The organism is Bradyrhizobium sp. 191, from assembly GCF_023100985.1.
Classification (GTDB): Bacteria; Pseudomonadota; Alphaproteobacteria; order Rhizobiales; family Xanthobacteraceae; genus Bradyrhizobium; species Bradyrhizobium diversitatis.
This window is the reverse complement of sequence record NZ_CP064692.1, coordinates 1,705,517-1,763,187: the sequence shown is the minus strand read 5'-3', so window position 1 is coordinate 1,763,187 and position 57,671 is coordinate 1,705,517. Positions and strand designations below refer to the sequence as shown.

At 64.9% G+C, this 57,671-nt stretch carries 48 protein-coding genes (2 of these 48 running past the window's edge); 25 read left to right on the top strand and 23 right to left on the bottom strand.

Annotation, left to right across the window (positions count from 1 at the left end; genetic code table 11):
• The 5 genes from IVB23_RS08125 to IVB23_RS08105 form a co-directional block, all read left to right on the top strand.
• Positions 1 to 229, top strand: the final stretch of a protein-coding gene (locus IVB23_RS08125) for an efflux RND transporter periplasmic adaptor subunit (protein ID WP_247803175.1). It extends 1,193 nt beyond the left edge of the window; 229 of the gene's 1,422 nt are visible here — the last part of the coding sequence; its start codon lies off the left edge, out of view; its stop codon occupies positions 227 to 229.
• Entirely contained in the window at positions 226 to 3,417 is a 3,192-nt protein-coding gene (locus tag IVB23_RS08120; protein ID WP_247803174.1) for an efflux RND transporter permease subunit, read from the top strand. The genes IVB23_RS08125 and IVB23_RS08120 overlap by 4 nt, the downstream gene beginning before the upstream one ends.
• Positions 3,418 to 3,525: 108 nt before the next feature.
• Positions 3,526 to 4,137, top strand: a complete 612-nt coding sequence (locus IVB23_RS08115; RefSeq protein WP_247804797.1) for a class I SAM-dependent methyltransferase — start codon at positions 3,526 to 3,528, stop codon at positions 4,135 to 4,137.
• A 58-nt stretch (positions 4,138 to 4,195) separates the two neighbouring features.
• Positions 4,196 to 4,666 carry a DUF411 domain-containing protein gene (locus tag IVB23_RS08110; protein ID WP_247803173.1) on the top strand — a complete coding sequence of 157 codons (471 nt, stop codon included), beginning with the start codon at positions 4,196 to 4,198 and terminating at the stop codon, positions 4,664 to 4,666.
• 154 nt (positions 4,667 to 4,820) lie between these two features.
• On the top strand, positions 4,821 to 5,351 hold the full coding sequence (locus IVB23_RS08105; RefSeq protein ID WP_061877994.1) for a hypothetical protein: 531 nt from the start codon (positions 4,821 to 4,823) through the stop codon (positions 5,349 to 5,351).
• Between the two features lie 67 nt (positions 5,352 to 5,418).
• On the opposite strand, the gene IVB23_RS08100 is transcribed toward IVB23_RS08105, so the two are convergent.
• From IVB23_RS08100 to IVB23_RS08080, 5 genes are all read right to left on the bottom strand, one after another.
• Positions 5,419 to 5,826 (bottom strand): GFA family protein, encoded by a 408-nt coding sequence (locus IVB23_RS08100; RefSeq protein WP_061878639.1) that lies wholly within the window; start codon positions 5,824 to 5,826, stop codon positions 5,419 to 5,421.
• Positions 5,827 to 6,531: 705 nt separating this feature from the next.
• Entirely contained in the window at positions 6,532 to 7,512 is a 981-nt protein-coding gene (locus tag IVB23_RS08095; RefSeq protein ID WP_197965260.1) for an ABC transporter substrate-binding protein, read from the bottom strand.
• A 439-nt stretch (positions 7,513 to 7,951) separates the two neighbouring features.
• On the bottom strand, positions 7,952 to 8,536 hold the full coding sequence (locus IVB23_RS08090) for a DUF1254 domain-containing protein (RefSeq protein WP_061877992.1): 585 nt from the start codon (positions 8,534 to 8,536) through the stop codon (positions 7,952 to 7,954).
• Complete coding sequence (locus tag IVB23_RS08085; RefSeq protein ID WP_247804795.1) at positions 8,533 to 9,111, bottom strand: DUF1214 domain-containing protein; 579 nt, start codon at positions 9,109 to 9,111, stop codon at positions 8,533 to 8,535. The genes IVB23_RS08090 and IVB23_RS08085 overlap by 4 nt, the downstream gene beginning before the upstream one ends.
• A 9-nt stretch (positions 9,112 to 9,120) precedes the next feature.
• A complete protein-coding gene (locus tag IVB23_RS08080; protein ID WP_197965259.1) occupies positions 9,121 to 11,409 on the bottom strand; it encodes a PBP1A family penicillin-binding protein in 2,289 nt (762 codons plus the stop codon).
• A gap of 290 nt (positions 11,410 to 11,699) precedes the next feature.
• On the opposite strand from IVB23_RS08080, the gene IVB23_RS08075 reads away from it, so the two are divergent.
• Positions 11,700 to 12,215, top strand: a complete 516-nt coding sequence (locus IVB23_RS08075; protein ID WP_247803172.1) for a YcgN family cysteine cluster protein — start codon at positions 11,700 to 11,702, stop codon at positions 12,213 to 12,215.
• Between the two features lie 165 nt (positions 12,216 to 12,380).
• Positions 12,381 to 13,964 (top strand): MDR family MFS transporter, encoded by a 1,584-nt coding sequence (locus tag IVB23_RS08070; RefSeq protein ID WP_061878638.1) that lies wholly within the window; start codon positions 12,381 to 12,383, stop codon positions 13,962 to 13,964.
• Positions 13,965 to 13,968: 4 nt separating this feature from the next.
• Here IVB23_RS08070 and IVB23_RS08065 read toward each other — a convergent pair whose 3' ends face one another.
• The 6 genes from IVB23_RS08065 to IVB23_RS08040 all read right to left on the bottom strand — a co-directional run bounded on the left by IVB23_RS08065 (position 13,969) and on the right by IVB23_RS08040 (position 23,821).
• Positions 13,969 to 16,464 (bottom strand): GAF domain-containing protein, encoded by a 2,496-nt coding sequence (locus tag IVB23_RS08065; protein WP_247803171.1) that lies wholly within the window; start codon positions 16,462 to 16,464, stop codon positions 13,969 to 13,971.
• Positions 16,465 to 16,562: 98 nt separating this feature from the next.
• A complete protein-coding gene (locus IVB23_RS08060) occupies positions 16,563 to 18,197 on the bottom strand; it encodes a thiamine pyrophosphate-requiring protein (RefSeq protein WP_247803170.1) in 1,635 nt (544 codons plus the stop codon).
• A 109-nt stretch (positions 18,198 to 18,306) separates the two neighbouring features.
• Positions 18,307 to 21,084 (bottom strand): winged helix-turn-helix domain-containing protein, encoded by a 2,778-nt coding sequence (locus IVB23_RS08055; protein WP_247803169.1) that lies wholly within the window; start codon positions 21,082 to 21,084, stop codon positions 18,307 to 18,309.
• 335 nt (positions 21,085 to 21,419) lie between these two features.
• Complete coding sequence (locus IVB23_RS08050; protein WP_247803168.1) at positions 21,420 to 21,842, bottom strand: putative quinol monooxygenase; 423 nt, start codon at positions 21,840 to 21,842, stop codon at positions 21,420 to 21,422.
• 81 nt (positions 21,843 to 21,923) lie between these two features.
• The gene (locus IVB23_RS08045) at positions 21,924 to 22,769 is read right to left on the bottom strand and encodes a VOC family protein (protein WP_247803167.1); all 846 of its coding nucleotides are present in this window, start codon (positions 22,767 to 22,769) and stop codon (positions 21,924 to 21,926) included.
• A gap of 38 nt (positions 22,770 to 22,807) precedes the next feature.
• Entirely contained in the window at positions 22,808 to 23,821 is a 1,014-nt protein-coding gene (locus IVB23_RS08040) for an aldo/keto reductase (RefSeq protein ID WP_247803166.1), read from the bottom strand.
• A gap of 414 nt (positions 23,822 to 24,235) precedes the next feature.
• On the opposite strand from IVB23_RS08040, the gene IVB23_RS08035 reads away from it, so the two are divergent.
• From IVB23_RS08035 to IVB23_RS08020, 4 genes are all read left to right on the top strand, one after another.
• Positions 24,236 to 25,171, top strand: a complete 936-nt coding sequence (locus IVB23_RS08035; protein ID WP_247804794.1) for an AraC family transcriptional regulator — start codon at positions 24,236 to 24,238, stop codon at positions 25,169 to 25,171.
• An 82-nt stretch (positions 25,172 to 25,253) separates the two neighbouring features.
• Positions 25,254 to 25,718, top strand: a complete 465-nt coding sequence (locus tag IVB23_RS08030) for a (2Fe-2S)-binding protein (protein WP_197488664.1) — start codon at positions 25,254 to 25,256, stop codon at positions 25,716 to 25,718.
• A gap of 1 nt (position 25,719) precedes the next feature.
• Positions 25,720 to 27,972, top strand: coding sequence for a molybdopterin cofactor-binding domain-containing protein (locus IVB23_RS08025; protein WP_346659137.1), 2,253 nt, complete (start codon positions 25,720 to 25,722; stop codon positions 27,970 to 27,972).
• Positions 27,973 to 27,980: 8 nt separating this feature from the next.
• Positions 27,981 to 28,613, top strand: coding sequence for a hypothetical protein (locus IVB23_RS08020; RefSeq protein ID WP_061877983.1), 633 nt, complete (start codon positions 27,981 to 27,983; stop codon positions 28,611 to 28,613).
• 34 nt (positions 28,614 to 28,647) lie between these two features.
• Here the strand turns inward: IVB23_RS08020 and IVB23_RS39425 are convergent, their stop codons facing one another.
• From IVB23_RS39425 to IVB23_RS07985, 7 genes are all read right to left on the bottom strand, one after another.
• The gene (locus IVB23_RS39425) at positions 28,648 to 28,887 is read right to left on the bottom strand and encodes a hypothetical protein (protein WP_311976926.1); all 240 of its coding nucleotides are present in this window, start codon (positions 28,885 to 28,887) and stop codon (positions 28,648 to 28,650) included.
• Between the two features lie 1,351 nt (positions 28,888 to 30,238).
• Positions 30,239 to 31,834 carry an MBL fold metallo-hydrolase gene (locus IVB23_RS08010; protein WP_247803164.1) on the bottom strand — a complete coding sequence of 532 codons (1,596 nt, stop codon included), beginning with the start codon at positions 31,832 to 31,834 and terminating at the stop codon, positions 30,239 to 30,241.
• Positions 31,831 to 32,751, bottom strand: coding sequence for a ribose-phosphate pyrophosphokinase (locus IVB23_RS08005; RefSeq protein ID WP_247803163.1), 921 nt, complete (start codon positions 32,749 to 32,751; stop codon positions 31,831 to 31,833). The genes IVB23_RS08010 and IVB23_RS08005 overlap by 4 nt, the downstream gene beginning before the upstream one ends.
• A complete protein-coding gene (locus tag IVB23_RS08000) occupies positions 32,748 to 34,289 on the bottom strand; it encodes a thymidine phosphorylase family protein (RefSeq protein WP_247804792.1) in 1,542 nt (513 codons plus the stop codon). Before IVB23_RS08000 ends, IVB23_RS08005 begins: the two co-directional genes overlap by 4 nt.
• Before the next feature lie 141 nt (positions 34,290 to 34,430).
• On the bottom strand, positions 34,431 to 34,595 hold the full coding sequence (locus IVB23_RS07995) for a Flp family type IVb pilin (protein WP_028177856.1): 165 nt from the start codon (positions 34,593 to 34,595) through the stop codon (positions 34,431 to 34,433).
• A 290-nt stretch (positions 34,596 to 34,885) separates the two neighbouring features.
• Positions 34,886 to 35,122: a hypothetical protein gene (locus IVB23_RS07990; RefSeq protein ID WP_197965247.1), complete on the bottom strand. Its 237-nt coding sequence runs from the start codon at positions 35,120 to 35,122 to the stop codon at positions 34,886 to 34,888.
• Positions 35,123 to 35,182: 60 nt separating this feature from the next.
• Entirely contained in the window at positions 35,183 to 36,163 is a 981-nt protein-coding gene (locus tag IVB23_RS07985; RefSeq protein WP_197965246.1) for a Ku protein, read from the bottom strand.
• 232 nt (positions 36,164 to 36,395) lie between these two features.
• Here IVB23_RS07985 and IVB23_RS07980 point away from each other — a divergent pair, with 232 nt between their 5' ends.
• From IVB23_RS07980 to IVB23_RS07920, 13 genes are all read left to right on the top strand, one after another.
• Complete coding sequence (locus IVB23_RS07980) at positions 36,396 to 36,551, top strand: hypothetical protein (RefSeq protein WP_162832009.1); 156 nt, start codon at positions 36,396 to 36,398, stop codon at positions 36,549 to 36,551.
• Between the two features lie 235 nt (positions 36,552 to 36,786).
• Entirely contained in the window at positions 36,787 to 37,461 is a 675-nt protein-coding gene (locus IVB23_RS07975; protein WP_011085905.1) for a response regulator transcription factor, read from the top strand.
• A gap of 98 nt (positions 37,462 to 37,559) precedes the next feature.
• Entirely contained in the window at positions 37,560 to 38,936 is a 1,377-nt protein-coding gene (locus IVB23_RS07970; RefSeq protein WP_061877977.1) for a sensor histidine kinase, read from the top strand.
• Between the two features lie 160 nt (positions 38,937 to 39,096).
• Positions 39,097 to 40,497, top strand: coding sequence for a hypothetical protein (locus IVB23_RS07965; RefSeq protein WP_197965245.1), 1,401 nt, complete (start codon positions 39,097 to 39,099; stop codon positions 40,495 to 40,497).
• A gap of 97 nt (positions 40,498 to 40,594) precedes the next feature.
• On the top strand, positions 40,595 to 40,864 hold the full coding sequence (locus tag IVB23_RS07960; RefSeq protein ID WP_028177861.1) for a hypothetical protein: 270 nt from the start codon (positions 40,595 to 40,597) through the stop codon (positions 40,862 to 40,864).
• Positions 40,865 to 40,994: 130 nt separating this feature from the next.
• Positions 40,995 to 42,098, top strand: coding sequence for a c-type cytochrome biogenesis protein CcmI (ccmI, locus tag IVB23_RS07955; RefSeq protein WP_247803162.1), 1,104 nt, complete (start codon positions 40,995 to 40,997; stop codon positions 42,096 to 42,098).
• 37 nt (positions 42,099 to 42,135) lie between these two features.
• A complete protein-coding gene (gene ccmE / locus IVB23_RS07950; protein ID WP_061877974.1) occupies positions 42,136 to 42,645 on the top strand; it encodes a cytochrome c maturation protein CcmE in 510 nt (169 codons plus the stop codon).
• A complete protein-coding gene (locus IVB23_RS07945; RefSeq protein ID WP_061877973.1) occupies positions 42,642 to 44,624 on the top strand; it encodes a heme lyase CcmF/NrfE family subunit in 1,983 nt (660 codons plus the stop codon). Before ccmE ends, IVB23_RS07945 begins: the two co-directional genes overlap by 4 nt.
• A gap of 4 nt (positions 44,625 to 44,628) precedes the next feature.
• Entirely contained in the window at positions 44,629 to 45,111 is a 483-nt protein-coding gene (locus IVB23_RS07940; protein ID WP_028177865.1) for a cytochrome c-type biogenesis protein, read from the top strand.
• 113 nt (positions 45,112 to 45,224) lie between these two features.
• The gene (locus tag IVB23_RS07935) at positions 45,225 to 46,568 is read left to right on the top strand and encodes a methyl-accepting chemotaxis protein (RefSeq protein ID WP_247803161.1); all 1,344 of its coding nucleotides are present in this window, start codon (positions 45,225 to 45,227) and stop codon (positions 46,566 to 46,568) included.
• Between the two features lie 220 nt (positions 46,569 to 46,788).
• Positions 46,789 to 48,366, top strand: coding sequence for a Do family serine endopeptidase (locus tag IVB23_RS07930; protein WP_061877971.1), 1,578 nt, complete (start codon positions 46,789 to 46,791; stop codon positions 48,364 to 48,366).
• Between the two features lie 275 nt (positions 48,367 to 48,641).
• Positions 48,642 to 49,322 carry a response regulator transcription factor gene (locus IVB23_RS07925; RefSeq protein ID WP_061878634.1) on the top strand — a complete coding sequence of 227 codons (681 nt, stop codon included), beginning with the start codon at positions 48,642 to 48,644 and terminating at the stop codon, positions 49,320 to 49,322.
• 691 nt (positions 49,323 to 50,013) lie between these two features.
• Complete coding sequence (locus IVB23_RS07920) at positions 50,014 to 51,192, top strand: hypothetical protein (protein ID WP_247803160.1); 1,179 nt, start codon at positions 50,014 to 50,016, stop codon at positions 51,190 to 51,192.
• Positions 51,193 to 51,313: 121 nt separating this feature from the next.
• Here IVB23_RS07920 and IVB23_RS07915 read toward each other — a convergent pair whose 3' ends face one another.
• From IVB23_RS07915 to IVB23_RS07895, 5 genes are all read right to left on the bottom strand, one after another.
• Positions 51,314 to 51,961 carry an XRE family transcriptional regulator gene (locus IVB23_RS07915; RefSeq protein WP_247803159.1) on the bottom strand — a complete coding sequence of 216 codons (648 nt, stop codon included), beginning with the start codon at positions 51,959 to 51,961 and terminating at the stop codon, positions 51,314 to 51,316.
• A gap of 102 nt (positions 51,962 to 52,063) precedes the next feature.
• Positions 52,064 to 52,639 (bottom strand): sarcosine oxidase subunit gamma family protein, encoded by a 576-nt coding sequence (locus IVB23_RS07910; RefSeq protein ID WP_247803158.1) that lies wholly within the window; start codon positions 52,637 to 52,639, stop codon positions 52,064 to 52,066.
• The gene (locus IVB23_RS07905) at positions 52,632 to 55,616 is read right to left on the bottom strand and encodes a sarcosine oxidase subunit alpha family protein (RefSeq protein WP_247803157.1); all 2,985 of its coding nucleotides are present in this window, start codon (positions 55,614 to 55,616) and stop codon (positions 52,632 to 52,634) included. Before IVB23_RS07905 ends, IVB23_RS07910 begins: the two co-directional genes overlap by 8 nt.
• On the bottom strand, positions 55,613 to 55,882 hold the full coding sequence (locus tag IVB23_RS07900; protein WP_197965238.1) for a sarcosine oxidase subunit delta: 270 nt from the start codon (positions 55,880 to 55,882) through the stop codon (positions 55,613 to 55,615). Before IVB23_RS07900 ends, IVB23_RS07905 begins: the two co-directional genes overlap by 4 nt.
• A 12-nt stretch (positions 55,883 to 55,894) precedes the next feature.
• Positions 55,895 to 57,145: a sarcosine oxidase subunit beta family protein gene (locus IVB23_RS07895; RefSeq protein WP_247803156.1), complete on the bottom strand. Its 1,251-nt coding sequence runs from the start codon at positions 57,143 to 57,145 to the stop codon at positions 55,895 to 55,897.
• 140 nt (positions 57,146 to 57,285) lie between these two features.
• Here IVB23_RS07895 and IVB23_RS07890 point away from each other — a divergent pair, with 140 nt between their 5' ends.
• Positions 57,286 to 57,671 carry the beginning of a glutamine amidotransferase family protein gene (locus IVB23_RS07890; RefSeq protein WP_247803155.1) on the top strand. The gene runs 508 nt beyond the window's last position, so only the first 386 of its 894 coding nucleotides appear in the window; it begins with the start codon at positions 57,286 to 57,288; its stop codon lies beyond the right edge, outside the window.

Here is a 57,671-nt window from a genome sequence, read left to right as displayed (position 1 = left end):
TCTCGTCGACAAGGGGGACGGGCGTTTCGAGCCGCGCGAGGTGAAGCTCGGGCGGCGCGGCGGCGGCTACATCGAGGTGCGGGACGGCCTTGCCGACGGCGAGGCCGTGGTCACATCCGCCAACTTCCTGATCGATGCGGAGAGCAATCTGAAGGCCGCGCTCAAGGGCTTCGCCGAGGCTGCTCCTCAGGCCTCCGACGCGGGCCATGCGGCGGGAGAGCACAAATGATCGCCCGCATCATCGCCTGGTCGGCGCGCAACCTGCTGCTGGTGCTGTTCGGCACCGGCTTTGCAGCCGCCGCCGGCTTCTACGCGCTGCTTCATTTGCCGCTGGACGCGATCCCCGACCTCTCCGACACGCAGGTCATCGTCTACACCGAGTATCCCGGCCAGGCGCCGCAGGTGATCGAGGACCAGGTCACCTATCCCTTGACCACGGCGATGTTGACCGTGCCGAAATCGAAGGTCGTGCGCGGCTTCTCCTTCTTCGGCGTGTCGTTCGTCTACGTCATCTTCGAGGACGGCACCGACATCTATTGGGCGCGCTCGCGCGTGATGGAGTTCCTGAACGGCGCGTCGTCCAGGCTTCCCGCCGGCGTCACACCGGCCATCGGGCCCGACGCGACCGGCGTCGGCTGGGTCTACCAATACGCCGTGATGTCGAAGGAATTGAACCTCGCCGACACGCGCACCATCCAGGACTGGAACCTGAAATTCGCCCTCGCCAAGGCCGAAGGCGTCGCCGAGGTCGCCAGCATCGGCGGCTTCGTCAAGCAGTACAACGTGGTGCTCGATCCGCAGCGGATGCGCGATCGCGGCGTCAGCATGCAGAAGATCCGGGAGGCGATCCGCGCCAGCAACGCCGATGTCGGCGGCCGCACGGTCGAGCTGTCGGAGTTCGAATACGTCATTCGCGGCAAGGGCTACATCAAGAGCATCAACGATCTCGGCAACATCGTCCTGAAGACGAGCAATGGCACGCCGGTGCTGCTCCGGGACGTCGCCAATGTCGAGCTCGGGCCGGACGAGCGGCGCGGCATCGCCGAGCTGAACGGCGAAGGCGAGGTCGCAAGCGGCATCGTGCTGCAGCGTTTCGGCGTCAACGCCCTCGACGTGATCGAGAACGTCAAGAAGCGCTTCAAGGAGATCGCGAGCAGCCTGCCGAAATCGGTCGAGATCGTCCCGGTCTACGATCGCTCGGGCCTGATCTATTCGGCGATCGACACGCTCAAGCACACGCTGTTCGAGGAGAGCATCGTCGTTGCGCTCGTCTGCATCGTGTTCCTGCTCCATGTCCGCAGCGCGCTGGTCGCGATCCTGATGCTGCCGGTCGGCGTGCTGATGGCGTTCGGCGCCATGAAGCTGCTGGGCCTGGGATCCAACATCATGAGCCTCGGGGGCATCGCGATCGCGATCGGCGCCATGGTGGATGCGGCGATCGTCATGATCGAGAACGCCCACAAGCACCTCGAACGGGCTCGGCCCGAACAGTCGCGCGTGCAGATCCTGATCGACGCGGCGTCCGAGGTCGGTCCTGCGCTGTTCTTCAGCCTTCTCATCATCACCGTCTCGTTCATGCCGATCTTCACGCTGGAATCGCAGGAGGGGCGGCTGTTCAGTCCGCTGGCGTTCACGAAGACCTTCGCAATGGCTGCGGCGGCGCTCTTGTCCGTCACCCTGGTGCCGGCGCTGATGGTGATCTTCGTCCGCGGCAGGATCGTGCCGGAGCACAGGAACGTCATCAACCGCTTCCTGATCTGGATCTACCGGCCGGTCATCAAGGGCGTGCTGCGCGCCAAGACGCTGGTGATCCTGGCCTCGCTGGTCGTGCTCGCCGTCACGATCTGGCCGGCGCGGCAGCTCGGCACCGAGTTCATGCCGACGCTGAACGAGGGCACGCTGCTCTACATGCCGACGACGCTACCCGGCATCTCCGTGACCAAGGCGGCCGAGCTGATGCAGACCCAGGACCGCATCATCAAGTCGTTCCCGGAGGTCGAATCGGTCTACGGCAAGGCGGGACGGGCGGCGACCGCGACCGATCCGGCGCCGACCGAGATGTTCGAGACGGTGGTCAACCTGAAGCCGAAGGAGCAGTGGCGCCCCGGCGTCACCGTCGACGGCCTGGTCGCGGAGATGGACAAGGCGCTGCAGTTTCCGGGCGTCTCCAACGCCTGGACCATGCCGATCAAGGCGCGTATCGACATGCTGTCCACCGGCATCCGCACGCCTGTCGGGGTCAAGGTGATGGGCACCGACCTCGTCGAGATCGACCGGCTGGCGAAGCAGGTCGAGCGCGTGATCAAGGCCGTCCCGGGCACGTCCTCGGCTTACGCCGAGCGCGGCATCGGCGGCTACTATCTCGAGATCGTCCCGGATCGCGAGGCGCTCGCCCGCTATGGCATCCTGATCCAGGACGTCCAGGACACCATCGCGGCCGCGCTCGGCGGCCAGACGGTGACGACGACGGTGGAGGGGCGGCAGCGGTTCACGGTGAACATGCGCTATCCGCGCGATTTGCGCGACAATCCGAAGGCCATCGCCAGCGACATCCTGGTGCCGATGCCGGCGGGCGGCGCGGTGCCGCTGGGCGAGGTCGCGAAGGTCGAGCCGGCGCGGGGGCCGACCTCGATCCGGACCGAGAACGGCCAGCTTGCGACCTATGTCTACGTCGACATCCGCGATCGCGACATCGGCAGCTACGTCGCCGATGCGCAACGCGTGGTGTCGGACAGCATCCTGTTTCCGCCCGGATACTACGTGGTCTGGAGCGGTCAGTACGAATATCTCCAGCGCGCCGCCGCCCGCCTGAAGATCGTCGTTCCGGTAACGCTCACGATCATCTTCCTGCTGCTGTACCTGAACTTCAGGGCCATGACCGAGACGCTCATCGTGATGCTGTCGCTGCCCTTCGCGCTGGTCGGCGGCATCTGGATGATGTGGTGGCTCGGCTTCAACCTGTCGGTCGCCGTCGCGGTCGGCTTCATTGCGCTCGCCGGTGTCGCCGCCGAGACCGGTGTCGTGATGCTGATCTACCTCGAGCACGCGCTGGCCGAGCTGAAGGCGAAGCGCAGCGCCGAGGGCAGGGTCTTCACCCGGCGCGATCTCCACGAGGCCATCATGGAGGGCGCCGTCGAGCGCGTCCGTCCCAAGATGATGACGGTGGTCGCCATCATGGCGGGCCTGTTGCCGATCATGTGGAGCACCGGCACCGGCTCGGAGATCATGCAGCGCATCGCGGTGCCGATGATCGGCGGGATGACGTCGTCGACGCTGCTGACACTGATCGTGATCCCGGCGATCTTCGGGCTGGTCAAGGGCTTCCACCTGCCGCCCGAGTCCGAGGACAAGGGACAACCGACCGAAACGTCAAAGCCGATCAGTCCGAGATTGCGGGTGCTGCAGTCTGCCGAATGAGGTCAGTCATGTCGAACGGCCGTCAGGAATGGCGGGGCGATGGAATTGATCGCCGCATTGGTCGTCACCGCGCTAATATTGGGGGCCGCGATGCCAGGAGATGCGCGCATGGGCTTCTACAACGACGTCATTCTGCCACGGCTTTGCGACCTTGCGATGCGGAACAAGGAACTGGCGCCCTATCGGCTGCGCGCGGCCCGTGCGGCCCAGGGCCGGGTCCTCGAGATCGGCGTCGGGTCCAGCCGCAACCTGCCGTTCTACGGGGCTGCGGTGACGCAGCTTGTGGGTCTCGAGCCCGCTCCAAGGCTTCTCGAAATGGCGCGGCACGCTCCGCATCCGGACACTCCGGTCGATCTCGTTGAAGCGTCGGCCGAGGCTATGCCGATCGAGGACCGCAGCATCGACACGGTCCTGACGACCTGGACCATGTGCAGCATTCCGGACGTCGATCGCGCGATGACGGAGGCGCGGCGTGTGCTGAAACCGGGAGGGAAGCTGGTCTTCGTCGAGCATGGCCGCGCACCCGAACCGCGCGTGCGCTGGTGGCAGGATCGCCTGACGCCCGCATGGATGCGCATCTCGGGCGGTTGCCATCTCAACCGGGACATCGCTGACGTCTTGACCCGGAACGGCTTTCGCATCGACGAGATGCGCACCGGCTATATGAACGGGCTGAAGCCCATGACGTTCATGTACGAGGGCCAGGCGAGCCCCCGTTGATGCCTTGAGATTCAGCGATGAGGAAAGGAATCCGAAGATGAGGGAACGCGGACATGTGATGACCCGTCGGTCGCTTGCAGGGCTGATGGCGGCGGCAGCGGCGGCAGTCCTTGCCAGGCCTGCCGTTGCGGCGCCGGCCGGAGAAACGACCGTCACGGTGCATAGGGATCCGAGCTGCGGCTGTTGCGCGGGCTGGGTGCAGCATCTCCGGGACGCAGGATTTGTCGTCCAGGTGGAGGAGACTGCCGATCTCGACGCGGTTCGGAATCGTCTCGGCATCCCCTCGGACCTGGCCGCGTGTCACACGGCGGAAGTCGCAGGCTATCTCATCGAGGGACATGTGCCGGCCGCAGCCGTGCGGCGCCTCCTCTCGGAGCGCCCCATTGCGAAAGGGCTCGCTGTGCCGGGCATGCCGGTCGGATCGCCCGGGATGGAAGGCGGCAAGCCGGAGCCTTACACGGTCGTGCTGTTCGGCGCCGATGGTCAAAGGCCATTCATGCGCTTTGTCGGCTCCCAGGTGATCGGTTGAGAGCTTCATGATCAGGGAGCGCTCCCAGCCGCCGCCGTCATGGAAGCTCAGATCGCAACCTGCCGAAGGTCCCGCGTAGATCACCGGCGATGTTGCCATTTACGCCATCGCCGAGTCATGATTGGTTGACGTCCTGCAACATGGGTGGAAAGTCATGAGGATCGTCGTTTTGATCATCGCGTTGTTCGCGCCCTCTGCCGCTTGGGCGCAGACGCCGTACGCCGGCATGCAGTCCCGCCACATCAAGGCGCTTTCGGACCAGCAGATCGGCGATCTGCGGGCGGGGCGCGGCATGGGGCTCGCACTCGCGGCCGAGCTCAATGGTTATCCCGGGCCCTCCCACGTGCTCGAACTCGCGGACCAATTGGGATTGAACCCGGAGCAGCGGAGCAAGGTCGAGGCGATGTTCTCCGAGATGAGGGCCGAGACCACTCCCATCGGCAGCAGATTGATCGAGAGCGAGGCGGATCTGGATCGGCAGTTCGCCAGCCGCACGATCACCGACGAGAGTCTGGGATCCGCCACCGCGGCGATCGCGAAGACGCAGGGAGAGCTGCGGCAAGCTCATCTCAAATATCACCTGCGCACCGCGGCGGTTCTCGATCAGGCGCAATTGGCAAGATACGCCGAGCTGCGCGGGTACACGTCCGGCGGCGCGTCGCAGCGCCATCGTCACCATCAATGAGCTGGCGCACGGCCGAGCGTTGCCGATCCCTGGATGACGCCAAAACAGCCGGTGTCATCTTCCGCCGCTACGGCTGTGGAGGATAGCGGTCGAACGCCGGCAGTTCGTGCGCATGCTCCATCCAGCGAAGACGCTCGGCGACCTGGATCTGCATCGTTGCCGGCACGACCTCGGGATCGTCATAGGTCGCGCTCTGGATGTCGATGATTCCGGGCATTATGTTGGCATTGAAATAGAACAGGCCGGTGCCGCAGTCGCCGCAGAAGTGCCGCCGGCCATGTTCCGAGGAGTGGTACACCTTCGGCTCGCCCTTGGTCACCTTGACGGCATCGTCCGCGTACATCGTCCAGCCGACGACCGGCGCGCCGGCGTGAAGTCGGCAATCGCGGCAGTGGCACAACGCGTGCACGATCGCCTCGCCCTCGACCTCATAACGGATTGCGCCGCAGTGACAGCCGCCGGTGATGGTGCTCATGCGTTCCTCCGATCGAAGATGGTTTCGCCGCTCGATAGCCTTCGAGACGTGCCGCTTCAACGCCGCAATCGATCTGTGGTTGCGTCCTACTGTCGCGTGACAACTGCTGCCATGGGAGCCGCGCTGACTGCCGCGGGAAATGCAGGGCGCGCGCCGCAGTTCCGCGCGCCCGAGCTTGAATGAGCCCTGACGCGCAGTGTTGCGCAGCTGCGTTTCGGTCAACGACGTGGCCAGCGAAGCGCCAGGCTCGGGCTTCGACTGAGAGCCACTTGCCGAAACGGCGTTCGAGCACGGCAATGTCTGCCAGGGCCACTAGCGGAATGTCTTCAAGGCTCCGCTTTATGAGAGTCCCTGATTTTGCGGAGCAACCTTGGCAATCCTGCTGTACCCCTAGACCCTCTGCTTACAGTTAAATCAGCGGGATTTCCGCTTTCACTGAACTTCATTATTTGCCGGATTGGCTCCGCCATTTTGGCAAGCAAAAACTGGCAGTCTCGGGCGCGCTCCTCCGCAAAGGCAGGGAACGCCTTCATAGAGACCACGTCAACCGTGGCAAAGTACTTCCATTGAGGAGACCCTTTCCAGTGACAGCGAACGTAAGGCACTGGCTCTAACATCACGTTGTCTGCATCAACATTGTGGTATGCGCGAATGAGCTCGCCCTCAATGAGAACGACAGGAAACGCACCTCCGCAATTGTCCTCGCTATTCGATCACCTCGTCGGCGCGGACGAGTAGTGAGGGTGATACGGTGAGGCCCAGCGCTTTGGCAGTCTTCATGTTGATGATCAGCTCGAATTTGATCGGCCTCTCTACCGGCAATTCGGAAGGCTTGGCGCCTTTGAGGATCTTGTCCACGTAATGTGCCGCACGGCGGAACAGATCTCGGGCGTCGGCTCCGTACACCGACAATCCGCCATCGGCATAATGCCGGAACAGATAGTTTGCCGGCAGGCGATATTTCGCCGCGAGCGCGATAATCCGCGGAGCCTGAACATAGGTGAGCGTATCGCCAAAATCGATGATTGCATCGGCATGCTGGGCAGCAGCGGATGCAAACGCGACGTCGAGCTCCTCGGCCGTCGCCGCCTCGACCGGCAGCAAGGCCACGCCGAGCTCCCGGCCTATGCGGGGTACGTCTTCTGCGAGATATAGCCTCTGCATTGGGTTGGCCGGATTGACCAAGAGCGCGATCTTCGAGGCGCCGGGAACGAGTTCTCGAAGGATTTCGAGACGTTTCGCGAGGAAGTCATCCGGTACCATGGTCGAAAGGCCCGTCACGTTGCCTCCTGGACGCGGCAGGCTTTGCACGAGGCCAAGCTTCACGGGGTCGGCCACACTCACGAATACGATAGGAACGGTGGTGGTTGCCGACTTCAGCGCTACGGCCGCTTGCGGACCGGGAGCGACAAACAGCTCGGGACTGAGGGCAATCAGATCGGCGACAGACGCCGCCAGTCGATCCGAGGGATGAGAAAAGCGATACTCGATGAGGAGATTTTTTCCTTCGATCCAGCCGAGGCTTCGCAGCGTGTCAAGAAGCACGAGCTCGGCTTGATTGAGGGCTTTCCCACCTCCATCACCTACAGCGAGAAAGCCGAGCCGACGGCGTTTTCCCTGCGCGCGCGAATAGCATGGCGAAATGAGCAGCGCCGCGGTGCCCGCTATGAACTCCCGCCGTTTCATTCGACCCTCATCGCAGCGTGAGGACCAGGGGCGGCAGCGTATCACCTTTCGATAGTCGTCGCACTCTGTAGCTGCAAATGCTGCGCCGCAAATGTGAGGCGTGGCTCGGGACGGGCTATGGGTCGAGACTTGCGAACCTCACAGGAGCGAGCGCTGAGATCAACCATGGGGCAAGGCGCTCCTCGCTTCAGGCGAGGACATCGCAATCGCAATCTTTGCTCCGACATGACAACACCCGCAACGGATGGCTCCGCGCGGGTGTGACGAACTCTCGATGATGCCAGTATGCCGGTGTTTTGCCCGACGAGTCAAAGGAGCGTGCACGTCCGTCCGGCCGCTTCGTCATCGTCGACGGAAGAACGTAATGATTTCAATGCCCCCGCTACTGTGCATGGGGTTGTTTTCGCAGTTTCCGTTTTGCGCTGCTGAAACAGCCGGCTCAGCGCCGGCTGCGCGGCGCTTCGGCCTTGGCCGGCGGCTCGGTTTGCGGCGCGCAGGTCGCCGCTGCCAGCGAGGCCTGCGCCTGCGGCATCAGGCCGGGCTCGGGGGCGAGCGCCTTCATCAGGATCAGGCCGGTGGTCGCAGGGGAATCGATGATCAGCCGGTCGGCCGCGGTGACCTCTTCGTCCTCGGGCAGCTCGCTGTGCTGCGCTTCGGTCATCAGGTCGAGCTCGATCACCTTCTTGCCGGCCGAGCGGTCGTTGATGGCGTAATAGGCGATCTCGTTGCGGGTGTAGAACGACACCGAGGTGTAGGCCTGGCTCACCGGCACCGTCAGCTTGATCGGTCCGCCCGACAGATCGTAGCGGCAGATCGCCAGCGCGAAGGCCGGATCCATGAACGGCATCGGCGAAGTGTTGGGGTCGGCGAGGGGAAGCTGGGTGACGGCGTTCACCTTCGTCATCGGCGTCAGCCGCGAATAGGCATCCTGCGTCGCGATCCGCGGCAGCGCCAGCACGCTGACGAGATGGACCACGAGGCCCAGCACCACGCCGGCAACGATGGTGAACGCGAGCCGGATCATGAGCAGCCCACCGTGGTGATGCTCGGCATCGGCGCATCGCGCTGGGTGCGCGTTGCGACCCCGACCGGGGTGTCGTAGAGGCGCAGCATCAAGGCGTAGCGCTCGATGCCGCCGGTCGGCAGCCAGTTGCCGGCACGGGAGCGCGGGGCGATGCGGATCTCGAACGAGCCGTCGGACTGCCGCACGATCTCCTGGCTGGTGAAGCCGTAGCGGGCAAGCGAATTGGCGACGAGGTGGCCCTTGCGGTCGTACAGCGTCAGCGTCCAGAACCGCGCCGGCGGCGTCACGCCGGAGACGACGACATCGCAGCGGCCGTCGAGCGCCTTCCTCTTGTCGTCGGTGGTGGCGGTGAAGGCGACGCCGTCGCCGGTGCCGATCGGCAGCTCGCCGTTGCGCACGATGGTGGCGCGCGAATAGGGGTCGGCGTCGGCGGTGCCGGTGCGCGGCCGCGCGGTCCAGGCGCCGATGGTCAGCGTGCCGATCTCGGTGCCGCGCGTCGTCGTCATCCAGGTCGCGCCGACGCCGACCACCGTTGCGAGAAGAAGCGCCGTCAATGTGATCAGGATCAGCCGCACGGGTTTCAATCAGTTCTTGCGCGGAGCAGAGGCGTTGGCGTTCTCTTCCGCATAGTTTTGCGGGAAGGCGAGCGCGCTCGTCGCCGAGGACGGCTTCGCCGGCTTGCCGTCGTCGGCCGCGGATTTATTCGCGGTCCTGGCCGCATCATCGAGCAGCTTCTCGACGCGCACCAGGACGTCGGCACCGCGCTTGGTCAGCACCGGCGGCGGACCCGGCTTGGTCTCCAGCACCTTCGCCGCCGCATTGGCCTGCGCGTTGGAAACATGCTGCGGCGGCAGCTTCTGGCCCATGCCGATGCCGGGGATCTCCCGGACCTCGACGCCCTGATGCGCCGCGAGCATGATGTCGTGCCACGTCTGCGCCGGCAGCGAGCCGCCGGTCATCCGGTTGGTCGGCGAGTAGTCGTCGTTGCCGTACCAGACCGCGCAGGTGAAGTTGCCGGTGTAGCCGACAAACCAGGCGTCGCGATACGCATTGGTCGTGCCGGTCTTGCCCGCGGTCGGAATGCCATCGAGCGCGGCGCGGCGTGCGGTGCCTTCGCTGACGACGTGGCTCATCATGCCGGCCATGTCGGCGGCAACGGACGCGGGGATCGCCTGCCGCGGCTTCGGGCCGTCGCGGTCCCAGCGCCAGACGAGGTCGCCGGCACCGGTGCGCACTTCGAGCACCGCATGCGGCGTCACCGCCTTGCCGCGGTTGGGGAAGGTGGCGTAGGCGACGGCATGCTCGAGTACGGTGACTTCGTCCGAACCGATCGGCAGCGACGGCGTGTCGGGCAGCGGCGCCTTGAGACCGAAGCGGCGCGCGACCTCGACGATCTTGGCGCGGCCGATCTTGGCCGGGTTCGGCGCCTTGGGCTGATCCCGCCGGCCGATCTCGATCGACAGTTTCACCGGCACGACGTTGATCGAACGCGTGATCGCCTGCGTCAGCGTCACCGAGCCGGAATAGGAATGGCCATAATTCTGCGGGCACCAATTGCCGATGCAGACGGGGCCGTCGACCACGATGGAGTTCGGTGTGTAACCGTTCAGCAGCGCCGTGGTGTAGACGTAGGGCTTGAACGAGGAGCCGGGCTGGCGATAGGCGTCGGTGGCGCGGTTGAACTGGCTGGCGCCGTAGTCGCGGCCGCCGACCATGGCGCGGACGCCGCCGTCGAGATCGGCGACGACGGTCGCCGCCTGCGTCGCGTGATAGTCGCGGCCGAACTGGCGCAGCTGGTTCTCGACCGCGTCCTCTGCCGCCTTCTGCACGTTGGTGTCCATCGCGGTGCGGACCACGAAGACGCGCTCGGTGTAGGACTTCGGGAACGTGTCCACCAGCTTGCGCATCTCGTCGAAGGCGTAGTCGAGATAGTAGTTCGGCGAAGCCTCGTCGCGGCGGTCGACGGCGAAGGCCGGATTGCGGCGGGCGCCGAACACCTGGCCCTCGGTCATGAAGCCGGCATCGACGAGGTTGTCGAGCACGACGTTGGCGCGGGCGCGGGCGGCGGGCAGGTTGATGTGCGGGGCGTACTTCGTCGGTGCCTTGAACAGGCCGGCGAGCATCGCAGCTTCCGCCAGCGTCACGTCGCGCGCCGACTTGTTGAAGTAGAAATGCGCCGCGCCGTCGACGCCGAAGGTGCCGCCGCCCATATAGGCGCGGTCGAGATACAGCTTGAGGATCTCGTTCTTGGTCAGGCGCCATTCCAGCCAGATCGCGAGGAAGGCCTCGTTGACCTTGCGCTCGATGGTGCGCTCGTTGCTCAGGAACAGATTCTTGGCGAGCTGCTGGGTGATCGAGGAGCCGCCCTGGCGCACGCCGCCGGCCTGGGCGTTGGTGACGAGCGCGCGCGCGGTGCCGGCGATGTCGATGCCGAAATGCTCGTAGAAGCGGCGGTCCTCGGTCGCCAGCGTCGCCTTGATCAGGACATCGGGAAAGTCTTCCAGCGGGATCGAATCGTTGTGCTTGATGCCGCGGCTGCCGATCGGATTGCCGTAGCGGTCGAGGAAGCTCACCGCGAGATCGGACTTCTTCAGCCAGTCCTCGTCCGCGGTTTCGCGGAAGGCGGGGATGGCGAGGGTGAGCATCACGACCATGCCGCCGAGCCCGAGCGTCGCGGCCTCCGACAATGGCTCGATGAACACCCAGCGCTTCCAGCGCCCGACATAGAACCGGTCCATGAAGGTCGAGTAGCGCTCGTAGAGCTCGCGGATGCCCTTGGCCGAGGAGAACAGCGAGGAGTCGATACGCGCATCGAGGTCGAGGAAGAAATTCCGGACCCTCTGCTTCCAATGCGGTGGTATGATCTGTCGCACCTAGAACCCTTGAGGCTTGCTTCGAGCGTTCAAGCACCCGGCCGGGGCGGCATCGAGACGTCTTGGAGGAATGTTGCGGCAAACCCAAGGCGCCCGGGCAGCATCCGAGGGACTTGCTGTTCCTTCTAGCCGAGCGGGGCCCATAAACCAATGGTCACGCTCGCGATTTTGAACAACAGGCCTAATTGACCCGGGTCATTACGGGCTTCAGAGAGGCCTCGCTTGCACCCTTGCGGCCGTGCCCCCTAGATGGCGTCGCCGTAGCTCTTTCGAATTCTTTGTTGAGGCGCATGACCGCAGCTCCCAAACGACCCTCAGGCCAGGAAGAATTCTTCTGGAAAACCAAGACGTTGGAAGAGATGTCGGGGTCCGAATGGGAAAGCCTGTGCGACGGCTGCGGCCGCTGCTGCCTGAACAAGCTCGAAGACGAGGACACCGGCCGGATCTATTTCACCCATGTCGGCTGCAAGCTGCTCGACGGGGCGAGCTGCGCCTGCAAGGACTATCCGAATCGTTCCGACAAGGTTCCGGACTGCGTCCGCCTGACCCCGGCCAATGTCCGCAGCCTGAACTGGCTGCCGCCGAGCTGCGGCTACAAGCTCGTCGCCGAGGGGCGCGACCTCTATTGGTGGCATCCGCTGGTTTCGGGCGATCCCAACACCGTGCACGAAGCCGGCGTCTCCGTGCGCGGCCGCGTCGAGGGAAGCGAGGAGGAGATTCCGGACGAGGAGCTCGAGAACCACATCGTACAATGGCCGGCCGTGCTGCCGAAACGGGCCCGTCTGAAGCGACGCCCAAAGGACTGACAAGGGACTGATCCGCCGCTCCTTGAGATCACGTGTTCGGGATGGCCCTGCGATGGGATGCACCCATGCGCCGTGGTGCCTGCCTGGGAAGAACTTTGCTGTCTACATTGGATTGCATAGAACGAATCCTTCGCGGCGTTGCGCCGCCACATGACGTCCGACGAGATGAACAAAATCGAACGGCAGAGTGCTGCCGACGTCCAGACATTGCCTGACGACATTGCCGACGAGCTGTCCCGCCTTCCCAGCGAGGTGTTGAGCGTCGATGACGCGCCGTCCATCGCTCCGCCGGTGCCGCTGACCTCCGACGAGGTCCGCACCATCGTCATCAGCCTGATGCTGACGATGTTCCTGGCAGCGCTCGACCAGACCATCGTGGCGACCGCGCTGCCGACCATCGGGCGACAGTTCCAGGACGTCTCGAATCTCTCCTGGGTGATCACAGCCTATCTGCTCGCCTCGACCGCGGTTGCGCCGGTGTTCGGCACGCTCAGCGACATCTACGGTCGTCGCGTCATGATCATCATCTCGCTCAGCCTGTTCGTCGCGGGCTCGGTGCTGTGCGCGATCGCCCCGAACATGCCGATGCTGATCCTGGCGCGCGGCCTCCAGGGCCTCGGCGGCGGCGGCATCATGCCCGTGGTGCAGACCGTGATCTCCGACGTGGTGAGCCCACGCGAGCGCGGGCAATACCAGGCCTATTTCTCCAGCGTCTGGATGGTCGGCGGCATTCTTGGCCCGGTGATCGGCGGCGTGTTCGCCGAGCATCTGCACTGGTCGATGATCTTCTGGATCAATCTGCCGCTCTCGGCTGCCGCGATCGCGCTTCTGCTGCCGAAGATGAAGAAGATCCCGGTGTTCCACCGCAAGCGCAAGGTCGATTGGCTCGGCGGCGTGTTGCTGATGGCCTCCGCCGTCGTCTTCATGCTGGTGCTGACCTGGGGCGGCACGCGCTATCCGTGGCTGTCGCCGACCGTGCTCGCGATGGTCGGTGGCGCGGTCGCGCTCGTTGTCAGCTTCGTCTGGCACGCCCGACGCGCCGACGAGCCGTTCCTGCCGCTGCCGCTGCTCGGCGGAAGCGTCGTGCCATTCGGGCTGATGGCAGGCGGTTGCGCGCTCGGCGCGATCACGGGCCTCACGGTCCAGCTGCCGCTCTATTACGAATCCGTCTATCATCTCACCGCCAGCGAGGCGGGGCTTGCGCTGATCCCGCTCGCGGCGGTCTCGACCATCGGTGCGGCCGTCGCCGGGCGCACGATGGCTCGGGCCAAGCATTACAAGCGCGTCGCCATCATCGGCACGTCCTGGGCCGCGCTGTGCGGCCTCGGTCTCACGCTGACGACGCTGCCGCTCTGGGGCCTTTTGACGCTGATGGCTGCGTTCGCGCTCGGCCTCGGCACCACCTTTCCGGTCTGCGTGGTCTCGGTGCAGAATTCGGTCGCGCGGCCGCAGGTCGGCACCATCACCGGCGCCTTGAACTTCTTCCGCTCGCTGATGTCCTCGTTCACGGTCGCAGCTTTCGCAGCCATCCTGCTGATCGCGCTGGGTGCCGACATCCCGCTCGCCGGCGAGCATCATGCCGCCGGCGTCGTCAATGCCATTCCCGCCGAGGACATGCGGCATGCGTTCCGTTACGTCTTCGGCGCCGCCACCGCGCTGATGACCGGCGCTGCGCTCTGCCTGATTGCATTGGAGGAGCGGCCACTGGCTGGTCCTTCGGTGAAGCAATCCGTCGAGATGGCGGAGTAGTGGCCTAGCCGCCTGTCTCCGTAAAACCGCTCTTCCGCGGTAGCAGAATCGTAAATTCGGTGAACTCGCCGGGCTTAGTCGCGACGTCGATCGTGCCGCCGTGCTGCTTCACCACGATGTCGTGGCTCATCGACAGCCCGAGGCCGGTGCCTTCGCCGGCCGGCTTGGTGGTGAAGAACGGATTGAACATCTTCTCCTTCACATCGTCCGGAATGCCGGTGCCGTTGTCGCGGATGCGGATCTCGACGCTGTCGCCGCGGTCGCGCGTCGCGGCAAGCACCACCGGCGCGTAGTCGGCGGCGCCGTCCGCCCTGCGCTTTGCGACCGCATGGAAGCCGTTCGAGATCAGGTTCAGCAGCACCCGGGTGATCTCCTGCGGAAACACTTCGGCTTGTCCGGCCGCGGGATCGAGCGCGCGCTCCAGCGTCACGGTGAACCCGGGCTTCTCGGCGCGTGCACCGTGATAGGCGAGGTTGAGGCTTTCCTCGACCAGCGCGTTGATGTCGCTCAACCCATGCTCGCCGCCGCCTTCGCGCGAATGCCGCAGCATGTTCTTGACGATTGAATCGGCGCGGCGGCCATGCTGCACGACCTTCGCCAGATTGTCCTTCAGGAGGCCCGTCAGCTCGTCGACGTCCGCGCGCACCTCCTCGGCGAGCGATACCGGCGCAAGCACATCGTTCAGCTCCTCGGTCAGCTCGGCAGACAGCGAGGCGAAATTGTTGACGAAGTTGAGCGGGTTCTTGATCTCGTGCGCGATGCCCGCGGTGAGCTGGCCGAGGGATGCAAGCTTCTCGGTCTGAATCAGCCGGTCCTGCGCGGCGCGCAGATCGTCGAGCGATCTGGCGAGCTCGCTTGTGCGGTCCTGCACCTCGTTGAACAGGCGCGTGTTCTCGACCGCGATCACCGCCTGATCGGCAAAGGTCTTGAGCAGGTTGATCGCCTTGTCAGGGAAATGACCGGGGTCCGGCCGCGTGACGGCGATGGTGCCGATCGCGACGCCGTCGCGCAGCATCGGCACCACCAGGATGCTGCGGTAACCTCGCGTTCGCGCCAGTTCCTTCATGGCCTCGGTGAGGCCGGGTTCGCTCTGCATGTCGCTGCGGAAGGCATATTGTCCGCTTTGGGCTACCCGGCTGTGAATGCCCGAGCTCGACAGCGGCGCCGGGAAGGAGCTGAGCAGATCGGCGTTGCCGGCTTCATTGTCGGTGGTGAAGGCCGCCAGATGCAGCATGCCGTCGATGACGCGGGTGACGGTCGAGGAGTGCCCGCCGATCAGCGCCTTGGCGCTGTCGGAGATGGCCTGGAACACCGGCGTGACGTCTGATGGTGAGGCCGCGATCACCTTGAGGATATCGGCGGTCGCGGTCTGACGTTCCAGCGCTTCCCTGGTCGCGTTGAACAGGCTGACATTCTTGATCGCGATCACCGCCTGGTCGGCGAAAGTCTGGAGCAGCCGCACATGATGCTCGGCGAAGCTGCCAGTCGCACGGCGCGTGGCGATGATGATGCCGATGGCTTCGCCCTCGCTCATCAGCGGGGTAAACAGCATGCTGCGATAGCCCCGCGCACGCGCGATGTCGCGTGCGGCCGGCTCGAGCTCGGTGTCGGGCAGTTGCGCGGCGGCACCATTGGCAACGAGCTGATAGGGCGGGAACTGTGCGAACGGCACCGGGAACGAGGCCTGGAGCACGCGGTCGCCGGCCGGATCGGTCGGCGTGAATGCCGCAAGGTGGGCGGCGCCGTCGATGTAACGCAGCACCGCGGTGGAGAAGCCTCCGATCAGCCGGTTGGCATTGATGGCGATCGCCTCGAATACCGGCTGCACGTCGGACGGCGAGCCCGCCATCACCTTCAGGATGTCCGCGGTGGCGGTCTGGCGTTCGAGTGTCTCCTTCGTCTCGTTGAACAGTCGCGCATTCTCGATCGCGATCACCGCCTGGTCGGCAAAGGTCTGGAGCAGCTGTACGAGATCGGGCGCGAATGCGCCTGTTACAGCCCGCGTGACGCTGATCATGCCGACCGGCGCGCCCCGGTTCATCAGCGGCATGAACAGTACGCTGCGAAAGCCGCGCAGCCGCGCCAACTCCCGGTTCAGCTCCGGAACGTCGGCGGCCTCGCTGTCCGGAAACTGGATCGTCTCGCCGTCGCGCACCAGCGCAAAGGTCGGGAAGTCCGCGATCTTGCGCGGGAACGCGGCCCTCAGCCCCTCGTCCGCCTTCGGGTTGGTCGGCGTGAACGCCACGAGGTGCAGCTCGTCGCCGATGAACTGGAGCACGGTGGCGGAGAAGCCGCCGAGCAGGCGCTTCGAACTGGACGCGATCGCCGCGAAAACCGGTCGCGCGTCGGAGGGCGAGGCCGCGATGGTGCGCAGGATCTCGGCGCTGGCGCCCTGGCGATCCCGCGCAATCGCAAGCTCGCCGCGCAGCCGCGCGTTCTCGGCTGCGACCGACTGCAATCGGCGCTCGAGTTCCTCGATTTCATCGGAAGGGGTGGTCATTTCTAATCCGGCTCGATGCCACGACAGGCGTGACACCTCGGCGGATTATCACATCTTCTGCGGCCGGTGCCAGCGCTTGCGGTTCAAGCCCGGCCCGCTCACGTGCCCGGCCGCGACACCTCGGTCTCCTTGCTGGTGATGAACTCCAGCAGCACCGGGATGCCTTCCCTTGTCTTCTGGATGCCCCGCTTGATCGCGGGCACGATGTCCTCCGGCCTGGTCACCCGCTCGCCATAGCCGCCGAAGGCGCGCGCCATCGCGGCGTAGTCGCCGGAAATGTCGGTCGAGCGATACTTTTCGGTCGAGACCGGCATCACCTTCAGTTCGATCGCCATCGAGAAATTGTTGAGCAGGATCGACATGATCGGGATGCGCTCGCGCACCGCCGTCTCGAAATCCATGCCCGTGAAGCCGATGGCCGCATCGCCCCAGACATTGATGCAGAGTTTGTCGGGCCTTGCGAGCTTGGCGCCCATCGCCAGTCCAAGGCCGTAGCCGAGCTGCGTCGTCTTGCCCCAGCCGAGATAGGTGAGGGGCGCGACCGCTTTCCAGAACGGAGAAAGCTGGTCGCGCGGACTGCCGGCATCGTGGGTGATGATGGTGTTCGCGACGTCGACGGTGTGCTGGAGGTCCCACAACACGCGGTACGGGCTCAACGGTGCGTCGTTGCTGGTCAGCTTCGGCATCCATTTCGCCAGCCACTCCTTGTGCGAGGCCGCAATCTCGGCCGCGACCGCCGAGGCGTCGCGATCCGTGGTGACTGTCTTGCCGATCTCCTCCAGCAGCGCGTCGAGCACGAGGGCGGCGTCGCCGACGAGGCCGATCTTCGCTTCCACGTCCTTGTTGAGATGATTGGGATCGAGCGTGGAGTGAATGATGGCTTTGCCCTTCGGCATCGCGATGCCGAAATTGGTCTCGGTGAAGGAGCAGCCGATGCCGAAGATGACGTCGGCCTCGCTCAGGAACTTCGGAACCGCGCGCGGCACCGCAAGGCCGCCGGAGCCGAGCGAGAGCGGATGCGTTTCCGGAAACGACGATTTGCCTCCGAGGCTGGTGGTGACGGGGATCGCCAGCCGCTCGGCGAGCCGTTTCAGTTGCGGCCAAGCCTGTGCGTAATGCACGCCCTGGCCGGCATAGATGACCGGCCGCTTCGCGTTGACGAGAAGGCCGGCCGCTTCCTTCACATGCACGGGGTCGGCGCCGTAGCGGGTGCGCAGCACTGGCGTGTAGTCGAGCGGCTCCGGCACTTCCTCGTTCCACATGTCCGAGGGGATCTCGACGATCACAGGCCCGCCGCGGCCGTTCTTCAGCTTGGTGAAGGCGCGGCGGAAGATGTTGGCGACTTCAGCCGCCAGGATGATCGGCTCGGACGATTTCGCGAACGGCTTCATCGCCTCGCTGGAATTGAAGTTCGGCTCGACATGCGAAAGCCTGCGCTGATAGCCCATCGGCAGCACCAGCACCGGCACGGACTCGCCGAAGCACTGGGCGACGCCGCCCATCGCATTCTCCGCACCCGGCCCGTGCTGCATGCAGAACGCGCCGATGCTGCGCCCCGACGTGACCCGCGAGATCGCATCCGCCATGTGGATGCCGACGCGCTCCTGCCGCACCATGACGGGGCGGATCTCGGCTTTCGCCGCGTGCTCGATCAGATGGTTGACCGGATAGCCGCAGAGGATCTCGATCCCCTCGCGCCTCATGATTTCCGCGATCGCGGTCCCGAGCTTCATGGCGTCTCTCTCCCTGGGGCATGGCCGGTTGGTCCCGACCGATTGGAGAGAGAGGATCAGGAATTACGTGAGGCGTAAAGCGCGCACGGTTGGTGCGGCGGTAGGCCAGCTATGCGCCGCGGGCGTGCACTGGATTCGGCTGGCGATAGTGGCCGCAGCCGCTCGCCGTCGGTCGCGCGCACTGCAGCAGGCGCGAGGCAGCAACCAGATCCGGCGTCTCGAAGCCCTCGGCGAAGCCTTCATGGATCGGGGCGAGCAGTCGGACAGCCTTGATCCTGCGGCCGGTCCCGATCCAGTGTGCGGCGAGATCGGTGGCGATGCGCAACTCGAATGTCGCCGCTCCTATGGCGCGTGCTTCGGCGAGTGCCTGTTCTAGCCGTTTTTCAGCGCGCAGCGGCTCGCCGGCGTGGAGAAGGACCGCTGCGTCGACCCGTTGAAGCTCCGACCGGCACCAGCGCTCGCCTTGACGTTCCTGATGGCCGATCGCCCGCGTGATGGCCTCGCGCGCCTCCGCGATCCGCCCTTGCCGCAAATAGGCGCGGGCGAGGACCGCGAGATAGCTGCCGATCCGCATCAGGAAGCGACATTCGATCAACTCTTCGATCGCGGCTCGAATATCCTCCACCGCGCGCCGATCGCCATGCAGGTCGCGAAGGCAGGCGGAGAAATAGCGCTCGACCGGAACCCAGCGCGAGATGCGCTCACGTTCTAGGTTGCGACGCAGACGCTCGGTGAAGCTCGCGAGCGCATCCAGATTGCCGGTTTCGAGCGCGACAGGAAGCGCGGCGAGCCCGAGCGCATTCGACTGCGATACCCAATGGCCACTGCGATCCGCGGCCTCGACGGCGTCGCGGGCGAGCTTCGCAGCGTAGTCGGCTTGCCCCTGCATCCACGCCACGAACGGCAAGTTGAAGCGGACGGTGATGAACCGGTAGACTTCGTTCGCATCCTCGCGTGAACGGCCCTTGGCCAGCGAATAGGTTGCCGCGAGACGATCTAGAACTGCGCGGCTCTTGCTCAATTCTCCGGCAAAGGCGCAGGCCCATGCCAGTGCGCGGTCGGCTTCGGAGGTTGCCGTCAAATCGCGGTCGCGGTCGGCTAGCTCCGTGGCCTCCTCGAGATAGGTTATGGCGCGCGGGACCTGGCCAATCTGCAGCAGGTAGAAGGCAAAACCGACCAGCGCGCGCTGCTGATACTCGATGTTGCCGGCGCTCCTTGCAAAGGCGATGGCATCGAGCCAGGCGACCTCGTTCTCATTCGACATCTTGCGGGCGTAGAACAGGCTCCTTCCAAGGGCGCAGGCGAGCTTTGCCTTCAACAGATCGTCGCACGAGACGGTCTCGGCCAGGGCGAGCGCCTCCTCCAGCCGCGCCTGCGCTTCCGACAGGATGGAGGTTTCCGACCACAGGGTGATCGCTGCAACCGTGAGCCTGATTCCGAGGACAGGATCGCCGTCCTCGCCGAATGCCCATGAAAGAGCGGCGCGCAGATCGGCGATGCGACCAAGGTAGCGCTGTGTCCAATCGGCCGGCTCGCGCCAGTTCCATTCCTCCTCGGATTGTTCGAACAGCGCGAGGACGCGTTGCGCATGGCGGGGCAGCGCCTGGCCGCAGGCAGGATCGGCCCGTCGCCGCTCGGCGGCATAGCGCCGCGTGCTGTCGAGCAATCGGTAGCGCAGGCTTGCACCCTGGGCCTGCGCGCTCAAAAGCGATTTGGCGACGAGACTGCCGAGTCCGGTGACGACGTCGACCGGCGTAAGCCCTGCCGCCTCGGCGACGAAGACCGCGTCCTCAACCTCGAATGCGTCGCTGAACACCGACAGCAGGCCGAACAGTCTGGCTTCCCTCTGCGACAGCAGCCTGAAGCTCCAGTCGATCGTCGCCATCAGGGTTTCCTGGCGCGGTGGCGCGCCATCGGCGGCGGGGGCGCGAAAACCCAGATTGTGGTCGAGGATTGCCACCAATTCGCGAGGATTGAACCTGCCGATCTGGGCTGCCGCCAACTCGATGGCAAGCGGAATGCCGCCGAGTGAGTAGCAGATCCAGGCGATGGCCTCGCAATCACGATCGACGAACTGGTAGTCCGACCATTCGGCGGCGCGGCGAACGAACAACTGCACCGCGGGAAACCTGACGGCCTGATCGACGGTCGGGGCATAGCCGGATTTCGGTGAGGCCAGCGAACCCAGCCGGACGACATGCTCGGTGGCGTTGCCGAGCGGCTCGCGGCTCGTGGCAAGCAACCTGGAAGACGATGTGTCTGCCATGAACCGGCCCGCGAAGATCGTCGCGGCGGGTAGCACATGCTCGCAATTGTCGAGAATGAGCAGCATCTGCCGCGGTCTCAAATAGTCGAGGGCCGCAGCCAGACTGTTGTCCGGATTGCCTCTGATGCCCAGCGCCGTCACCAGTGCCGCGCCGAACAGCGTCGGATCGGAGATCGTGGCGAGATCGACGAAGCAGACGCCGTCGCGACACCGTGGCGCAAGTGCCTGGGCGACCGCCAGGCCAACCGTCGTCTTGCCGATTCCTCCGGCGCCAGCCAGGGTCACGTGCCTGTTGTCGGCCAGCAGGCCGGCGATCTCGACGACCTCTGCTTCACGACCAACGATGCCGCGCGGCAACGGCGGATTGGACAACGGGAGCGGTTCGGCGAACGCCAGATCATCCTCGATCTCGCCGATGCTGATTTGCACCTCGGCGATGAACTTGTACCCGCGGCGCGCCACGGTCGCGATGTAGACGGGTTCGATCTGGGTATCTCCCAGCGAACGCCGCAAGCTCCACATGTTGACCTTGAGATTGCTGTCGTGGAGGAAGGTCCCCGGCCAGGCCGCGGCCATCAGCTCATTCTTGCTGACGAGTTCGCCGCAGCGCTGCACCAGCACTTGCAAGAGTTCGAATGCGCGCCCGCCCAGTTTGACCGGGCGTCCGTCGAGAAGGAGCAACTGGCGGCGGGGAACCAGTCTGAATGGGCCGAAGCAGTATGTGAGCTCCCGTCGGAGTGTGGCCCGTTGCCGTGTCTCCGTGGCAGCCCGCATTGATCCATGCCAATCGATCGAACAGATCGCCTGCCATTATCATGCACTGCAAACTGGTTGAAGAGAGTCGTTCTGAATTCGCACGATCGTCGCGGGCATCTGCCGCGGGATTGCTGCGACAAAATCGCTCATGCGCCGGCCGGAAGGTGCCGGCGCGCGGAACGGATTCTCGACCGAACTCGCTATTTTCGGTGTTTGCCAAGAACCGCCATGCGCATGACTTCGACGCCGCCATCGGCAAGTTCCGGTAGCTTGGCGAACCAGTCTTTCACATAGGGCATCGCGTTGTGCGCGTCGAAATCGGTCTGGCTGGCGAAGACCTCGTAGAAGATGAAGTGACCGGGCCTGGCGCGGTCTTCCTGAAGGAAATAGACCAGGTTCTTGGGATCGCCGCGAACCAGGTCGATCAGCGGCAGTGTGGCGGCGCGCAACGCGTCTTCCTTCCCGGGCTTGGCCCTCACCTGCGCCACCACCGAATATGCGCCATCCGGAATCTCCTGATAGCGCGCGCGCGGCGCTTCCTCGGCGACCGCGGACGGCGCCGTCATGGCCATCGAGGCGGCGGACAGCAGGACGCAAAGCGAATTGCGGACGAGACTTTGCATGATGAGCTCCTTTAGATGTGATCGTGAGTGCGAGGCGGCCAGGTCACCGGCACTGACCGGTCGCGCGCCACGCTTGAGGCGTCAGCGCACGACTTTTTGCTGCCGCTTTGCCAGGGCCTCGCTGAAGCGCCTCTTGACCGGGTCGAGCGCTTTGACGAATTCGAGTTGCTCGCCCTCGGGACCCTTGCAATAGATCAGCTCCCAACCGTTCGAAGGCTCCGCCGTCACGCGGTTCGTGTTGGCGCTGCTGGGAGCCGCCTTGCGGTCCGCTTCCGTCATGACGCGGATGGTGCGGTTCGCTCTCACCTGTGTCATGCCGCGGCGCGCGGACTCGGCTTCGAGGTCGGCGATGAACTTGTTGAAGTCGACGTCGTCGCGGACGTAGAAGCAGATGTGCATCATGCGCGGGAAAGCCGGGCTCATGTGCTCCAGCGGTTCGGCAAAGCTCTTCGCGCTGCCCATGGGCTGATCTGCCTCGCGATATTGCAGCAGTTCGAGCACCATGTTGTCGAACTGGATGAAGCGGACATCGAGCCGCTGCGCTCCGCTTCGCAGGTCGGGAACGCCGATCGTCCGCGGATTGACCCCGCGTGCGTTCGCCTCGATCTCCTGGTCGGCCAGCAGCGTGTTCTGCACCCCGTCGCCCTGGAAGTCGCCATGACGAAAGACCTCGGTGCCGCCGAGCACCTCCGTATAGAACTCGTAAGCCCGCTCCATGTTCTGGACCGTCAACCCGAAATGCTGGACGCCCTGCAGCCGCGCGCCGAGCGGCGCCTCGTTGCGCTCGGCCGGGGACATGCCGTCCGGCGCCGCGGACGCGACTGACGGCATGCTGCCGACCGCAAGACCGGTGATCATCGCGGCGCCTGCCGTGCGAAGCAGGTTGCGGCGTTCGATTTCGGCAATGTTGCACGTCTCATCGGTCATTCTCGTCTCCTCGGTCTATGGGTGATGTCATGTGCCGGTCAGCCGGCGTCCGGAAGCGGAGCAGCCGGATTGACGAGACCGGCCGATCGAAGTTCGCGCCAGAAATCGCCGGGTATTGATTGGTCAAGGGCCGCGCGGTCCTCGGCGATGCGGCCGGGCCGGCTCGCCCCGGGGATCACGGCGGCGACCACCGGGTTTGCCAGCGCGAACTGCAGGCCTGCGGCCTTCATGCTGATGCCATAGCGATCGGCGATCGCCCTGATCCGCGTCACCTTGTCGAGGATTTCCGGAGGGGCTGGCGCATACTCGAAGTTCGGACCGCCGACGAGCGCGCCCGAACTGTAGGGCCCGCCGACGACGATCGCGAGCTCATGCTCCGCAACCATCGGCATCACCCGCTGAAGCGCCCTCGCATGGTCCAGCAGCGTGTAGCGGCCCGCGAGCAGGAAGCCGTCGGGGCGCGGCTCTTCGAGCGCGAGCAGCAGCTCGATCGGCTCCACCCGGTTGACACCCAGCCCCCATGCCTTGATCACGCCCTCGTCGCGCAGCCTGTCGAGCGTCCTGAACGCGCCCTTGCGCGCACTCTCGAAGATCGACAGCCACTCGTCTCCGTAAAAATCCTGCGCAACGTCATGCACAAAGGCGATATCGACATGGTCGGTGCCCAGCCGCTTCAGGCTGTCCTCGATCGAGCGCAACGTCCCGTCCCGGGAATAGTCGTTCACGATCCTGTTCGGACGACCATGTTTGAAGACGCCGCCTTTCTCGCCGAGATCGCGGGCACTGACATCCTCGACCTCGTCCAGGATCAGGCGCCCGACCTTGGTGCTGATCACGTACTCCTCACGCGGCCGGCCGGCGAGCGCTGCACCCATGCGGATCTCGGCGAGACCTGCGCCATAGAAGGGCGCGGTGTCGAAATAGCGGATGCCGTCGTCCCAGGCGGCATTCACCGTCGCGAGGGCTTCCTGCTCAGGGACGTCACGAAACATGTTGCCGAGCGGCGCCGCACCGAAGCCCAGTCTTCCCGGCAGAATATCCTTGAGAGCCATGCTGCATATCCTTCGCTGGTAACGGACGGGACCATCGTCGGCGACCGCGGCAACGTCGACCTCGACGATCACACGTTCGGTCTTCGTCACATCGATCCGGCAGGACTGCCGTTCGATGGAGCATCAATGGCTCATCCGGCCATTGCGGTATTTCCGATTCCTGCGCGATGACCGACGCATCTTGCTGATCGGGACTGGGTCAGCCGCTCGAGCCAATCGAGCGTATCGTTCAAGCCTTTGCTTTGGCTGCCTTTTACCTCTTTTAACCGCGCCGGCTCTGGACTTCGCTACTGCGCCTTGTGAGAAATCCGCATCGGCGTGGCAGCGACCGGGGCTGCAACTCACCACCGGATGGAATGATCGCTCGTTCGCGATACGGGGCCGGGATTCGCCGCAACTGAAGCGGAGGTCATGATGGCGCTCGTGACGCATGGAGATCAGAAATACAGGAACAGCGAGAAGCTCGCGGCGGCCAGCGATTGGCCGGGACTGAGCATCGAGCATCGCAAGTTCGAGGCGGGATGTCAGGCAACGCCCGTTCCCATCTGCACCGAGCTCGTCATGCTGCTGTCAGGGGGCGGGATGGTGTGCCGCGCCGGCAACGGTGAGGTCCAGAAGAGCCTGGCGCGGCCGGGGATGAGCTACCTCGTGCCCGTGGGGACGCAGGAGAGCCATCTCGAGCTTTCCGACCGGATGGAATGTCTTCATCTCTATCTGCCGCCGGCGCTGCTAGACCAGAGCGCGCTTGCGGATTTCGATATCGACCCGGCAAGGGTCGAGATCGCCTACGCTCACGGCCTGGCGGACCAGGTACTCTTCCACATCTGTTCGCCGCTTCGCGACCTGCTGCATCGTCCCCGCCAGCCGACCGACGCGCTGTTCGTCGAAGGGATCCAGGTCGCGCTCGCGGCACATCTTCTGGGAAATTATACGATCGAGCGCTGGCGCGCGCCCGAAAGGTCGCCGTCGCTCGAGCCGCGGCGTCTTCAGCGCGTGCTGGACTATATCGAGGCCTCTCTTGGCGGCGACATCAGGCTCGAGGATCTGGCGGCGCAGGCCTGCCTCAGCCCCTATCATTTCTCGCGATTGTTTCGTGAGGCAACCGGACTGTCACCGCACCGCTACGTCACCGATCGCCGCGTCCAGGCTGCGCGGCACGAGCTCGCACGCGACCGCCTGTCCCTGGTCGAGATTGCCCTGGACTTCGGCTTCGGCTCGCAGGCCAATTTCACGCGCGTATTCCGCAAGGCCGCAAGTCTCACGCCGGGGCAATATCGCGAACTGTGCTGCGGCCAGGCGGCCGTGAATGCGGATCGCAACGATACGGCATTCCGCAGGGATTGCGCATGATCCCGCAGGATTCGGGAATACGGCTCGGTTTGCATCGTGCAGTGCTGCTACGGCGACCAGATACGCGAGGGGATATACCGACATGATCGAACTCACAGTGAACGGGATCAAGCGCCAGGTCGACGTCGTTCCCGAGATGCCCCTGCTGTGGGTGCTGCGCGACGAGCTCGGCATCACCAGTGCCAAATATGGCTGCGGGGTCGCGCAATGCGGCGCCTGCACCGTTCACATCGACGGCAAGGCGGTGCGGTCCTGCCAGTCGCATATCGGCGAGGTCGCGGGCAAATCGGTCGTCACGCTCGAAGGCCTCGCCAACAAGGACCAACACCCGGTCTTGCAGGCCTGGATCGAGCATCAGGTGCCGCAATGCGGCTACTGCCAGACCGGACAGATCATGCAGGCCATCTCGCTTCTTGGATTGATCCCTGAACCCAACGACGAGCAGATCAATCAGGTGATGTCCGGCAACCTCTGCCGCTGCGGGACCTATCCGCGCATCCGCGCGGCGATCCATGCGGCGGCGAAGAAGAAGATGGCGGAGAAGTGAAATGGGCCACATGCAGACCCTTTCGCGTCGAGCGTTTGTCGTCGGCTCCGCTGCCATTGCCGGCGGCATCGCTTTCGGCGCCTACGCCGGTGCCGAAGCGGCCACCAGTGCAAGCGACAATCCGCTGGCCGCCGGCCTCGGTCCGAATTCGGTGACCTTCAATCCCTGGGTCGAGATCAGCCCGGACAAGATCACGCTGATCGCACAACACGCCGACATCGGCCAGGGCGTCGGCTCGGTGCAGCCGATCATGATCGCCGAAGAGATGGACCTCGATCCCGGCCAGTTCGAGATCCGCTTTGCAGAGCCTAGCCCCGCCTATTTCAACACGGGCTTCGCCGACGAGTTCGCACCGTTCGTGGCCGCGGACCAGAGTCCCGCCGCCGAGGAAGCGCGCGCCAAGACGCTCGAATGGCTCCGGGAGTCCGGCCTGCAGATGACCGGTGGATCGAGCACGATCCCGGACACCTATCAGAAGCTGCGTGTGGCCGGCGCGATCGCGCGAGAGACGCTGAAGGCCGCAGCGGCCAAACGTTCGGGCGTCGCGATGGCCGACCTTCGCACGCAATCAGGCCATGTGATCCTGCCCAACGGAAGCAAGATCGCCTATGTCGCACTCGCCGCGGAGGCGTCGAAAATTCCGCCGGTGCTCGATGCGCAGCCGCGCGATCCGTCCAAATGGCGCATGCTCGGCAAGCCGATGATGCGGCTCGACATCCGCTCGAAAGTGATGGGCGAGCTGAAATTCGGCATCGACCAGAAAACGGAGGGCATGCTCTATGCCTCCGTCAAGCTGAACCCCAACAAGGGGCAGCCGCTGAAATCATACGACGCCAGCAAGGCGCGCTCGATGCCGGGTGTCAGGAATATCCTCGAAATCAAGAACGGCGTGGCGGTGATCGCCACGAACAGCTGGTACGCGATGAAGGCGGTCGACGCCATCGCATGCGAGTGGGCGTCTTCAGTCTATCCCGCCGAGCAGGCCGACCATTGGAAGGTGCTGGAATCTTCTTTCAAGCCGGAATTTCTGGGCAAGGAGTGGCGAAAGATCGGCGATATCGACGCCGGCCTGAAGACGGGCAAGCTCGTCGAAGCCGAATATCGCGCACCCTATGTGGGGCATCAGCCGCTCGAGCCACTGAACGGGATCGGCCTCGTCACCGACAAGGGCATGGAGATATGGGTTGGCCATCAGAGCCCGCGCTTCGTGCAATGGGTCGCGGCGACCGCGATCGGCCTCAAGCCGGAACAGATCACCTTTCACAACCAGTGGACCGGCGGAAGTTTTGGTCACCGCCTCGAGTACGAGAACGTCCGCGTTCTCGCAGAGATCGCCAACCAGATGAAGGGCACGCCGATCAAGCTGGTGTTCTCGCGCGAAGAAGATTTCCTCCAGGATATTCCGCGGCAGATTGCCATTGCGCGGCACCGCGGCAGCGTCGACAAGAGCAAGATCGTCGCCGCCGATCTGCAACTGGCCTCGACGACACCGCTCAAGGGACTGCTCGAGCGTTCGGGCACGCCCTCGAAGGATCCCGACGGGCAATTGGCCGCCGGCCTATGGAACGTCTATTACGACATCCCCAATTTCCGGGCCACCAGCTACGAGGCGCAAGGGTTGTCGCCGAGCACGACGTGGCGCTCGGTCGGCGCCTCGACATCGGGCTTCTTCACGGAGAGCTTCATCGACGAATTGATCCACGCGGCCGGTCTCGATCCCATGAAGGCGCGCATCGCGATGTGCACCGTGCCGCACTATCGCAAGGTGCTGGAGACCGTCGCGGAGATGTCGGACTGGAAGGGACCGCTCGGCAACGGCCGAGGACGGGGCGTTGCCTTCGTGGAATCGTTTGGCACGCCGACCGCTGAAGTCGTCGAGGTGACGGCCACGGACCGAGGCATCAGGATCGACAAGGTCTGGGTCGCGGCCGACGTCGGCAAGGTCGTCGATCCCGTCAATTTCGAGAGCCAGGTGCAGGGCGGCGTCGTCTGGGGCCTCGGCCACGCCATCAACTGCGAGCTCACCTACGCCAAGGGCGCGGTGCAGCAGACCAATTACAACCACCATGAAGCCATGCGGATCTATCAATGCCCGGTCATCGAAGTTCGCGGGCTGGAGAACGATCCGAAGGTGAGGGGCATCGGAGAGCCGCCGGTTCCGCCGGCCGCGCCTGCGCTCGCCAATGCGATCTTCGCGGCCACCGGAAAGCGCATCCGCGAAATGCCCTTCAACAAGTTCATCGATTTCGTGTGAGGCGAGCCATGAGGAGATCTCTAATTGCGGTCGTCTTCGCGGCTTCTGCCGTCGCGGCGCTCACCGGGATCGTTGCGGCCAAGGACGAGGCCGCAAAGGACGTGCTGCCGCCCGGCAGTGTCAGCCGCGTCCAGGGACTGGAAGCCTGGAAGCGGATCGAGGCCGTCGTGACCCATCCCCGGTGTGCCAACTGCCATGTCGATGCCAAAGCCATACCCATCTGGACGCCGGCCGGCGAAACCAAGCCGCGCCCGCATGGCATGAACATCCATGGCGGCGAGAGCCGCATCGGCGCGGAGGCGATCCCGTGCTCGACCTGTCACATGACCTCCACCCAGGCAAACGAGCCGGCACCGTCACCGCCGCGCGCCGGTATCGACTGGCAACTCGCGCCGGTAGCTTTCATCTGGTTCGGCAAAAGTGGTGCCGAGATATGCGCGCAGATGAAGGATCCCAAGCGCAATGGCGGCCGCGACGCCGCCGGGCTCGTCGGGCATTTGCGGCACGATGCATCCTTGAACGGCTTCATCCCGCGGGGCTGGGCGCCCGGAGCGGGCCGCTCGACGCCGCCTGGCACCTTCGAAGATCACGTCAAGGACATGGCGATGTGGGGAGCGGCCGGGCAACCGTGTCCGAATTGATGCGTTCGCTGTCTCACTCGGGCTGACCAGTCTCCTATTTGCAGTTCTTGCAAATCGTCAGCTTTCGCCTCAGCGCCTCATCGTCCTGATCGAGCGATTCCTGCCCTGCGGAACTGTTCTTCGCTGCGCGTGACCTCGCGGGCGGCGCGACCAGACTCAAGGCGTCGCGGTCTTCGCTGCCGACGGTGAAGCCATCGTAATCGGCAGCGGGATTCGGCGAGAGCGGTAGTGCGCCGATCACAGGCGTCGAAGTATCCGTGCCGGGCGTCGCCAAGGCTGGATCGCGCTTCGGCCGCGAATTCTTGGCCTTCGAAGGTGGGGGCGATGCAATCGGAGCAAGCGAAACCGGCGGTGCCACCGGAGCCTGCCCCCTCGCGCTATCCTGTGCCCAGAGGCCGACACACACAAGGCCGAGGCCCAAGAACGTCGTGCGTCTCATCCGCATCCTCAAATAGCTTTGTTCAATGATAGGTCGCATGCTCATTCGAGCCACGCCGTGTGGAAGAATATCAGGGCTCAAATGACCGTCAAAGTTGACGGAAATAGGGAGCTGGCTCCACCCGGGCCACGATCTCTTGTGTGGCCCGACAGACGAAACACGCCAAAGCTGGGTCAATCGCGGTCCGCAAGATATTCGTATTGACCGAAATTCGGATATAGCGTAAGACCCGAAACATCCCGCCCGCCACAAGGGGCGTTTCGCGATCGTCACGGGACGCGGGCCGGGATGCGGTGGCCGCGACGGCGTCGGCGCGCAAGATTGGCTGCAGGGCGGGAAACCGTGAGCAGCGATCGGCGCGATACGACACGGCGCTGACAGCGTCTTCGTATGGTCTCGACGGTGAGCGCACGCCAGCCGTGGAGGGCCCAGCGAGGATGTGCGCGGACGGAGAAGTCGTGTGGTCCTGACGCCCGGGGTCTGTGCGTCAAGTCATGTGGTGATGCTCACGGCCCAACCGGGCACGCACATCAGCCATCTGCATGGCGACGGGGGCAATAGTGCATCGCTCCCCGAAGGAGAGCACGAAGGACACCGTTAAAACCATCGCGCAGGGAAGGCCGGGATGCTGGCATCACCTGTCGTCCACCCCGTGCGCGTTCTCATTGCACACGGGACTTCGGGTGCCTGCCGGTGCCCGGCCTTCCTTGCGCCCTCGCTTTCGAGGAGGGCGAAAGAGGACAGCAAGACTCGGGCGAAAGACGCCGCGAGGCCGCGAAGGTATGTCCGGATGAAATGCGAGTCGTTAGAGCGACGTCGTCTCTCCACACTCCGTCATTGCGAGCGGAGCGAAGCAATCCAGAATCTCTCCACGGAAGGATTCTGGATTGCTTCGCCGCAGGGGTTCCTCGCAATGACGATTTCGAGCAGCGCCCGCAATTCCATCTCCGTCACCCAGAGGCGCTCGCCTCTTCGGCGAGTCTCGAAGGGCGACGGCCCCGCTGTTGCCGCGCGCGGCTGCATCTCGGCCGCGTATCCTTCGAGGCTCCTGATGGGACGCTCCGCGCCCCATCGCTCGCGCCTCAGGATGACGGAATTGATCGATGCGCTTGGCGAGCTATCGCCGCTCCCCGCAACGACTGAGGTTGGAGTGACGCTGATGCCGAAGGCGACGGGCGATCGCCCATTACGCCTTCTCCTGCAGCGCGCGGCGCAGCCTTCGGATGATGACGCCGCGGGCGCGGTCGTCGGCGGCGGCTGCGACACGATCGCTGATGTCGAGCATGAGCTCGGACATCTCGTTGTGCCAGTCGAGACGGGTCACGGCCTCCGGCGCGAGCCGCCGTCGGTGATCCACGTCGAGCACGCGCGGTTCGGGCGCGGCGAGCTCATAGATATCGTCCAGCATCGGCTGGTAGACCTTGGCCGCGGGAATGATGCGTTCGGCCACGCGCTCGGCGAGCCCCGCAATCGCTCCTTCCTCGCCGTGGACCAGGAACAGCCCGCGGGCGATCGGGCGTCGCGCCGCGATCCAGCTGGCCATGCCGGCCCCGTCGGCATGGCCCGAATATTCGTCGATCATGCGGATGCGGGCCGCGACCTTGATCTCCTCGCCCTGGATCCGCACGGCCTTGGTCCCGTTCTGGAGGAAGCGGCCGAGCGTGCCGTTGGCCTGGAAGCCGGCGAGAAGCACGGTCGCGCGCTGGTTCCACAGCCAGCGCTTCAGATGATGGCGGATGCGGCCGGCGTCGCACATGCCGCTCGCGGCGATGATGATGTGGAATCCGGACAGGCGCATGATCGCCTTGCTCTCGTCCACGGTTTCGGTGAATTTGAGATGCGGCGAGTTGAGCAGGCGGGTGGCGTCGACGGATGGGTCGAGGCTCTCCGAATGCCGGCGGAACACTTCGGTCGCGCGGATCGCGAGCGGCGAGTCGAGGAAGATCGGTGCGGTCGGAATCCCGCCATGCTCCATCAGGTCGACGAAATCGACGATCAGCTCCTGGGTGCGCTCGACCGCAAAGGCGGGAATCAGCAGCGCGCCGCCGGCCGCCGCGGCGTCGCGCACCTCGGCGGCGAGGTGCTTGCGGCGGAGTGCGGGTGTCGTGGCCTCGCGTACCCGGTCGCCATAGGTCGATTCCGAGATGACGTAATCGAAATCGGTCGGCGCTTCGGGATCGGGCTGGAGCAGCTTGGCCTCCGGTCCGACGTCGCCGGAGATCAGCACGCGCAGCGGACGCGGCGAACCTTGCTCGGCGATTTCGAGCTCGATCGAGGCGGAGCCGAGCAGATGGCCGGCGTTCCAGTAGCGCGCGCGGACTCCCGGGATCACGTCGGTCCAGCGTTCATAGTCGACCGGGCGAAACGATTGCAGCGATGCGATCGCATCGGCCTGCGTGTAGATCGGCTGCACTTCCTTGCGCCCGCGCGAGGCGTTGCGCCGGTTGAGCTGCGTGACTTCCGATTCCTGGATGCTGCCGGCGTCGGGCAGCATGTAGGAGCAGAGATCGATCGTGCCGCGCGTTGCCAGGATCGGCCCCTCGAATCCCGCGCGCACGAGTTTCGGCAGCAATCCGCTGTGGTCGATGTGAGCATGTGTGAGCAGCACGGCATCGATATCGGCGGGGCGAAACGGAAAGGCGCCGTAGTTGAGCTCCTTCAACGTCTTCTGGCCCTGGAACAGCCCGCAATCGACCAGGAAGCGGCCCGTCGCGGTCCGGAACAGATAGCTCGACCCGGTCACGGTGCGGGCGGCGCCGCAAAATCGAACGGTGATGCTCATGTCGTCGTCTCCGGAAGATGTGTCGTGGCCGATTCGGACCGCAAGGCGGCCGCGAGAATCTCGTCGAGCGAGATCGCATTGGTCGGATGCGGCACGCTGTCGGTCGAACGGATCGACCGTATGCCGGCCTCGGTGAATGCGGCGATCATTGCGGGTGGAAACAGCGCGTGCGTCACCACCGCATCGACGACCGTAGCCCCCATTGCTCTCAGCGCCTTCGCTGCGGCCGTCAACGTCGTCCCGGAGGAGACGATGTCGTCCACCATGAGCGCCGGTCGTCCCGAGAGCAGGGCAGGGTCGGCAAAGCTGACGGCGACGGAGCGATCGCCGTGGCGCGTCTTGCGCGCCACAGTGTGCTGCAACCGCAAGCGGCTCGCGACATCGCTCACCCAGGGCTCGGACTCCATGTCGGGCCCGATCACGACGGTCGCAGGATCGATGCTGTCGGCCGCCAGCGCCTTCGCGATCGCCGGCATGGCGGACAGGTTCTCCGCTTCGATACTAGGAAACACGGACCTGATGTCGGGAGTGCGGTGCAAATGCGCATCGACGGTGACGACGCGGTCCACGGTCGTTGCAAGCAGATTGCCCATGGCGCGCTGGCTGATGGCCTCGCCCGCATGAAAGGCAGCATCCTGCCGCATGTAGCAGAGATAGGGCGCGACCAGGACGAGCCGCTTCGCGCCGCCACGTCGTAGGGCCTCCGCGGCGAAGAGCAGGGTGATCAGCTTGTCGTTGGGTTGATCGAGCGGGGCATAGAGGATCGTGGTGTCGCTCGCCGGCGCGACTGCAACGCGCAGTTCTCCGTCCGGAAAGCGGTGCACGGCGATCTCGCCGCAGGCAAGCCCAAGCCGCGCCGCGAGCCGCTTCGCCGCATCGGCGCCGGACGGCAATGTCTGGAGCGCGATCGTGCTCACGGCGCCGTCGTGCCCTGCAGGGCTTCGTGACCGTTGACGAGGTAACCGGTCTCTTCGGCGGCGGCATCGGCGACCAGATCATGCTCGGGATGGTCGAAAGTGTAGACGCGATAGAGCGGCTCGCCCTGCTCGACGCGATCGCCGATCTTCTTGAACAGGCGGATGCCGGCGCCCTTGTCGAGCGGCGCGCCGGCGGTGCGGGCGAGGCGGTTCAGGCGCAGGCAGTCGATGGCGGACACGATGCCGTCATGCATCGCCTTGACGTCGAAGCTGAGCGGTCCCAGCTCGTTGCTGCATGTCGACGGGCCCTGTGCGTCGATGATCTTCTGCATCTGCTTCAGCGCCGCGCCGCTGTCGAGCAGTTCGCGCGCCCGGGCATAGCCCGCGCCGCCGCGCAGCTTCGGGTCGTATTCCAGGAGATGGGCGGCGAGCCGGAGCGATTTCTCGCGCAGATCGCGCGGCGCGCCCGGCTCGTTGCCGAGCACCACCATGACGTCGTTGGCTTCGAGCACCGGCCCGATGCCGTTGCCGATCGGCTGGCTTCCGTCGGTCGTGATCACCTCGACCGAGCGGCCGAAGCGGTCGCCGACGAATTCGAACAGCTTTCGCAGCCGCATGGCCTCGACGCCGCCGCTGACCTTCGCGGTCGGCCCGACCGGAATGTCGATCAACAGGTGGGTCGAGCCTGCCGCGATCTTCTTGGACATGATGGAGGCGACCATCTGCTCGCGGGTATCGAGGCTCAGGGGGCGCTCGACCGAGATCAGGACGTCGTCGGCCGGCGACAGGTTCACGTGCCCGCCCCAGATCAGGCAGCCGTTGCAGGAAGAGACGATCGCCTTCATCTCCTCGACGCCGATATTCACCCGCGCCAGCACCTCCATCGTGTCGGCTGTGCCGGCGGGCGAGGTAATGGCGCGCGAGGAGGTCTTCGGGATCGGCAGGCCATGGGCGGCGACGATCGGCACCACGACCATCGACGTGCGGTTGCCGGGGATGCCCCCGATGCAATGCTTGTCGACGACGACCGGGTTCGGCCAGATCAATTGCGTGCCGGCCTGCGCCATTGCCCCCGTGAGGGCGAGAAGCTCGTCGCTGGTGATGAAGCTCGCCGACCCGATCAGGAAGGCGGCGATCTCCATGTCGGAGTAGCGGTAGTGCGCGAGGTCGCTGATGATCGCGCCGATCTCGGCCTGGCTCAAGGTCCGTCCGCGGATCTTCGCGCGCACCGCTTCCAGGCTCTCCGGAGGCGAGGCGGGCCTGACCGTGACCGGCGTGCCGACGGCTTCCGCGAAGCGCCGGAACGCAGGTTCGGAGAGGCCGATCTCGTCCGAAGCCGCCAGCGTATCGTCATCCGTGATCAGCAGCGTCGCCAGCAGAACCTTGCCGCCACGACGAAGCTCGACGCGGCTGAAGCCGCGGAAGATTTCCGCGCGCAGCGCCTTCGAGTGCCGGGAGACGACGACGACGTTTTCGCGGCCGGTATCGAGGCGGACGCGGCGGATCTTCAGTTGGGAGTGCGGAAGGTCTGGATGCATGGACAGGCCGGCAGCAGGGAGTTGGGCCTCCATGCTTAAGCGTCGCCGTTCCGGCGCTGTTGACCCAGATCATGGCCCGCGGGTCGGGGGAGATATGGGGTGAGGGGCGTGGCGCGCCGTTACGCGGGGCAGGGCCAGCCGTTACTTCATCGCCGAGCTGATCGAGTTGAACTTGTTGTTGAGCAGCGCGCCGCCCGTGTTGTTCACGACGGTCACGATTGCCAGAGCGATCCCGGCGGCGATCAGGCAATACTCGATGGCGGTTGCGCCATTCTCATCGGCAAGGAAAGACCTCAGCAGACGCATTGCCAGCTCCTGTTCATCCGATCCAATGCATGGTCGCGTCCTAATCGGACTCGTAAATCGATCGAGTATGTCTTTGTGCGTGCCGGAAGAATTTGGGCTCGCGCGATCGCGACCCCGCTCATACGACGGCATTCATTAAATTAAGGTTCCGTCGATCCGTCCAAATGGCTTCAAATCGGCAGCCCAGGGGCTGCACCGGCCCAGTGCCCGTCAAGGCGTGATCGTGCAGCCGCTTAACCGATTGTTGAGCCTGTTCGTCAACGGACCGGCAAGGACATCTCCATCGCGCTTCATCCGCTCCGGCCGTCCGCATTCAGCGCCCGCAGCATGGCGATACGGGCGAACATCACCCATCCGCCGCCCGTCTCGGCCGCATTGATCAAGGTCTCGATGGCGGTCTGCCAGTGCGCCTCGTGCTGGGCGTCATCGGGCAGCTGCATGACGTAGTCCGCCGCATCCTGAAGCGTCAGCAGCTTGCGCTTGTTGCCCACGCGAACGGGATCGTCGAACGCCGTCGACCAGGGCATGTCAGGCCGGCCGATCGGCGGGGAGAGACATCACGGCGCGATTCGCGGGGCGTGATGCTGCTAGCCGGCCTTCTTCGCCCGCGCCGGTGTCCGCACCGGCTTGTCGGTCGCCTTCTTCGGCGTGGTCGCAGCCTTCGCCGCAGCTTCCTTGCCGCCCTTGCCTGATATCGGCAGCAGCATCTCGCGCTGCCCCTCGACACGCTTCTTCGGCCTCTTGCCCTTGACGGTCTCCTTGGCGACCTTCGCCGCGGGAGCAGCGTCCTTCTCGTTCGCGATGCTTCTCTTCAGCGCGTCCATCAGGTTGATGACGTTGCCGCCGGTCTTCGGTGCGGCCTTGGCCGCGATCGGCATGCCGCTGCGCTTCTTGTTGATGAGATCGATCAGGGCGGTCTCGTAATGATCCTCGAACAGCTCGGGCTCGAACGCGCCGGACTTCTTCTCGACGATGTGTTTTGCGAGGTCGAGCATGTCCTTGGTGAGCTTCACGTCCTGGATGTCGTCGAAATATTCCTTTTCGCTGCGGACCTCGTAGGGGTAGCGCAGCAGCGTGCCCATCAGCCCGCTGTCGAGCGGCTCCAGCGCGATGATATGCTCGCGGTTGGTCAGCACCACGCGGCCGATCGCGACCTTGTCCATGCTGCGGATGGTCTCGCGGATCACCGCATAGGCATCGTGGCCGACCTTGCCGTCCGGCACGAGGTAGTAGGGGCGGATCAGATAGCGGTTGTCGATGTCGGCCTTGGGCACGAACTCGTCGATCTCGATCGTGTGGGTGGAGTCGAGCGCGATCTCGTCCAGCTCGTCCTTGGTGACCTCGATATAGGTGTCGGTGTCGACCTTGTAGCCCTTGACGATGTCCTCGGAGGTCACCTCGTCGCCGGTCTCGGCGTCGACCTTGAGGTATTTGATCCGGTGGCCGGTCTTGCGGTTGATCTGGTTGAACGAGACCTTCTCGGTATCCGAGGTGGCCGGATAGAGCGCGACCGGGCAGGTCACGAGCGACAGACGCAGAAAACCCTTCCAATTGGCGCGGGGGGCCATGGGCTACTCCAGACGCAACAGAGGACAAGCGCCAAGGATAACATCGCCAAGGTGCGAATCATAGCAACCGCCGGCGCGGAATCTTGCAACGGCGTTAATCGCCGCCTGCGCCGTATTGCCGGACGGGCCCACGGTCCGGAACATCGCCCGAGATCACGCGTTGCCCTGGGCACTTCATAACCGCGAGGAACGTCGCGGTCATCGCAAGCGACAGCCACAGATTGAGGTCACCATGGCAACCACGCGAGAGCAGAACCGCATCGTGGAAACTCCGACCGAGGCGCGCCAGGGCGAGCCCGGGCCTTCGGTGGCGGCGCTGCTCGCCATCTCGACCGGACTTGCGATCCTGATCCTCGCCGTCGTCTGGTTCGTCTTCTTCCGGACCTGACCGCCGGATCCGGACGCCGGCTCCCCCGGCTCGCCGCCCGACGCGGCACATTGCGCCCGCCATGCCCCGGCTCATCCCGCGGCATGGCGGGCGCAGTCGCATTGGCTTGCAACAGGTTCTATATGTCCAAAAAGTAACGTAGGCCGGTTCCCTGCGTTCATATTCAGTTCACGCCGGAATTGCTCATCTCTGGCAGTGTTCATGCAGCCTGTTCTTGCAGCCTTTGGAGAGAAGCGTGCGCCTGCTCGTTGTTGAGGACGACCCCGATCTCAATCGCCAGCTCACCAAGGCGCTGACCGACGCCGGCTATGTCGTCGATCGGGCCTTCGACGGGGAGGAGGGGCATTATCTCGGCGACAACGAGCCCTATGACGCCGTGGTGCTCGACATCGGCCTGCCGAAGAAGGACGGCATCTCGGTGCTGGAGGCCTGGCGCCGCAACGGCCGCACCATGCCGGTCCTGATCCTCACCGCACGCGACCGCTGGAGCGACAAGGTGCAGGGCTTCGATGCCGGCGCCGACGACTATGTCGCCAAGCCGTTCCACCTCGAGGAGGTGCTGGCGCGCATCCGCGCCCTGCTGCGCCGCTCGACCGGCCACGCCCAGAGCGAACTCAGCTGCGGTCCCGTCACGCTCGACACCCGGACCGGCCGGGTCAGCGTGTCAGGCAATCCCGTCAAGATGACCTCGCACGAATATCGGCTTCTGGCCTATCTGATGCACCATTCCGGGCGGGTGGTCTCGCGCACCGAACTGGTCGAGCATCTCTACGACCAGGATTTCGACCGCGACTCCAACACCATCGAGGTTTTCGTCGGCCGCATCCGCAAGAAGCTCGATGTCGACATCATCCAGACCGTCCGGGGCCTCGGCTATCTCCTGACCCCGCCGCCAGCGCCGGGGGCTTGAGGCCGAGCGGTCCGGGCTTGACGGCCGCCCTGACACGGGCCTTGGTCGGACCATGACCTCCGACGACCTGACTTCCAGCCTCTGCCCGGACCGTTCCGATGGCCGCTAGCTCACTTGCGAACCGACTGTTCCTGTCGGCGACCGCCTGGCTCGTGGTGATTCTGGCCATCACGGGCGTGGTGCTGTCGTCGGTCTACAAGAACGCCACCGAGCGCGCCTTCGACCGCCGGCTCAACCTTTATCTGCGCACCCTCATCGCCGAGGTCGCGACCCCCGACGAGCCGCCGGACCGCCAGTTCCAGTCGTTGGGCGAGCCCCTGTTCGAGCTGCCGTTGTCAGGCTGGTATTGGCAGATCACGCGCACCGACACCGAAAAGCCGGAGGTGCGCTCCTCGCGCTCGCTCTGGGACAAGAAGCTGCCGAAGCTGGAAGACGAGGGCGCCGAGCTCACCGCCGCCGGCATCAGGCTCGCCTATGTCGATGGGCCGGAAGGGCAGAATCTGCGCATGGTGGAACGGCCGGTCGATCTCGGCGCCGACGGCAAATATCTCGTCAGCGTCGCCGGGGACGACACCGAGATCTTCGACGAGACGCGAAGCTTCGACTACTATCTCGGCGGCACCTTCACCGCGCTCGGCATCGTGCTGCTGCTGACGACCGTGTTCCAGGTCCGCTTCGGCCTCGCACCGCTCAAGCGCATCTCGGAGTCGATCGCCGACATCCGCTCCGGCCGGGCGGAACGGCTCGAGGGTGAATTCCCGGTCGAGATCGCGCCGCTGGCACGCGAGACCAACGCGCTGATCGATGCCAATCGCGAGATCGTCGAGCGCGCGCGCACCCATGTCGGCAATCTCGCCCACGCGATCAAGACGCCGCTCTCGGTCATCGTCAACGAGGCCGGCGCCCACCTGGCCGATCCGTTCGCGGCCAAGGTGATGGAGCAGGCGGACCTGATGCGCGACCAGGTCGCTCATCATCTCGAGCGTGCGCGCATTGCGGCGCGGGTCTCGGTGGTCGCGACCGTAACGGAAGTGGCGCCCGCCATCGAGGCGCTGCGGCGGACCATGGAGAAGATCCATCGCGATCGTGGCATCGTCGTCGAGGCCAGGGCCGATCCGTCGGCAAAATTTCGCGGCGAGCGGCAGGATCTGGAAGAGATGGTCGGCAATCTCGTCGACAATGCCTGCAAATGGGCGGCCTCGCGCGTCTTGATCGAGGTGCTGGTCGAGGCGCCGCGCCAGGCGGGTGCGGGTCCGCGCCTGCGGATCATTGTCGATGACGACGGCCGGGGCCTGTCGGAAGCGGAACGCGCGCAGGTCTCCAGGCGCGGCCAGCGGCTCGACGAGTCCAAGCCCGGATCGGGACTCGGCCTCTCCATCGTGGTCGATCTCGCCGCGCTCTATGGCGGCAGCCTTTCGCTCGGCGCTGCGCCGACGGGCGGCCTGCGCGCCGAATTGGTCCTTCCGGGACTCTAGTTCCTTGTTTCGACGTTGTTTTTCGTCTTCGTTGATCCCCCTCTGGTGAAAACCGCGGGCATTCGGACCCACTTCCTAAACGGCTTCTTAAGTGGGGCGTCCTATGATCGCGCCCGGACGCATCCCATGTCCGCCATTTTACCGTGCATTACCCGGGCGCATGAGCCAGACATCGATCGAGCGGCTGAGGGAATATCTCGCGCAGCTCCCGCCGCAGGCGCAGGCCCTGCTGATGCGAGAGTTCGAGCGCGCGCTGGAGCGCGGCCAGGATACGGCTGTCGCGACCCTGGTGCTCGAGCAGCTGCGCAACATCGTCCGCAAGACCGAGGCCGATGAAGCCGCGCCGCCGCGCACGGACGATCTGTCGCGGTTGCTGTTCCAGGTGCTGGAACCGTTCCTGGTCGAGGCGGGCACGCCGATCAGGGTTGGCCAGATTCGCCGCTCCTCACTCCAGCCGATCTGGCAGTGGCTCGGCCGTGACGGCGCACCGGACAAGGTGAACGAATTCGAGGCGCTGCTGTCGCGCCTGCCGGCCGACAATGCAGGGCAGGTCGAAGCCCTGGCCTTGAGGCTCCAGGCGGTGGCCGCGGATGCCATCTTCGAGCTGACGGGACCGGGCGGAGGCGACAAGTCGCGCGCTTTGGCCCGCGTCGGCCCGCCGAACGTGATCGAGGATCTCTATTCCGTTGGTGCGATACTCCAGGTCCGCGAGGCCATCGCCACCGTGAACGAGCGGCTGCCGCGCTTCCTGCGCACCTTCGGCGATCCGCAGATCGCCTCGGTGACGTCGGCGCTCAACATTCCCGCGCTTCAGACGCCGCAGATGCTGCCCTTCGCGCTCTCAATGGTCGTGCAGCGGATGACCGCCCCCTGGCAGATCATCCGCCTCGCCATCAAGATTGCCGCGTCCGACGACGAGATACGAGTCGCGGCAACCCCTTATGGCGTTGCCGTCACGATCGCGCTGCATGATTTGTCCTGCGTGGCCGCGATCCTTCGCATGGACATCAAGCGCGGCCATTTCGACAACGTCGCCGACAATCTCAAGACGCTGCACGACGGCGTGCGCGGCCTGCGCACCGAGCTCGACCTGCGCAACGATTCCGCCTGGGGCAAGCAGTTGACGTCGATCCGCGCCGACATTTCCAATGCGCTGCAGTCCGAGATCGACAGCGTTCCGGGCCGCGTTCGCCGCATCCTGCGCCAGCGCCCCGAGAAGGACATTCCGCCGGGCGCGAGGGTCGACAGCACAGAGGTGGAGGAAGCGGTGGCGCTAATCGACTTCGTCGCGACCTGCCGCAACTATGCGAGCGAGCTCGCGATCAACGAGGTGACGCTGCGCACCTATTCCGACCTCCAGCAATACGTGGAACGCTCGACCGAGCAGCTGGTGCAGTCGCTGCGTGCCGCCGATCACAAGGTCCGCACCTATCGACAGCAGCAGGTGCAGGCCGCGATCCGCTTCTGCCAGGTGCTGTTCGGCGACGATTACGCCTCGCTGATGAGCCGGGCCGCGGAGAACGCACTCACTGGCGAACGCAAATCGTCGCGCGCGGGCTGATCAAGCGCAAATTTCATTGTCGCAATTTCTGGTTGACCATATCGCTGGCGCACCGTACGGTCCCCGAGCAAGTCCGGGAATTTCTATCTGTAGGCGCATGAAACCCGTTATCAGCTCGATCGAGATTGAGAACCGCGTCATCGTTGCCAAGTATCAAAGGCTGATGGTTGGCGCCAAGGTGGTGCTGGTCGAGAAGGCAAGCGATCGGCAACTGCCGGAGACGACCACGAGGGTTGCATCTCGGGTTCCGGTCGGAGCGTTGCGCATCAGATTGCCGGATGCAATCAAGCCGGGAACATACTTTCTGAGGGCCTTCAACGGGCACGGCGAGGACGCGGCGCGAAGCGCGGACTTCGAGATCGGCTAAGCCGTTGGATTTTCAACTCTTCGGGACTGTACGCAGTGCAGCGCTTTGACAATTGTCAATTGCCGCATTGTCCGGCCGTGGTGTAAAGGCACCTATAGGCGCGGTTCGTGCGCTGCCGGAAGCTTGCCAGATGACTCTATGGTTCGTGTTCGCGCTGATGACGGTCGCGGCGATTTTCGCCGTGCTCTGGCCGCTTGGCCGCAGTAGCGGTGCGCAAGATCAGGGCAGCGAGGTCGCGGTCTACAAGGACCAGTTGGCCGAGGTCGAGCGCGACCTCGCCGCAGGACTGATTCCGGCGCCGGAGGCCGAGGCTGCGCGCGTCGAGATCAGCCGCAGGCTGCTTGCGGCGGCAGCCGGCGAGCCCGCAATGGCGCCGAGGTCGAACCTCAAATGGCGCCGTGCGGCGGCCGTGCTGGCGTTCGCCGGCCTGCCGCTCGTTGCGGTCGCCGTCTACATGCCGCTCGGCTCACCCAAGCTTCAGGACTTTCCCCTGGCGCAGCGGGAGCGCGGGTCGGGCATGGCGCAATCGCTCGAGAACCTCGTCGTTCAGGTCGAGCAACATCTGGAAAAGAATCCGACCGACGGGCGTGGCTGGAACGTGCTCGCGCCGGTTCTGGAGCGGCTCGGCCGCTTCGACGATGCGGTGCGCGCCTATCGCAACTCGCTCACCTACAATGGCGAGAGCGCGGAGCGCCGGTCCGATCTCGGCGAAGCGATCTCGGCCGGTGCCGGCGGCGTGGTGACCGCCGAGGCCAAGGCCGAATTCGAGCGAGCACATGCCTTGAGCGCCGACGATCCCAAGGCGAATTACTTCCTGGGTCTTGCCGCCGAGCAGGACGGCCGCAAGGACGATGCAGCCAATATCTGGCGCGCGCTGCTTGCGAAAGCGCCTGCGGATGCGCCGTGGCGTGCCCTGGTGCAGTCCTCGCTAGCGCGGGTCGGTGGCGGCACGATGCCGGCGCTGTCCGACGAGACGATTGCTGCCTCCAAGGATATGGCCGAGGGTGATCGCAACGCGATGGTGCGTGGCATGGTCGATCGTCTGGCCACGCGGCTGAAGCAGAACGGTGACGATGTCGAGGGCTGGCTGCGCCTGGTGCGTGCCTATCTCGTGATGGGCGAGCGGGACAAGGCCATGGGGGCATCGGCCGATGCCCGGCAGGCGGTTGCCAGCGACGCCGAGCGGCTGCGCCAGCTCAACGACGGCCTCAGGACTCTCGGGCTCGGCGGATGACGATTTCGGGACGAGAGATGCGGAGAACGGATACGCCATGACGCGCAAGCAGCGACGTATGACCATCATCGGCGGCTCGCTCGCCGTGCTCGCGCTCGCGGCCGCGCTGGTGCTCAACGCATTGCGCGACTCCATTGTGTTCTTCTCGACCCCGACCATGGTCGCCGAGAAGCATATCGAGCCCGGCAAGCGGTTTCGCCTCGGCGGCCTGGTACAGCCCGGCTCGCTCCAGCGCGGCGATAATCTCGCGGTGACCTTCGAGGTCGCCGACGGCAGTGCCAAGCTGCCGGTCGCCTACAAGGGCATCCTGCCCGACCTGTTCCGCGAAGGGCAGGGCGTGGTCGCCGAAGGCGCACTCGACGCCAACGGCGTGTTCAAGGCCGATACCGTCCTCGCCAAGCACGACGAGACCTACATGCCCAAGGAGGTCGCCGATGCCCTGAAGAAGCAGGGGCACTGGAAGGACGATTACGGCGGCAAGGCGTCCGAAGGCACCAAGCCTGCGGCCACGACCGCACAGGGCAATCCGCAAGGAGCGATGCGGTGATCGCAGAATCCGGACATTACGCGCTGGTGCTGGCGCTTGGGCTCGCGTTGATTCAATCCATCGTGCCCCTGATCGGCGCGCGCCTGCGCGATGCCGCCCTGATGAATGTCGCGCGCTCCACGGCGCTGGCGCAGCTCCTGTTCGTCGGTGTGTCGTTCGCAGCGCTCGTGATGCTGCACGTGAATTCGGATTTCTCCGTCGCCAACGTGTACGAGAACTCGCACTCGACGAAGCCGCTGCTCTACAAGATCACGGGCGTGTGGGGGAACCACGAAGGCTCGATGCTGCTGTGGGTGTCGATCCTCGCGCTGTTCGGCGGATTGGTTGCGAGCTTCGGCAACAACCTGCCGCTGTCGCTGCGCGCACATGTGCTGGCCGTGCAGGCCTGGATCGCCAGCGCCTTCTATCTCTTCATCCTGGTGACATCGAATCCGTTCCTGCGCATCGCCAATCCGCCGATCGAGGGACGCGATCTCAATCCGGTGCTGCAGGACATCGGTCTCGCCGTGCATCCGCCGATGCTCTATCTCGGCTATGTCGGCTTCTCGATCTCGTTCTCCTTCGCCATTGCGGCGCTGATGGAGGGGCGGATCGACGCCGCCTGGGCGCGCTGGGTGCGGCCCTGGACGCTGGTCGCCTGGATCTTCCTGACGCTCGGCATCGCCATGGGCTCGTACTGGGCCTATTACGAGCTCGGCTGGGGCGGCTGGTGGTTCTGGGATCCGGTCGAGAACGCTTCGCTGATGCCGTGGCTCGCCGGCACCGCGCTGCTGCATTCCGCGCTGGTGATGGAGAAGCGCAATGCGCTGAAGGTCTGGACCATCCTGCTGTCGATCCTGACCTTCTCGCTGTCGCTGCTCGGCACCTTCCTGGTGCGCTCGGGCGTCATCACCTCCGTGCATGCCTTCGCCACCGATCCCACCCGCGGCGTGTTCATTCTGCTGATCCTCTGCCTGTTCATCGGCGGCAGCCTTGCGCTGTTCGCGGGCCGCGCCACTTCGTTGAAGCAGGGCGGCCTGTTCGCGCCGATTTCGCGCGAGGGCGCGCTGGTGCTGAACAATCTCTTGCTCACGGTGGCCTGCGCGGTCGTGCTGTTCGGCACGCTCTATCCGCTGGCGATGGAGATGCTCGCCGATTTCAAGATGTCGGTCGGCGCCCCCTTCTACAATCTCACCTTCGCCCCGCTGTTTGCCCTGTTGCTGCTCGCGGTGCCGTTCGGGCCGATGCTGGCGTGGAAGCGCGGCGATCTGCTCGGCGTCATGCAGCGCCTGCTCGCGGCGGGCGTTGCCGGCCTCGTCGCCGTCGCCATCGCCTGGGGCTGGGCAACTGGCGGCAGCACGCTGGCGCCGCTTGCGATCGGGCTCGGCGTCTTCGTCATCGCCGGGGCCGTGACCGACATCGTCGAGCGGACGGGCCTGGTCCGGATGCCGTTCGCAACGGTGCTGCACCGGGCGCGCGGCCTGCCGCGATCGGCCTGGGGCACGGCGTTTGCGCATGCCGGCCTCGGCGTCGCGCTGATCGGGATCGTCTGCGAAACCACCTGGAACAGCGAATACATCGCGACGATGAAGCCGAACGACGTCGCTCATGTCGCCGGCTACGACCTGAAGCTCGACGGGCTGTTTCAACGCCAGGGCCCGAACTACCGCGAGATGATCGCCGAGTTCAAGATCAGCCGCGATGGCGAGGCGCTCACGGTCATGACGCCGTCGAAGCGCAGCTTCACCACGCGCGGCTCGTCGACGACCGAGGCCGCGCTGCTGACGCGCGGTGCGAGTCAGCTCTACGTCTCGCTCGGCGACGCCACCGCCGAAGGCGCGATCGCCGTGCGCATCTATTACAAGCCGATGGTGCTGCTGATCTGGTGGGGGCCGGTGCTGATGGCGTTCGGCGGCGTACTCTCGCTCTCCGACCGTCGTCTGCGCGTCGGCGCGCCGAAGCCGGCGCGAGCCAAGCAGCGCCTCCAGCCCGCGGAATGATCCTATGCGCCGCATGATGGCCGCGTTCATCGCGTTGATGCTGCTGGCCCCGCCTGCGGCCCACGCCGTCCAGCCCGACGAGATCATGTCGGACCCCGCCAAGGAATCGCGCGCGCGGGAGCTGTCGCGCGAGCTGCGCTGCATGGTCTGCCAGAACCAGTCGATCGACGATTCCGACGCCCCGCTGGCACGCGACCTGCGGCTCCTGGTGCGCGAGCGCATCGCCGCCGGCGACAGCAATTCCCAGGTGCTCGACTTCCTGGTGGCGCGCTACGGCGAATTCGTGTTGCTGAAACCGCGCTTCGAACGGCAGAATCTGTTGCTGTGGCTGCTCGGGCCGGTGCTGCTGATCGGCGGGGCCCTGGCGCTGTGGCTGCAGATCCGGCGCCGCGCGCGAAGCGGTGCAGACGTACCGGCACCGCCGCTCACGCCCGAGGAGGAGGCACGGCTCGCCGCGTTGATGTCGGACGATGCCAAATCTTCCTGACGTCCAAGCATAAAATGGAACGGAAGCCGCGGCCGCTGCCGCGCGCTTCATGCTATGTTGACCTTTGTCTGGAAGCTTGTGGCGAGATCGATTCCAGCCTCCGAGTCCTCCCGATGTTCGCGAACAGCAACCTGACGATCCGCTTCCTGGTCGGTGCCGTCGTCGCTGCGTTATTGTTCCTGCTGAGCATCGGCGGCGGCACCGGCTTCATCGCGGTGCTCTATCTCAACAACGAGATCACCAGCCTGTCCTCGGACTTCGCCACGCTGAGCGGACCCGTGCGCGACCATGCCATGCAGACCTATCAGCAGGCGCAGACCGCGTTCTCCTGGTTCCTGGTCGCCTGCGGCGTGATCGTTGTCCTCGCCGCCGCGATCTGCCTCACCACCTGGTTCGCCGTGCGCAACGGCATCCTCACTCCCTTGGCGGCGATCGTGCATGCCATGCGCGAGGTGGCCGATCAGAAATTCGAGACCGCCGTTCCCGGGCTCGGACTCACCAACGAGATCGGCCTGCTCGCCGGGGCGCTGGAGGTGTTCAAGACCAACGGCATCGAGCGGCGGCGCCTCTCCGAGCAGCAGCTGCACGAAGCACGGCATCAGGCCGAGCGGTCGAAATTCCTGGACGATCGGATCAGGCGTTTCAACGATCTCGTCGCCAGCGTCGTCGACAGTGTGGCGTCATCGGCCGTGCATCTGAAGACCAATGCCGAGACGCTGTCGCGGACCGCCAACGACACCAGCACCAAGGCCAATGCGGTCGCGAGCGCCGCGAACCAGGCCAGCACCAGCGTGCAGACGGTCGCGGGCTCTGCCGAGGAGATGACGAACTCGATCGGCACGATCAGCCGCCGCGTCACGGACGCGACCCAGCGCGCCGAGGGCGCGGCGTCCCAGGCGGAGAAGAGCCGCGATACCATCCACACGCTGTCGGATGCCGCCGACAAGATCGGCGAGGTCGTCCAGCTCGTGCAGGCGATCGCATCGCAGACCAATCTCCTGGCGCTCAATGCCACCATCGAGGCGGCGCGGGCAGGGGAGGCGGGCAAGGGGTTTGCCGTGGTCGCGTCAGAGGTGAAGAATCTGGCGCATCAGACCAGCAAAGCGACGGAGGAGATCACCTCCCATGTCGCCAGCATTCAGGGCATCACCGCAGAGACCCGCGGCGCGATCGACGGTATTTCCAAGACGCTGTCGGAGATTTCGTCCATCATGTCCGGCATCGAGGTCGACACCGCCCAGCAGCGCAACGCCACGCAGGAGATCACGCGCAGTGCCCAGGACGCCGCGCGCGGCACCCTCGACGTCTCCAACCATATCGTCCAGATCACCTCGACCTCCGCGGAGACCGGCCGGATGGCCGCCGAGGCGCGGGATTCGGCGGTTGACCTGTCGCAGCAGGCCGAGACCCTGAAGCGCGAAGTCGACGAGTTCATCGTCAGCGTCAGGGCGAGCTGAGAGCGCCAAATATCGCGCTCAGCGCTGTTCCAGGAACTCGGTTAAGTTCCTGTAAGGCCACGATTTTCGGAATGCGCTGAACTGCCGCATCCAAGCACCCCTTTATTACGAAAGTTTAACCCCACCGCCAGCGCACGGTAAGGCGCGAGCCCCCATGTTCAGGTTCGTAAGGTGCTGGCATCCCGCACCAAAGGAATTCAAGGCTCCTGGAGATTTCTGCATGACCGAACGTCCCGACCTTTCGAACCTTCCGTCGTACCGGCAGCCGCGCCGGTCGGTGTTCTCTGCGCGCAAGCTCGCACTGATGGCCTCGGTCGTCGCCGGCCTCGGCGCGGCTGTCTACGGCTTCAGCCCTTCGACCTCGCCGGCGGACCTGTTCTCCAGCCCGGCGCATGCGCAGGTCAACAACGAGGTTCGTCAGGTTGAGCGTCCGGTCGGTTTTGCCGATATCGTCGAGCGCGTGAAGCCGTCGGTGATCTCGGTGAAGGTCAACATCAAGGAGAAGATCGCGAGCAACGATGACGGCGATGATTCCGCCTCGCCGTTCCAGCCGGGCTCGCCGATGGAGCGCTTCTTCCGCCGCTTCGGCGGTCCCGATGGCATCCCGGGCATGAAGGGAGGTCGTGGCCGCGTCGTGCAGGGCCAGGGCTCCGGCTTCTTCATCTCGGCCGACGGCTATGCCGTGACCAACAACCACGTGGTCGACGGCGCCGACAAGGTCGAGGTCACCACCGATGACGGCAAGACCTACACCGCCAAGGTGATCGGCACCGACCAGCGCACCGACCTCGCCTTGATCAAGGTCGAGGGCGGCTCGAACTTCCCGTTCGCCAAGCTCGCCGACAGCAAGCCGCGGATCGGCGACTGGGTGCTTGCGGTCGGCAATCCATTCGGCCTCGGCGGTACCGTGACCGCGGGCATCGTTTCGGCCAGCGGCCGCGATATCGGCAACGGGCCCTATGACGATTTCATCCAGATCGACGCGCCCGTGAACAAGGGCAATTCCGGCGGTCCGGCCTTCGATACCAACGGCGAGGTGATGGGCGTCAACACCGCGATCTACTCGCCGTCCGGCGGCAGCGTCGGCATCGCATTCTCGATTCCGGCCAACACCGTCAAGAGCGTGGTCGCGCAGCTGAAGGACAAGGGCTCGGTCAGCCGCGGCTGGATCGGCGTGCAGATCCAGCCCGTGACCTCCGACATCGCCGACAGCCTCGGCATGAAGAAGGCCGAAGGCGCGCTGGTGGCGGAGCCGCAGGCCAACGGTCCGGCCGCCAAGGCGGGCATCGAGTCCGGCGACGTGATCACGGCGGTCAACGGCGAATCCGTCAAGGACGCCCGCGAGCTTGCCCGCACCATCGGCGGCATGGCGCCCGGCGCGACCGTGAAGCTCAACGTGCTCCACAAGGGCCAGGACAAGGTCGTGAACCTCACCCTCGGCCAGCTGCCGAACACGGTCGAGGCCAAGGCCGACTCCGACAAGGACAGCGGCAAGGGTGCCAATCGTGGCACCGACGTGCCCAAGCTCGGCATGACCGTGGCCCCCGCCAATTCGGTGGCTGGCGCCGGCAAGGAAGGCGTCGTGGTCACCGAGGTCGATCCGAAGAGCGCCGCGGCCGAACGCGGCTTCAAGGAAGGCGACGTGATCCTCGAAGTCGGCGGCAAGAGCGTGGCCACCGCGGGCGAAGTCCGTGATGCCATCAACGCAGCGCGGACCGACAACAAGAACAGCGTCCTGATGCGCGTGAAGAGCGGCGGCCAGTCGCGCTTCGTCGCGGTGCCCCTCGCCAAGGGCTGAGGCCTTCAGGAGGCTTACGAGATGAAGGGTATCGCCGGCATCAGTCGCCCCCGCCGCCGGTGCCCTTCGGGGAAGCAGCGCAACGCTGGCTTCCCCTGTCTACCTTCCGGTGGAATTACGCCCCCCTCCGTCGGAAGGCCTAGGGCGGTGAGGTCCCCCCAGCTTCACCGCCCGCCTTTTTCCTGCTTCGACACTCTCCCGCTCGGCTTGCATGCCGGTGCCGCTCGCGCCATGTTTAGAGAAGGTTGACCTCCTTGACCGCCGCCGAACGCACGATGCGCCTCCTGATCATCGAAGACGACCGCGAATCCGCCGACTACCTCGCCAAGGCGTTTCGCGAAGTCGGACACATTGCCGACCACGCCGCCGACGGCGAGGAAGGCCTCGCCATGGCCGAAAGCGGCGATTACGACGTACTGGTGGTCGATCGCATGCTGCCCAAGCGCGACGGCCTGTCGCTGATCGGCGCATTGCGCGACAAGGGCAGCACGACGCCGGTGCTGATTCTCTCCGCGCTCGGGCAGGTCGACGACCGCATCAAGGGCCTGCGTGCCGGCGGCGACGACTATCTGCCGAAGCCCTATTCTTTTGCCGAGCTCCTGGCCCGTGTCGAAGTGCTGTCGCGCCGCCGCGGCGGCCCCGCCGAGGAAACGCTCTACCGCGTCGGCGATCTCGAGCTCGACCGGCTGTCGCATCGCGTCGCCCGCGGCAAGGACGAGCTGACGCTGCAGCCGCGCGAATTCCGCCTGCTCGAATACCTGATGAAGCACGCCGGCCAGGTGGTGACGCGCACCATGCTGCTCGAGAACGTCTGGGACTATCATTTCGATCCGCAGACCAACGTGATCGACGTGCACATTTCGCGGCTCCGCTCCAAGATCGACAAGGGTTTCGAGCGCCCGCTGCTGCACACGATCCGCGGCGCCGGATACATGATCCGTGACGGGATCAGATAAGGCCCGGTGATCGTTTCACTTTTTCAAGCGTCATGATTGTGGATTGCCGGATTTTTACCACATCCTCCAGCCGTCAGTGCAAATTGCGAAGTCGCTGAAGGGCCAGGAGCCGATGTTCTCAGCAATCAGCGATACTGTTCATGCTTCTCCATGAATGAGAGTACCGCTTGGTCATAGGCGATGGGATTGTCTGGGAGCTTGCCGGGATCTCCACCCTCTCGCTTTTAGGCAGGCACGCTTCGAGCTGATCTACAATCCGATGAAAGAAGCGTGGGCTTCGCTCGCCATTGGACACCAGTGTGGGTGCTGTAATCATCTTCGCCATATCGCAGGTAAAAGCCGCGCGCAGCCGCTTCGGCTTGCGTCCAGTCTAACACTCTGAACCGACATGTAGCGGCAGCGCTTCAACGGAAGCATTGGCCAGCAGTTGACGCACAGCCTCGAACTTCTGTCAGGACTGCAGATTGGCAAGACGCCACCGCTCGTTGATCGGGTTTAGCCAACATGCCCTCTGTTCCTGGCGATATGAGGAATGATAGCCGCCGCGCGGCGGTCGCAATCATGTCCAGTTCTCGGCGAATCTCGGTCATCAACCCGAGGTAGCTTTGGTCGTCCGAGCGAAATGCTCGTGTTTCGCGAGGGAGACCCCCGCATCTTCACGTTTTCTTCTGCCTTTGAAATTGGAGTTGCCATGCGCCGTCTGCCCAACGACACGATCACGCTGACCATTCCGCAGCTCAGCTTTGAAACCTTGTTCGGAGATCCTGAGTTCCCGTCCAATGCGCATGGCGGCAACGACACCATCACGGTGAACGTCGACGGCCTGACGTTCATCAATCTCGTGGGCGATGCCGCAGCCCTGCTGGATCATTCCCGGGGCGGCAACGACACACTCACGGTCAACATCGCGGGCGAGAACAACACCGTCATCGTCGACGGTGATGCTCAATCCATGTCCGGCCATTCCAAAGGCGGCAACGACACGGTGACCGGCGACAGCACGGGCTCGGTACGCAACGGCTTCACACTCTATGGCGACGCCGAGGGTGCCATGTCTGATCACGTGCAGGGCGGCAACGACACCGTCATCGGCGTGTTCGGCGGCCGGTCATTGAACACACTGGTCGGCGATGGCGGAACCATGTCCGGGGACACCCATGGCGGCAACGACACGCTGGTCGCTCTCCAGACCGGCCAGACCGGCTCGGCAATTCTGTACGGCGATGCCTTCGGCCTGAGCGATCATGCGCACGGCGGCAACGACAATCTCACCTTCACGGTCGGAGACGATGCCCAAACCGGAGGCGGCAGATTATACGGCGATGGGGGTGGACTCTCGGGTGAAGCACGTGGCGGGAACGATACCCTCACGATTGTCGATCTCCATGGCAATCTTCACTTCTATTCCTTCCTGCTGATTGGCGATGTCGATTCCATGTCCGGTAACGCGCAGGGGGGCAACGATGTCCTCGCGGGCGGATCGTACGTCGACATGTTGATGGGCGACGCGCGGACCTACGATCCAGCGGCCCCAGGTTCGATCACAGGCGGCAGGGACATCCTAAACGGCAAAGGCGGCAATGACGAGATGTGGGGCGGACCGAACAGCGACATCTTCGCGTTCGAAAAGGGCTCGGGCCAGGACCTGATCCATGACTTCAATCAAGGCAATACGATCGTCGGCAGCGCGGCGGTCGAGCACGATCTGATCGACGTGCAAGACTACGGCTTTGCGGATTGGGCTGCACTGAAGAGCCTGATCAGCGACGACGCCTCGGGCAATGCCGTGGTTCACCTGACGGCCAGCGATACGATAACGCTGCAGGGCGTCCGAGCGGCGGACCTGCATGTGACGGACTTCATCGTCTAGTGCCATGTCAATTGCTGGCGATGGCGGTTGCCGGATCAACTCTATCGACGAACAAGCCAACCAGCACCTGCAGGAGAGTTTGCTGATGCCGCCGCTCGCTGGGGAAGCATGTTGGCGAAGATCACCCGCGTGGATACACGATGATAGACAGATACGTCATGGGCAGCTTGACGAGCCTCTCGGGACCGTGCAACGCGCCGGAATCAAACAGGATGGAATCGCCGGGCCGCAGACGGTAACTGCTATCGCCGTGCCGATAGTCGACCTCGCCAGTGAGCATGTAGATGAATTCCATGCCGGCGTGCTGGAATGCCGTGCAGGGCTCGGCGTCCTCCTTCAACGTGATCATGTACGGCTCGACGACGACGTCGCCGCCGATGACATGTCCGAGCAATTGGTAGACATGACCCACTTTGGTTCCGCGCCGCTCGATCACGACGCCCTGCTTGGCGCGCACGAATGAACAATCGCGTCGCTCTTCTGAGGCCGCAAACAACAGGCTGAGCGGGACGTTGAGCGCCTTGGCGATCGACTGAAGCGTCGCCAGTGACGGAGAAATCTGCCCGTTCTCGATCTTCGACAGCATGCCGGCCGAGATGGACGACGCGGCTGATAGGTCGAGCACCGACAGATCGCCGTCCCGGCGCAACTTTCGGATTTGGGCACCCAGGGCGCGTTCGAGGTTGCGGGGATCCTGCGGTGCGTTGGAGCCGGTACGGTATTCAGGCGCCTCGCGTGAGACTGTTTTCGAGCTTTTGGCCCTCGCCATCGGATAGGTCCTTTAGATGAGTCCCGGAACAGAGCCCAGGGCCGGTCGACCAGTACAGCAGGATTGGACGGCACGCAGCTTCGATGCATTGCCGACAGGCGATCAGTTCCGTGCGAGCCCGAACCCTGCCAGGCTGTCATCCAGCCAGCGACGGAAACTGTCGACAAGGCTGCGGAAGACTGCAATCTCGAAAACCGGTGTACCGTCCTCCAGATCATCCAGCCGCCAGATGATGGCGCCGAGGTGCGAAACGGCTGTCACAGCGACGGCGCCCGGCGCGAATGCACGGTTGTGCAGATCGATCGGAAAACCCCTGGCGAGAGCCTGGCGGACCCGCGGCCCGCTGACGCGGTGGATGACATAACCGTCGGTCTGGTCGGTCACCGATGCGGCATCGCCGACAGCCTGCTTGAACGAGACCGAAAATCCATTGCCGCCATCGTCCTGCGTCGCCAGCCAGGTCACCGGTCCGACCCCGAGAAAGGCGACATTGCCGGATGCGGTGCGGCGCGGACCGGGAACGAGATCGATTCCATAGGCGGTCTTGACGCGCTGTTTCAATTGCTCGTCCGCGCCGCGCCGAACCATGATGGTGGCGCAGCCGAGATCGTCGCGTATCGAGACGGTGACGCCAGGGTTCGAGGATGCCGCAACGCCATCAGTGAGACGATCAGCCACGCAGCCGCGCTCCTTCCGGATCATAGAAGACGGGAGAACATATTTCGGCCTCGAAATCGGCACCTCGCAGAGGATCGACGACACGCAAGATCTGTCCGACGCGTTCCCGGCCGCCTGCCAGCAAGGCCAGCGCAACCCAATGGCCGAGCATCGGCGAGAATGCCGACGACGTGACATATCCCTGATCGTTCTCCAGTTTGACGGCCGCACCGGGCGAGAGCAGGTGAGCGCCGTTGCGCAGGCGCTGCCGCCGGTCAATCGGCTTCAACCCGATCACGGCCGGACGGTCCGGATCGACGAGTCCGGGCCGACGCGCAAGCACCTTCCCGATGAAGTCCTTCTTGCCCATCATCCGGCCGAGCCCGAGATCGTGCGCGGTGGTGGTGCCGTTCAGCTCGTTGCCGGCGACGTGTCCCTTCTCGATACGCATCACGCCAAGCGCTTCGGTGCCATATGGAGTGAGGCCGTACCCGGCGCCCGCCTCCATGATGGCGCGGATCGTCTCGTCACCAAAGCGCGCCGGGACCGCGAGCTCGTAGCCGAGCTCGCCCGAAAAGGAGACGCGGAACAGCCGCGCCGGCCGCCCTCTCCAGCAGAAATCCGCGCAGGCGAGATACGGAAATGCGGCATCGGATATGTCGATCGCGCCGCCGAGCAGACGATCCAGAAGATCGCGCGCGCGCGGTCCCGCAATGGAGAATTGGGCCCACTGCTCGGTGACGGAGATGGCCTGGACGTCGAGCTCAGGCCAGAGCACCTGTCGGGCGTGATCGAGATGCTGCATCACCTTCGCTGCGTTCGCCGTCGTCGTAGACATCACGTAGTGATCGGGCGCAAGGCGGGCGCAGGTTCCGTCATCCATCGCGATGCCGTCCTCGCGCAGCATCAGTCCATAGCGCACCTTGCCGACGGGCAGGGTGGAGAAGGTGTTGATGTAGATGCGATCGAGGAAGATACCGGCATCCGCGCCCTGGACGTCAATTTTGCCCAAGGTCGAGACGTCGCAGACGCCGACGGCGCTGCGCACGGTCTTGACCTCACGAATCACGGTTGAAAGCCAGTCCGTTTCGCCTGCTCGCGCGAACCATTGCGCGCGCCGCCACGGGCCTGCGTCGACGAAGGTCGCGCCGAGCTGTTCGGCCCAGCGGTGGCTCGGCGCCAGCCGGACCGGGCGGAAATCCCGGCCGCGATGACGGCCGGCGAAGGCGCCGATCGCGACCGGCGTGGCGGGCGGTCGCGCGATGGTGGTGCCGACCTGCGGCATCGGACGATCCGTGAGCGCCGCCATCATGGCGTGACCGATGACGGCTGCCATCTTGCCCTGGTCGGTGGCCATGCCGAGCGTGGTGTAGCGCTTCAGATGCTCGACCGACGTAAAGCCCTCGCGAGCGGCAAGCGCGATGTCGGCCTGCGTCACGTCGTTCTGGTAGTCGACGAAAGCCTTCGATCGGGATGCTGCGGCTTGCCACAGCGGCTCGCCGGAGATGCTCTCGTCGTCGACGACGAATTCGGGCCGGGCGCCGGATTTGAATCCGGCAGCATCCGCACTGGTCGCCCCGGCAGCCGTCCCTTGTTTCAGCGCTTCCGCCAGCGTCAGTGCGCCGCTCGCGGCGCCGATGACGACGAGATTCCGCGGCAGATCGCCTGGCAGGAAGGCCGAGCGTTCCTCGGACCAGCGCGGACGACCGCCGAGATGGGTCGAGAGTGCGAGGTTCGGATTCCAGCCGCCGCTGACCGCAAGCAGGTCGGACTCGATCGCGATGTCGTCGCCCTTATTGGTCCGCACGCGAATTTGGCTGAGACCATGTGCGCCGCGTGTGTCGATGACGTGCGCGCCCTTCAACAGTCTGGCGCCGATCGTCTGGCCGGAGGCGACCAGCGATGGGGAGATCTCGGACCGTGCATCGACGATGGCCTGGACCTTGACTCCGGCACGCGCGAGGTCGAGCGCGGTGCGCCAGCCGTCGTCGCAACTCGTGAACAGGGTCGCCGCCATGCCAGGCGCCACGCCGTAGCGATTGAGATAGGTGCGCACCGCGGAGGCCAGCATGATTCCGGGACGGTCATTGCCGCCGAACACGATCGGCCGTTCGATGGCTCCTGCCGCAAGAACGGATCGCTGCGCCACGATCTTCCATAGGCGCTGCCGCGGCTGGTGTGCGGGGGGAACGGGCAGGTGATCGGAAACGCGTTCGAGCGCGCCGAAAGTGCTCCCGTCATAGGCGCCGAAGATTGTGGTCCGCAGCATCATCGTGACGTTCGGAAGTGCGTCCAGCTCTTTGGCGACTTGTTTGGCCCATTCAACGCCTGAGAGGCCGTCGATGGTGTGGACGTCGTTGTTCAGCCGGCCGCCGGGGATGAAGTCATCGTCCGCGATGATGACGCGCGCGCCCGCCCGTCCCGCTGCCAGCGCGGCGGCGAGGCCGCCGGGACCGCCTCCGATGACCAGCACGTCGCAGAACGCGTACGCCTTCTCGTACTGGTCGGGATCGGGCTGCAGGCTGGCCTTGCCGAGGCCAGCGGCCCGTCGGATCAGAGGCTCATAGACCCTTTCCCAGAACGAAGCGGGCCACATGAAGGTCTTGTAGTAGAAGCCGACGACAAACAGGGGTGACAACAGCGAGTTGACCGCACCGAGATCGTAACGCAGCGTCGGCCAGCGGTTCTGGCTCAGGGCTTCGAGCCCGTCAAACAGCTCGATCGTGGTGGCGCGCGTGTTCGGCTCACGACGTGCGCCGGTCCGCAATTCGACCAGCGCATTCGGCTCCTCGGCGCCGGCGGTCATGATGCCGCGTGGACGATGATATTTGAACGAGCGGCCGACGATCCTGACGCCGGACGCCAGAAGAGCGGATGCCAGCGTATCGCCCTGGAAGCCCTGGTACTGCTTGCCATCGAAGTGGAAGCGCAAGGCTCTGCTGCGGTCGATCAGACCGCCGTCGATTCGGTTGGGTTGCGGGGCGCTGATGTCGCTCATGCACGGACCCGGTCGCGGGCAAAGGTGGCTTTGGTGATGTCATGGGTCCTGGTATTGCGCTCGACTTCCAGCCAGCTTCGACAGCCGGACGCGTGATACCAGAGTTCGCGATGCAGCCCGGACGGATTGTCCCGCAGATAGGCCGCTTCGAAGAATTCGCGGTCGGCGTCGGGTGCGTCGGCGGCTGGCCGCGGGGCGCTGGCATCGCCAAGATAGGCGAATTCGCTGACGTCGCGATTGCCGCAGAACGGGCAGGGAATGCGCATGCCGATCGACCTTCAGTGCAGATTGGGTTGGGCGCCCTGGCCCTTTTCATCGAGCAAATGGCCGCTCGCGAAACGGTCAAGCCGGAAGGCGCGTGCCACTGGATGCGGTTCGTCGCGGGCAATCAGATGGGCGAAGCACCAGCCGGATGCCGGCGTGGCCTTGAACCCGCCATAGCACCAGCCGGCATTCAGATAGAGGCCGTCAAGCGGCGTGTGGTCGATGATGGGCGAGCCGTCCATGGACATGTCCATGATGCCACCCCATGAGCGCAACATCCGTAGCCGTCCAATCATGGGCATCAATGCCATGCCGCTTTCGCAGACATCCTCTACGGTCGGCAGATTGCCGCGTTGCGCATAGGAATTGTAGCCATCGATGTCGCCGCCGAACACGAGGCCGCCCTTGTCGGACTGGCTGATATAGAAGTGGCCTGCGCCGAAGGTGACGACGCCCGGAATCAACGGCTTGATGGCCTCGCTGACGAAGGCCTGCAAGACGTGGCTTTCGATCGGCATGCGAAGGCCGGCCATCGCCGTCAGCCGCGAGGTATTCCCGGCGACCGCCAGCGCCACCCTTGGTGCGCGGATCGCCCCGCGCGTCGTTTCCACGCCGACGACGCGATCGCCCTCGCGGATCATGCCGGTGACTTCGCAATTCTGGACGATGTCGACGCCGCGGTCGCTGGCCGCGCGCGCATAGCCCCATACGACGGCGTCGTGGCGAGCCGTCCCGCCGCGTCGCTGCAGCAGGCCGCCCTCGATCGGAAATCGGGCATTGTCGAAATCGAGGAACGGCAGCATGCGCCGGACCGCGGTCCGGTCGAGTAGCTCGGCGTCGACGCCATGCAGCCGCATCGCGTTGCCACGGCGGGCTGCGGCGTCGCGTTGCGCATCGGAGTGGAACAGGTTCAGCACGCCGCGCTGGCTCACCATCGCGTTGTAGTTCAGGTCTTGCTCCAGGCCCTCCCAGAGCTGCATCGAGAATTCGTAGAACGGATTGTTGCCGGGCAGCAGGTAGTTCGAGCGGATGATCGTGGTGTTGCGGCCGGCATTGCCGGAGCCGATCCAGCCCTTTTCCAGCACGGCGATGTTGGCGATGCCGAAATGCTTCGCGAGATAATAAGCCGTCGCAAGGCCGTGCCCGCCGCCGCCGACGACGAGGACGTCGTAGGAGGGTTTCGGGCTGGCGTCGCGCCAAGCCGCCGTCCAGCCGCGATGTCCGAACAGGGCTTGATGCACGAGACTGAAGATCGAGTAGCGCATGGAGATGATCGCATTGGGGACGATGGAAGCGGGCCCTAAACCACACTATTCCATATTTCCTGACAAGAAAACATTGTTCTCGATAGTTGACAGCCGTCCGTGCGGGACGATATGCATGGCTCGCCCGATGGAGAGCAGGCATGTGCGGTATTGTCGGTCTATTCCTCAAGAACCCGGGGCTGTATCCTGAGCTCGGGTTTCACCTTGCGGCCATGCTCGGCGTGATGAGCGATCGCGGTCCCGACAGCGCCGGGTTCGCGGTCTACGGCAGCTCGCAAGCGGATCACGTCAAGCTTACGCTGCGTGCAGCATCGGCCGTCGAGATTCGTGAGGCGGTGGCGGATCTCGGCAAGGCGGGCGCAGGCGATCTGGACTCCGTCTTTCACGACACGCACGCCGTGGTCTCGGTGCCGTTGGCGCGTGAACAAGAGGTGCGGATGCTGATCGCGCGCGACAGTCGCGTGACGCTGGCCGGCGTGGGCGCCAGGATGGAGCTGTTCAAGGAGGTCGGGCTTCCGGAGCAAGT

What these genes read in the sequence shown, in the direction of transcription:
- IVB23_RS08120 (WP_247803174.1), top strand. Translation starts at nt 226, where the DNA reads ATGATCGCCCGCATCATCGCCTGGTCGGCGCGCAACCTGCTGCTGGTG.
- IVB23_RS08115 (WP_247804797.1), top strand. Translation starts at nt 3,526, where the DNA reads ATGGGCTTCTACAACGACGTCATTCTGCCACGGCTTTGCGACCTTGCG.
- IVB23_RS08110 (WP_247803173.1), top strand. Translation starts at nt 4,196, where the DNA reads ATGACCCGTCGGTCGCTTGCAGGGCTGATGGCGGCGGCAGCGGCGGCA.
- IVB23_RS08105 (WP_061877994.1), top strand. Translation starts at nt 4,821, where the DNA reads ATGAGGATCGTCGTTTTGATCATCGCGTTGTTCGCGCCCTCTGCCGCT.
- IVB23_RS08100 (WP_061878639.1), bottom strand. Translation starts at nt 5,826, where the DNA reads ATGAGCACCATCACCGGCGGCTGTCACTGCGGCGCAATCCGTTATGAG.
- IVB23_RS08095 (WP_197965260.1), bottom strand. Translation starts at nt 7,512, where the DNA reads ATGAAACGGCGGGAGTTCATAGCGGGCACCGCGGCGCTGCTCATTTCG.
- IVB23_RS08090 (WP_061877992.1), bottom strand. Translation starts at nt 8,536, where the DNA reads ATGATCCGGCTCGCGTTCACCATCGTTGCCGGCGTGGTGCTGGGCCTC.
- IVB23_RS08075 (WP_247803172.1), top strand. Translation starts at nt 11,700, where the DNA reads ATGACCGCAGCTCCCAAACGACCCTCAGGCCAGGAAGAATTCTTCTGG.
- IVB23_RS08070 (WP_061878638.1), top strand. Translation starts at nt 12,381, where the DNA reads ATGAACAAAATCGAACGGCAGAGTGCTGCCGACGTCCAGACATTGCCT.
- IVB23_RS08065 (WP_247803171.1), bottom strand. Translation starts at nt 16,464, where the DNA reads ATGACCACCCCTTCCGATGAAATCGAGGAACTCGAGCGCCGATTGCAG.
- IVB23_RS08060 (WP_247803170.1), bottom strand. Translation starts at nt 18,197, where the DNA reads ATGAAGCTCGGGACCGCGATCGCGGAAATCATGAGGCGCGAGGGGATC.
- IVB23_RS08050 (WP_247803168.1), bottom strand. Translation starts at nt 21,842, where the DNA reads ATGCAAAGTCTCGTCCGCAATTCGCTTTGCGTCCTGCTGTCCGCCGCC.
- IVB23_RS08045 (WP_247803167.1), bottom strand. Translation starts at nt 22,769, where the DNA reads ATGACCGATGAGACGTGCAACATTGCCGAAATCGAACGCCGCAACCTG.
- IVB23_RS08040 (WP_247803166.1), bottom strand. Translation starts at nt 23,821, where the DNA reads ATGGCTCTCAAGGATATTCTGCCGGGAAGACTGGGCTTCGGTGCGGCG.
- IVB23_RS08035 (WP_247804794.1), top strand. Translation starts at nt 24,236, where the DNA reads ATGGCGCTCGTGACGCATGGAGATCAGAAATACAGGAACAGCGAGAAG.
- IVB23_RS08030 (WP_197488664.1), top strand. Translation starts at nt 25,254, where the DNA reads ATGATCGAACTCACAGTGAACGGGATCAAGCGCCAGGTCGACGTCGTT.
- IVB23_RS08025 (WP_346659137.1), top strand. Translation starts at nt 25,720, where the DNA reads ATGGGCCACATGCAGACCCTTTCGCGTCGAGCGTTTGTCGTCGGCTCC.
- IVB23_RS08020 (WP_061877983.1), top strand. Translation starts at nt 27,981, where the DNA reads ATGAGGAGATCTCTAATTGCGGTCGTCTTCGCGGCTTCTGCCGTCGCG.
- IVB23_RS08010 (WP_247803164.1), bottom strand. Translation starts at nt 31,834, where the DNA reads ATGAGCATCACCGTTCGATTTTGCGGCGCCGCCCGCACCGTGACCGGG.
- IVB23_RS08000 (WP_247804792.1), bottom strand. Translation starts at nt 34,289, where the DNA reads ATGCATCCAGACCTTCCGCACTCCCAACTGAAGATCCGCCGCGTCCGC.
- IVB23_RS07995 (WP_028177856.1), bottom strand. Translation starts at nt 34,595, where the DNA reads ATGCGTCTGCTGAGGTCTTTCCTTGCCGATGAGAATGGCGCAACCGCC.
- IVB23_RS07990 (WP_197965247.1), bottom strand. Translation starts at nt 35,122, where the DNA reads ATGCCCTGGTCGACGGCGTTCGACGATCCCGTTCGCGTGGGCAACAAG.
- IVB23_RS07985 (WP_197965246.1), bottom strand. Translation starts at nt 36,163, where the DNA reads ATGGCCCCCCGCGCCAATTGGAAGGGTTTTCTGCGTCTGTCGCTCGTG.
- IVB23_RS07980 (WP_162832009.1), top strand. Translation starts at nt 36,396, where the DNA reads ATGGCAACCACGCGAGAGCAGAACCGCATCGTGGAAACTCCGACCGAG.
- IVB23_RS07970 (WP_061877977.1), top strand. Translation starts at nt 37,560, where the DNA reads ATGGCCGCTAGCTCACTTGCGAACCGACTGTTCCTGTCGGCGACCGCC.
- IVB23_RS07965 (WP_197965245.1), top strand. Translation starts at nt 39,097, where the DNA reads ATGAGCCAGACATCGATCGAGCGGCTGAGGGAATATCTCGCGCAGCTC.
- IVB23_RS07960 (WP_028177861.1), top strand. Translation starts at nt 40,595, where the DNA reads ATGAAACCCGTTATCAGCTCGATCGAGATTGAGAACCGCGTCATCGTT.
- ccmI (WP_247803162.1), top strand. Translation starts at nt 40,995, where the DNA reads ATGACTCTATGGTTCGTGTTCGCGCTGATGACGGTCGCGGCGATTTTC.
- ccmE (WP_061877974.1), top strand. Translation starts at nt 42,136, where the DNA reads ATGACGCGCAAGCAGCGACGTATGACCATCATCGGCGGCTCGCTCGCC.
- IVB23_RS07940 (WP_028177865.1), top strand. Translation starts at nt 44,629, where the DNA reads ATGCGCCGCATGATGGCCGCGTTCATCGCGTTGATGCTGCTGGCCCCG.
- IVB23_RS07935 (WP_247803161.1), top strand. Translation starts at nt 45,225, where the DNA reads ATGTTCGCGAACAGCAACCTGACGATCCGCTTCCTGGTCGGTGCCGTC.
- IVB23_RS07930 (WP_061877971.1), top strand. Translation starts at nt 46,789, where the DNA reads ATGACCGAACGTCCCGACCTTTCGAACCTTCCGTCGTACCGGCAGCCG.
- IVB23_RS07925 (WP_061878634.1), top strand. Translation starts at nt 48,642, where the DNA reads ATGCGCCTCCTGATCATCGAAGACGACCGCGAATCCGCCGACTACCTC.
- IVB23_RS07920 (WP_247803160.1), top strand. Translation starts at nt 50,014, where the DNA reads ATGCGCCGTCTGCCCAACGACACGATCACGCTGACCATTCCGCAGCTC.
- IVB23_RS07915 (WP_247803159.1), bottom strand. Translation starts at nt 51,961, where the DNA reads ATGGCGAGGGCCAAAAGCTCGAAAACAGTCTCACGCGAGGCGCCTGAA.
- IVB23_RS07905 (WP_247803157.1), bottom strand. Translation starts at nt 55,616, where the DNA reads ATGAGCGACATCAGCGCCCCGCAACCCAACCGAATCGACGGCGGTCTG.
- IVB23_RS07900 (WP_197965238.1), bottom strand. Translation starts at nt 55,882, where the DNA reads ATGCGCATTCCCTGCCCGTTCTGCGGCAATCGCGACGTCAGCGAATTC.
- IVB23_RS07895 (WP_247803156.1), bottom strand. Translation starts at nt 57,145, where the DNA reads ATGCGCTACTCGATCTTCAGTCTCGTGCATCAAGCCCTGTTCGGACAT.